The 57,671-nt window shown below is 51.7% G+C and carries 51 protein-coding genes and 1 pseudogene (2 of these 52 running past the window's edge); 24 read left to right on the top strand and 28 right to left on the bottom strand.

The genetic code is table 11. From position 1 onward, the window contains the following. Nucleotides 1–1,044: the 3' portion of a diguanylate cyclase gene (locus GC087_RS23015; protein WP_324030736.1), read on the top strand. 18 nt of this gene lie to the left of the window's left edge; 1,044 of the gene's 1,062 nt are visible here — the last part of the coding sequence; its start codon lies beyond the left edge, outside the window; the stop codon is at nucleotides 1,042–1,044. Nucleotides 1,045–1,107: 63 nt separating this feature from the next. On the opposite strand, the gene map is transcribed toward GC087_RS23015, so the two are convergent. The 3 genes from map to GC087_RS23000 form a co-directional block, all read right to left on the bottom strand. Beyond that, nucleotides 1,108–1,893: a type I methionyl aminopeptidase gene (map, locus tag GC087_RS23010; RefSeq protein WP_006121994.1), complete on the bottom strand. Its 786-nt coding sequence runs from the start codon at nucleotides 1,891–1,893 to the stop codon at nucleotides 1,108–1,110. Next, the gene (locus GC087_RS23005; protein ID WP_039339494.1) at nucleotides 1,893–2,135 is read right to left on the bottom strand and encodes a ParD-like family protein; all 243 of its coding nucleotides are present in this window, start codon (nucleotides 2,133–2,135) and stop codon (nucleotides 1,893–1,895) included. Before GC087_RS23005 ends, map begins: the two co-directional genes overlap by 1 nt. A 200-nt stretch (nucleotides 2,136–2,335) precedes the next feature. Then, nucleotides 2,336–3,238, bottom strand: a complete 903-nt coding sequence (locus GC087_RS23000; RefSeq protein WP_006121992.1) for a LysR family transcriptional regulator — start codon at nucleotides 3,236–3,238, stop codon at nucleotides 2,336–2,338. Nucleotides 3,239–3,336: 98 nt separating this feature from the next. On the opposite strand from GC087_RS23000, the gene GC087_RS22995 reads away from it, so the two are divergent. Together GC087_RS22995 and GC087_RS22990 are read left to right on the top strand one after the other, a co-directional pair. After that, on the top strand, nucleotides 3,337–4,902 hold the full coding sequence (locus GC087_RS22995) for an NADH-quinone oxidoreductase subunit L (RefSeq protein ID WP_324030735.1): 1,566 nt from the start codon (nucleotides 3,337–3,339) through the stop codon (nucleotides 4,900–4,902). A gap of 29 nt (nucleotides 4,903–4,931) precedes the next feature. Next, nucleotides 4,932–7,472 (top strand): YbcC family protein, encoded by a 2,541-nt coding sequence (locus GC087_RS22990; protein WP_324030734.1) that lies wholly within the window; start codon nucleotides 4,932–4,934, stop codon nucleotides 7,470–7,472. Between the two features lie 330 nt (nucleotides 7,473–7,802). Here GC087_RS22990 and GC087_RS22985 read toward each other — a convergent pair whose 3' ends face one another. After that, on the bottom strand, nucleotides 7,803–8,003 hold the full coding sequence (locus tag GC087_RS22985; protein ID WP_141119408.1) for a hypothetical protein: 201 nt from the start codon (nucleotides 8,001–8,003) through the stop codon (nucleotides 7,803–7,805). A gap of 1,071 nt (nucleotides 8,004–9,074) precedes the next feature. Between GC087_RS22985 and GC087_RS22980 the strand changes: the two genes are divergently transcribed. Next, complete coding sequence (locus GC087_RS22980; RefSeq protein ID WP_039339626.1) at nucleotides 9,075–10,154, top strand: tyrosine-type recombinase/integrase; 1,080 nt, start codon at nucleotides 9,075–9,077, stop codon at nucleotides 10,152–10,154. Nucleotides 10,155–10,214: 60 nt separating this feature from the next. Here GC087_RS22980 and GC087_RS22975 read toward each other — a convergent pair whose 3' ends face one another. Beyond that, entirely contained in the window at nucleotides 10,215–10,610 is a 396-nt protein-coding gene (locus GC087_RS22975) for an H-NS family histone-like protein (RefSeq protein ID WP_006121986.1), read from the bottom strand. A gap of 1,775 nt (nucleotides 10,611–12,385) precedes the next feature. On the opposite strand from GC087_RS22975, the gene GC087_RS22970 reads away from it, so the two are divergent. The 3 genes from GC087_RS22970 (at nucleotide 12,386) to GC087_RS22960 (ending at nucleotide 14,165) form a co-directional block, all read left to right on the top strand. Then, a complete protein-coding gene (locus GC087_RS22970) occupies nucleotides 12,386–12,946 on the top strand; it encodes a non-canonical purine NTP pyrophosphatase (protein WP_033742402.1) in 561 nt (186 codons plus the stop codon). After that, nucleotides 12,943–13,737, top strand: a complete 795-nt coding sequence (locus GC087_RS22965; RefSeq protein WP_033742404.1) for an SIR2 family protein — start codon at nucleotides 12,943–12,945, stop codon at nucleotides 13,735–13,737. The genes GC087_RS22970 and GC087_RS22965 overlap by 4 nt, the downstream gene beginning before the upstream one ends. Before the next feature lie 113 nt (nucleotides 13,738–13,850). Beyond that, the gene (locus GC087_RS22960) at nucleotides 13,851–14,165 is read left to right on the top strand and encodes a YebG family protein (protein WP_006121982.1); all 315 of its coding nucleotides are present in this window, start codon (nucleotides 13,851–13,853) and stop codon (nucleotides 14,163–14,165) included. A 350-nt stretch (nucleotides 14,166–14,515) separates the two neighbouring features. Here the strand turns inward: GC087_RS22960 and GC087_RS22955 are convergent, their stop codons facing one another. Further along, nucleotides 14,516–14,854, bottom strand: a complete 339-nt coding sequence (locus GC087_RS22955; protein WP_058702524.1) for a cupin domain-containing protein — start codon at nucleotides 14,852–14,854, stop codon at nucleotides 14,516–14,518. 156 nt (nucleotides 14,855–15,010) lie between these two features. Here GC087_RS22955 and GC087_RS22950 point away from each other — a divergent pair, with 156 nt between their 5' ends. Continuing rightward, nucleotides 15,011–16,942 (top strand): methyl-accepting chemotaxis protein, encoded by a 1,932-nt coding sequence (locus GC087_RS22950; RefSeq protein ID WP_324030733.1) that lies wholly within the window; start codon nucleotides 15,011–15,013, stop codon nucleotides 16,940–16,942. A gap of 57 nt (nucleotides 16,943–16,999) precedes the next feature. Here GC087_RS22950 and GC087_RS22945 read toward each other — a convergent pair whose 3' ends face one another. Together GC087_RS22945 and GC087_RS22940 are read right to left on the bottom strand one after the other, a co-directional pair. Further along, nucleotides 17,000–18,274: a Glu/Leu/Phe/Val family dehydrogenase gene (locus GC087_RS22945; RefSeq protein ID WP_033742410.1), complete on the bottom strand. Its 1,275-nt coding sequence runs from the start codon at nucleotides 18,272–18,274 to the stop codon at nucleotides 17,000–17,002. A 496-nt stretch (nucleotides 18,275–18,770) separates the two neighbouring features. Then, nucleotides 18,771–19,652, bottom strand: a complete 882-nt coding sequence (locus tag GC087_RS22940) for a LysR family transcriptional regulator (RefSeq protein ID WP_033742412.1) — start codon at nucleotides 19,650–19,652, stop codon at nucleotides 18,771–18,773. A 104-nt stretch (nucleotides 19,653–19,756) separates the two neighbouring features. On the opposite strand from GC087_RS22940, the gene budA reads away from it, so the two are divergent. The 4 genes from budA to GC087_RS22920 all read left to right on the top strand — a co-directional run bounded on the left by budA (nucleotide 19,757) and on the right by GC087_RS22920 (nucleotide 23,628). Beyond that, entirely contained in the window at nucleotides 19,757–20,539 is a 783-nt protein-coding gene (budA, locus tag GC087_RS22935) for an acetolactate decarboxylase (RefSeq protein ID WP_058708889.1), read from the top strand. A gap of 15 nt (nucleotides 20,540–20,554) precedes the next feature. After that, nucleotides 20,555–22,234 (top strand): acetolactate synthase AlsS, encoded by a 1,680-nt coding sequence (gene alsS / locus GC087_RS22930; RefSeq protein WP_054687844.1) that lies wholly within the window; start codon nucleotides 20,555–20,557, stop codon nucleotides 22,232–22,234. 25 nt (nucleotides 22,235–22,259) lie between these two features. Then, nucleotides 22,260–23,033, top strand: a complete 774-nt coding sequence (locus tag GC087_RS22925) for a (S)-acetoin forming diacetyl reductase (protein WP_033742618.1) — start codon at nucleotides 22,260–22,262, stop codon at nucleotides 23,031–23,033. Nucleotides 23,034–23,211: 178 nt separating this feature from the next. Then, nucleotides 23,212–23,628: a hypothetical protein gene (locus GC087_RS22920; RefSeq protein WP_006121976.1), complete on the top strand. Its 417-nt coding sequence runs from the start codon at nucleotides 23,212–23,214 to the stop codon at nucleotides 23,626–23,628. A 215-nt stretch (nucleotides 23,629–23,843) separates the two neighbouring features. Here the strand turns inward: GC087_RS22920 and GC087_RS22915 are convergent, their stop codons facing one another. Continuing rightward, nucleotides 23,844–24,317 (bottom strand): nuclear transport factor 2 family protein, encoded by a 474-nt coding sequence (locus GC087_RS22915; protein ID WP_033742417.1) that lies wholly within the window; start codon nucleotides 24,315–24,317, stop codon nucleotides 23,844–23,846. Nucleotides 24,318–24,403: 86 nt separating this feature from the next. After that, entirely contained in the window at nucleotides 24,404–24,838 is a 435-nt protein-coding gene (locus GC087_RS22910) for a 6,7-dimethyl-8-ribityllumazine synthase (RefSeq protein WP_058702527.1), read from the bottom strand. Nucleotides 24,839–25,269: 431 nt separating this feature from the next. On the opposite strand from GC087_RS22910, the gene GC087_RS22905 reads away from it, so the two are divergent. Then, entirely contained in the window at nucleotides 25,270–25,977 is a 708-nt protein-coding gene (locus tag GC087_RS22905) for a phage antirepressor KilAC domain-containing protein (protein WP_006121973.1), read from the top strand. 58 nt (nucleotides 25,978–26,035) lie between these two features. On the opposite strand, the gene GC087_RS22900 is transcribed toward GC087_RS22905, so the two are convergent. After that, nucleotides 26,036–26,833, bottom strand: a complete 798-nt coding sequence (locus GC087_RS22900) for a MetQ/NlpA family ABC transporter substrate-binding protein (RefSeq protein ID WP_058702528.1) — start codon at nucleotides 26,831–26,833, stop codon at nucleotides 26,036–26,038. A 239-nt stretch (nucleotides 26,834–27,072) separates the two neighbouring features. Between GC087_RS22900 and GC087_RS22895 the strand changes: the two genes are divergently transcribed. Beyond that, a complete protein-coding gene (locus tag GC087_RS22895) occupies nucleotides 27,073–27,474 on the top strand; it encodes a cupin domain-containing protein (RefSeq protein WP_006121972.1) in 402 nt (133 codons plus the stop codon). Nucleotides 27,475–27,604: 130 nt separating this feature from the next. Here the strand turns inward: GC087_RS22895 and GC087_RS22890 are convergent, their stop codons facing one another. From GC087_RS22890 to GC087_RS22865, 6 genes are all read right to left on the bottom strand, one after another. Further along, complete coding sequence (locus GC087_RS22890) at nucleotides 27,605–28,285, bottom strand: SDR family NAD(P)-dependent oxidoreductase (protein ID WP_006121971.1); 681 nt, start codon at nucleotides 28,283–28,285, stop codon at nucleotides 27,605–27,607. A gap of 1 nt (nucleotide 28,286) precedes the next feature. Continuing rightward, nucleotides 28,287–28,757 carry a NanQ anomerase/TabA/YiaL family protein gene (locus GC087_RS22885; RefSeq protein WP_058702529.1) on the bottom strand — a complete coding sequence of 157 codons (471 nt, stop codon included), beginning with the start codon at nucleotides 28,755–28,757 and terminating at the stop codon, nucleotides 28,287–28,289. Between the two features lie 4 nt (nucleotides 28,758–28,761). After that, nucleotides 28,762–29,919 (bottom strand): sialidase family protein, encoded by a 1,158-nt coding sequence (locus GC087_RS22880; protein ID WP_058702530.1) that lies wholly within the window; start codon nucleotides 29,917–29,919, stop codon nucleotides 28,762–28,764. A gap of 1 nt (nucleotide 29,920) precedes the next feature. Next, nucleotides 29,921–31,342 (bottom strand): sodium:solute symporter family protein, encoded by a 1,422-nt coding sequence (locus GC087_RS22875; RefSeq protein WP_039339478.1) that lies wholly within the window; start codon nucleotides 31,340–31,342, stop codon nucleotides 29,921–29,923. Between the two features lie 77 nt (nucleotides 31,343–31,419). Further along, a complete protein-coding gene (locus tag GC087_RS22870; RefSeq protein WP_033742431.1) occupies nucleotides 31,420–32,301 on the bottom strand; it encodes a dihydrodipicolinate synthase family protein in 882 nt (293 codons plus the stop codon). A gap of 22 nt (nucleotides 32,302–32,323) precedes the next feature. Then, complete coding sequence (locus GC087_RS22865) at nucleotides 32,324–33,469, bottom strand: iron-containing alcohol dehydrogenase (RefSeq protein ID WP_058702531.1); 1,146 nt, start codon at nucleotides 33,467–33,469, stop codon at nucleotides 32,324–32,326. A gap of 503 nt (nucleotides 33,470–33,972) precedes the next feature. On the opposite strand from GC087_RS22865, the gene GC087_RS22860 reads away from it, so the two are divergent. After that, nucleotides 33,973–34,959, top strand: a complete 987-nt coding sequence (locus tag GC087_RS22860) for a D-threonate 4-phosphate dehydrogenase (protein WP_058702533.1) — start codon at nucleotides 33,973–33,975, stop codon at nucleotides 34,957–34,959. An 851-nt stretch (nucleotides 34,960–35,810) separates the two neighbouring features. Next, on the top strand, nucleotides 35,811–37,283 hold the full coding sequence (locus GC087_RS22855; protein ID WP_262960128.1) for a mannitol dehydrogenase family protein: 1,473 nt from the start codon (nucleotides 35,811–35,813) through the stop codon (nucleotides 37,281–37,283). 38 nt (nucleotides 37,284–37,321) lie between these two features. Here the strand turns inward: GC087_RS22855 and GC087_RS22850 are convergent, their stop codons facing one another. The 4 genes from GC087_RS22850 to GC087_RS22840 all read right to left on the bottom strand — a co-directional run bounded on the left by GC087_RS22850 (nucleotide 37,322) and on the right by GC087_RS22840 (nucleotide 40,317). After that, nucleotides 37,322–38,356: an alpha/beta hydrolase gene (locus GC087_RS22850; RefSeq protein ID WP_058702535.1), complete on the bottom strand. Its 1,035-nt coding sequence runs from the start codon at nucleotides 38,354–38,356 to the stop codon at nucleotides 37,322–37,324. A 288-nt stretch (nucleotides 38,357–38,644) separates the two neighbouring features. Beyond that, nucleotides 38,645–38,731 carry a magnesium transporter protection protein MgtU gene (gene mgtU / locus GC087_RS25885; RefSeq protein WP_353247409.1) on the bottom strand — a complete coding sequence of 29 codons (87 nt, stop codon included), beginning with the start codon at nucleotides 38,729–38,731 and terminating at the stop codon, nucleotides 38,645–38,647. A 9-nt stretch (nucleotides 38,732–38,740) separates the two neighbouring features. After that, on the bottom strand, nucleotides 38,741–38,836 hold the full coding sequence (mgtR, locus tag GC087_RS25880) for a protein MgtR (protein WP_110268492.1): 96 nt from the start codon (nucleotides 38,834–38,836) through the stop codon (nucleotides 38,741–38,743). A 596-nt stretch (nucleotides 38,837–39,432) separates the two neighbouring features. Beyond that, nucleotides 39,433–40,317 carry a helix-turn-helix transcriptional regulator gene (locus tag GC087_RS22840; protein ID WP_039339471.1) on the bottom strand — a complete coding sequence of 295 codons (885 nt, stop codon included), beginning with the start codon at nucleotides 40,315–40,317 and terminating at the stop codon, nucleotides 39,433–39,435. Nucleotides 40,318–40,487: 170 nt separating this feature from the next. On the opposite strand from GC087_RS22840, the gene GC087_RS22835 reads away from it, so the two are divergent. Further along, on the top strand, nucleotides 40,488–41,393 hold the full coding sequence (locus GC087_RS22835) for a DMT family transporter (protein ID WP_324030732.1): 906 nt from the start codon (nucleotides 40,488–40,490) through the stop codon (nucleotides 41,391–41,393). 4 nt (nucleotides 41,394–41,397) lie between these two features. Here the strand turns inward: GC087_RS22835 and GC087_RS22830 are convergent, their stop codons facing one another. Beyond that, nucleotides 41,398–41,742, bottom strand: a complete 345-nt coding sequence (locus GC087_RS22830) for a gamma-glutamylcyclotransferase family protein (protein WP_044243074.1) — start codon at nucleotides 41,740–41,742, stop codon at nucleotides 41,398–41,400. Nucleotides 41,743–42,054: 312 nt separating this feature from the next. On the opposite strand from GC087_RS22830, the gene GC087_RS22825 reads away from it, so the two are divergent. Continuing rightward, nucleotides 42,055–43,713, top strand: coding sequence for a methyl-accepting chemotaxis protein (locus tag GC087_RS22825; protein WP_039339469.1), 1,659 nt, complete (start codon nucleotides 42,055–42,057; stop codon nucleotides 43,711–43,713). A 252-nt stretch (nucleotides 43,714–43,965) separates the two neighbouring features. Here GC087_RS22825 and GC087_RS22820 read toward each other — a convergent pair whose 3' ends face one another. From GC087_RS22820 to GC087_RS22800, 5 genes are all read right to left on the bottom strand, one after another. After that, complete coding sequence (locus GC087_RS22820) at nucleotides 43,966–47,040, bottom strand: efflux RND transporter permease subunit (RefSeq protein WP_324030731.1); 3,075 nt, start codon at nucleotides 47,038–47,040, stop codon at nucleotides 43,966–43,968. Then, nucleotides 47,037–48,170 carry an efflux RND transporter periplasmic adaptor subunit gene (locus GC087_RS22815; RefSeq protein ID WP_058708899.1) on the bottom strand — a complete coding sequence of 378 codons (1,134 nt, stop codon included), beginning with the start codon at nucleotides 48,168–48,170 and terminating at the stop codon, nucleotides 47,037–47,039. The genes GC087_RS22820 and GC087_RS22815 overlap by 4 nt, the downstream gene beginning before the upstream one ends. 117 nt (nucleotides 48,171–48,287) lie before the next feature. After that, nucleotides 48,288–49,475, bottom strand: coding sequence for a sensor histidine kinase (locus tag GC087_RS22810; protein ID WP_324030730.1), 1,188 nt, complete (start codon nucleotides 49,473–49,475; stop codon nucleotides 48,288–48,290). Further along, nucleotides 49,472–50,164, bottom strand: coding sequence for a response regulator (locus tag GC087_RS22805; RefSeq protein ID WP_006121952.1), 693 nt, complete (start codon nucleotides 50,162–50,164; stop codon nucleotides 49,472–49,474). Before GC087_RS22805 ends, GC087_RS22810 begins: the two co-directional genes overlap by 4 nt. A 639-nt stretch (nucleotides 50,165–50,803) precedes the next feature. Further along, entirely contained in the window at nucleotides 50,804–51,088 is a 285-nt protein-coding gene (locus tag GC087_RS22800; RefSeq protein WP_006121951.1) for a hypothetical protein, read from the bottom strand. Nucleotides 51,089–51,263: 175 nt separating this feature from the next. On the opposite strand from GC087_RS22800, the gene GC087_RS22795 reads away from it, so the two are divergent. Next, nucleotides 51,264–51,575 (top strand): hypothetical protein, encoded by a 312-nt coding sequence (locus GC087_RS22795; protein ID WP_006121950.1) that lies wholly within the window; start codon nucleotides 51,264–51,266, stop codon nucleotides 51,573–51,575. A 7-nt stretch (nucleotides 51,576–51,582) separates the two neighbouring features. Here GC087_RS22795 and GC087_RS22790 read toward each other — a convergent pair. Beyond that, nucleotides 51,583–51,969 (bottom strand): annotated as a pseudogene (locus GC087_RS22790) (bleomycin resistance protein). A gap of 528 nt (nucleotides 51,970–52,497) precedes the next feature. Here GC087_RS22790 and arnB point away from each other — a divergent pair. The 5 genes in view from arnB to arnT are tightly spaced (at most 5 nt apart) and all read left to right on the top strand, a layout consistent with a single transcriptional unit that may run on beyond the window. Beyond that, on the top strand, nucleotides 52,498–53,634 hold the full coding sequence (arnB, locus tag GC087_RS22785) for a UDP-4-amino-4-deoxy-L-arabinose aminotransferase (RefSeq protein ID WP_058702544.1): 1,137 nt from the start codon (nucleotides 52,498–52,500) through the stop codon (nucleotides 53,632–53,634). After that, nucleotides 53,635–54,615 carry an undecaprenyl-phosphate 4-deoxy-4-formamido-L-arabinose transferase gene (gene arnC / locus GC087_RS22780; protein ID WP_033742463.1) on the top strand — a complete coding sequence of 327 codons (981 nt, stop codon included), beginning with the start codon at nucleotides 53,635–53,637 and terminating at the stop codon, nucleotides 54,613–54,615. After that, nucleotides 54,615–56,597: a bifunctional UDP-4-amino-4-deoxy-L-arabinose formyltransferase/UDP-glucuronic acid oxidase ArnA gene (arnA, locus tag GC087_RS22775; RefSeq protein ID WP_006121946.1), complete on the top strand. Its 1,983-nt coding sequence runs from the start codon at nucleotides 54,615–54,617 to the stop codon at nucleotides 56,595–56,597. Before arnC ends, arnA begins: the two co-directional genes overlap by 1 nt. Then, a complete protein-coding gene (gene arnD / locus GC087_RS22770) occupies nucleotides 56,594–57,487 on the top strand; it encodes a 4-deoxy-4-formamido-L-arabinose-phosphoundecaprenol deformylase (RefSeq protein ID WP_006121945.1) in 894 nt (297 codons plus the stop codon). Before arnA ends, arnD begins: the two co-directional genes overlap by 4 nt. A 5-nt stretch (nucleotides 57,488–57,492) precedes the next feature. After that, nucleotides 57,493–57,671: the start of a lipid IV(A) 4-amino-4-deoxy-L-arabinosyltransferase gene (gene arnT / locus GC087_RS22765; RefSeq protein ID WP_058708901.1), read on the top strand. The gene runs 1,480 nt beyond the window's last position; the window shows 179 of its 1,659 coding nt (coding positions 1–179); it begins with the start codon at nucleotides 57,493–57,495; the stop codon falls past the right edge of the window.

Raw genomic sequence — 57,671 nt, 5'->3', positions numbered from 1 at the left:
GATGATAATCATCTCAAAATGCGATCGACGCGATTTGTTCGTCGCATGTTCGCAATGCGCCAATTAGGGACGATTTTATGTGCCATGCCAATCGCTTCTGTATTAGTCGAACAGGGTCACGGCATCTCTATTTTTGCGTTACTGATCGGTAATGTCATCGTCTGGCCGTCTCTGGCCTATCGCCTTGCGGCTTCCGCGCGTGATTCAACCGCGAGGGAAAGAATAAATCTGACACTTGATGCGGCGTTTGGCGGTATCTGGGTCGCGTTGCTGGCGCTGAGTCCCATGCCGTGTTTTGTGATCATGGCAGTATTAATTTCCGACCGTTACGCAGCAGGCGGCTGGCCACAGCTCTTGTCCGCATTTCAGTCATTTCTTTTTGCCTTTCTTCTGGTCTGGACGCTTGAAGGTGCGCCGGTATCAATGACGTTCAGCCTCCGTACAGCCTGGTTGACATTACCGCTGGCGACCTTTTATATGCTGGCGTTAAGCGTTGTATCCCATAATCTGACGTATATGCTGCGTCAAAAAAATCGCGAACTTGAACGCATTGCATTAATGGATCCGGGTTTGCAAATTCCTAATCGACGTCTTTTTGAACGTCGACTCGAAAGCGAATTTCTTCGTACCCGCCGTGGAGACAGTAAAGCCTATCTGATTCTGATCGATGTTGACCATTTCAAACATGTTAACGATACCTATGGTCACGAAGCAGGGGATTTTCTTCTGGCGGAAATTTCAGGTTTATTACGTGACAGTGTGGGAATGAAAGACACACCGGCGCGGTTCGGTGGCGATGAGCTGGGCGTCATTGTCCGTGATGCTGATGACGCTGGCATCGTCAAACTCGCTGAGCATATTCAGTGGCGCATTACGCAGTTACGGTTGCCTGCTTCGCCCGATTTTACCTGTTCAGTCAGTATTGGTATTGCCTGTGCAGAAAAAGCCAGTTCGATACACGAATGGTTGCGCCGTGCCGATGAAGCGTTATATGACGTTAAACGCTCAGGACGTAATGGTTTAAAGTTATGGCAAGGTCTTTAAGCACAGGGCGCGATATCTTATACCGCAAAAATAAAGCCGCCTGTTAAGGGCGGCTTTATTGACTCAGATAGCGGGATAATCGCCCGTTCCCTCGGGCCAGGGCGTGAGCAGGTCAAAACCCGTGTCGGTAACGGCAACGGTATGCTCCCACTGTGCGGAGAGTGATCGATCCTTCGTGACTACCGTCCAGCCATCGGAAAGCACGCTGGTGCCCGCTTTTCCGGCATTGATCATCGGCTCGATAGTAAAAATCATACCTGCTTTCAAGGGCATCCCTTCACCGGGCGTACCGTAATGCAAAATTTGTGGGTCGGTATGATAAATCTCGCCGACGCCATGACCGCAATATTCTCTGACAACCGAAAAGCCGGCATTTTCAGCAATGCGCTGAATGGCTGCCCCTATATCGCCTAAGGTCGCGCCAGGACGGACAGTTTTAATACCGGCAACCAGCGACTGGTAAGTGATATCGACCAGGCGTTTGGCGCGCACGGACGGTGTGCCTACAAAATACATGCGGCTTGTGTCGCCATACCAGCCATCTTTGATAATGGCGACATCGATATTCACGATATCACCGTCTTTCAGTTTTTTTGCCGCAGGGATGCCGTGACAGACAACGTGGTTTACAGAGGTGCAGGTGGTTCGCGTATAACCGTGATAACCGATATTAGCCGGCGTCACGTTGAGTTCATTGACAATAAAATCGTGGCAAATATCGTCCAGCTCTTCCGTCGTAATGCCTGGACGAACGTGCGGTGTGATCATGGCCAGCACCTGTGCTGCAGCATGACCTGCCGCGCGAGCTTTTTCGATTTCTTCGGCGGAATGTATTTTCACTGTTCCCATTACACTTCTCCCTGTGGGGCCAGGTCACTCTTATGCAGCACCTGGCGAATATCAGCACCGCCGTTCATTTCTATACGAATGAGCGTTTGCGCCAGTTCATTTTGCGTTAACTGCGGATAGAGCTCGGCCAGCATGCCCAGTTTTAACCAGTGCTCAGCCTGCGAGTTGATCGAACGGCTCATTGCCTGACTGGCAATACGAAGATTCTCATGCATCACGTCGGATATTTTTACGATGCCCATACTCATCCTGTATATAAAATGTATGCGTTTTATATACAGGGTAATGCCTGCAGTGGAAATTGCAATGAAAATTCCTGGGCATCTGAAAATGTGTGAAATTTACGCGACTTTCGTCTGTATCTTTTATACCAATGCATATTTATATTTTAGTTATTTGGCGATTCAATACATTGCCAGGCAACCTGCAATCGGCGTGATACTCAGTTGGGCACCTGTAATTTTTGCGCCCCTGCCAGCAGTTGCTCCAGCACGTCAATACGATGCCGGTGTGGTGTTGTGATGGCAAAGAAGCGCTCCTGCAGTTCATCTGACTGGCCCACGGAGACAAGAATGCCGGCGCGTAGCTCATCCTGAACCACAACCTCGGGCAACACGGTGAGCCAGCCGCTGTCGCGGGCGATCAGACGCAGCATCGCCATGTCGTCCACCTCGGCTCGCAGTCTTGGCGTCACGCCGGCCTTAGAACATAAAGCATCAAATTGCGCACGCAGGGCATGGCGCGGGCCGGGCAGGGCAATCTCCACGCCATCCAGGTCTTCCGGGATGCGCAGGCTTTGTGACGCCCATTTGCTCGCGGGGCCGACGACGGAGATAGACTGGCTGCCCAGGAACACGCAGCGCAACGGACGATCGGGATCGGCAGGTACTGTCTCATTAGCCAGCACCACATCCAGCTTATGCTGCGTCAGCCTGACCAGCAGGCCCTCCAGTAATCCGGACTCCAGTGTCAGTACTATGGCAGGGTCGGTAAGCGCGGGCCGAATCCAGTTTTCCTGATAATTTCGCGACAGCGTTGCCACGCTGCCCACGCGTAACCGTGTAACACCGGCTGACGTGCCTTTTAACCGTCCCAACATCTCCTGGCTCAGACCAAAGATGTTGTCGGCATAGGCCATAACCAGCTGACCTGTGTCTGTCAGCATCAGACGGCGACCTTTACGGATTAACAAACTTTCTCCAAGTCGATCCTCCAGTTGCCGAATTTGCACCGAAACGGCCGATTGCGAGGTGGCCAACTCTTCGGCAGCCCGCGTCAGATGCCCAAGCCTGGCCACGCGCCAGAAATAATAAAGGTGATGAAAATTCAACTGGTTGAGGTTCATTATTCGTTTTTTAATATTGAAATGTGCAAATAAATATATTTTACAGAATAGTTCAGGTCAATGATCATACGGCTAATTAAGCGTATGAGGGAAATACAATGAATATCCTTGATGTTCTGCATCTGGTCTGTTTTTTGGCGCCAGCATTTCTAATGGCCGCATTAGCGGGACTGACGCGGTTTAGTTGGATTACCACGCCGATGCTTTGGCGTGTATTACAGGGAGTCTCGTTGAGTACCATTGCCTTAACCGGACTGTGTCTTGCCGCGGGCATCAGTGGTGCGCAATGGACGGGCGTAATAATGGCAACCTCTTTTGGCCTGGTTTTGGCTTTACTGGTGCAAGTGCTGGGTAAGGTTATCGCTTCATTTTCTGCGCGTTACCTTGAAGGGGAAGCCAACCAGCGAGGCTATATTGGCGCACTGGCCGTTGTGCTGTGCAGCGTGCATCTGCTCGTGATCGCCGATAACTGGCTGCTGCTCATCGCGGCCTGGGCCGCAGTCGGTGTGGCACTTCAGCACTTGCTTTGCTTTTATCCCGATCGGCCTTTTGCGCGGCTTGCGGCACACAAAAAGCACATTGCGGATCGCATGGCTGACGTGATGTTGCTTGGCGCTGCCGCGCTCGCCTGGTGGGATGTAGGTAGTTTCTCGCTGTCAGCTCTGGGGATGCATATCGCTCAGCATGGCATGTCCCTGTCCTTACAGGCGAGTGCCGTTCTGCTCGTAATGGCGGTCATCTTTCGTACGGCCTTGCTACCCGTGCATGGCTGGTTGATACAGGTGATGGAGGCGCCAACACCGGTATCCGCGCTCTTGCATGCTGGCGTCGTCAATCTGGGTGGCTTTGTGCTTATGCGCTTCGCTCCCATGTTAGATCAGGCAAACGCTGCGCGCATCCTGTTGCTGATTTTCGCGCTGGCGACCGCTGTGCTGGCAGGCATTGTCATGTTGACTCGCATCAGTATTAAAGTGCGGTTGGCCTGGTCAACCGTTGCGCAGATGGGCTTCATGCTGCTCGAATGCGCGCTTGGCCTTTATACGCTGGCGGCACTGCATCTGATTGGCCATTCACTCTATAAAGCCCATGCTTTCCTGTCGGCCTCGGAAGGTGTAAGAGACACTCGCCTGCAGGCTTTGCACCGGGCCGCTTTGCCCAGCACCCTTAGCGTGTTTTTTGCCCCCGTGCTGACAATTACCGCCGTGTTTCTGGTGCTGATGCTCTCAGGTCTTGCCGCCTGGCCCTGGTGGTGGAGTGTGGTGCTTGGTATGGCCTGGGCACCGTTACTGTGGTTACCCGAGGCTTCAGAGGGCGGGTCTGGAAAGTCGGCGCAGCTTCTTTTCGGGTGCGTCACGGTGATCTGTCTGACGACAGTTGCGCTGTCAGCACATGCGCTGCCGCTTGGCCTGCAGGATATGCCGGATGACAGTCTGGGTCTGATCGCGCTGGCAGGCATGGCGGCCCTGTATCTCTGTCAGGTGTTATTGCAAAAGCAGCCGCAACACCTGTCGCGCTTGCGTCAATGGAGTTATGCGGGTTTTTACCTTGACGAAGCCTTCACACGTCTGGCGCTGCGCTTATGGCCAGTTAACCTCACATCCCGGGTTTCTATGCACGTTGAACCTGAAGTGCCAACCGCGCCTGTTGCTGACAGGCTGAGCTGAACCATACGAATAAACTGGAGAGCCTACTGATGGATACCTTAGTCAATAACGAAAAAACCGGTTCGGCGAGCCTGACGCAATCGACACAAAACGCCTGTTCCCGGCATGCTGCAATTGAGCAGGCTTGCAGCCAGGCCTGCCAGGCGATTGCACCAACATGGCCGCTGGACCGCGCCATTGCTGTCAACCCTCACTGGTTGCGTATTGGCATGCCGGTACGCAGGGTGGCCGCCCGGATGGCGGTACTCGGCGGTATCCGGGTATTCCCATCGCGAGATCAGCAGTTCCTGGCCTGGCGCGAGGGCCGTATCAGCCTTGCCGATCTCAATCTGGCGCTACATCAGCTGCCCGAAGCACAAGCGACCGGTCTGACGGCTGAACAGTGCCTGGATGCGTTACAGGCAAGAACCTCACCAGTGCAATTGCCGCTGCTAATTGATGTGCTCGACAACGATCCTGATCGGCACCAGAGATTATCCTGGCGGCAGGCTATCACGCACCAGGTTGGTCAAACCTGCGCCGCCTACTTCGATGAAGATCAGGCGAACTGGCAACCTCAGCGGCAGGGCTTATATGCCTTCTGGCGGGATACGCTGGGGCACGATCAGGGTATCGGTTTGTTAATGGGGTTGCCCCATATCACAAATGCTATCAATGCCTTACCCGATAATGCTACCGATGCGGAGCGTTGGCTTATCGCACGTCTGGGCCTGCCTGAAGCTGTATGGGCGGATTATCTGGAATCGGTGCTGCTTACCGTGAATGGGTGGGCTTCCTGGTGTGCCTTTCTGAGCTGGCAGGCGGGACTGGCGGGGGGTAAGGACCCACACCTGCGCGAGTTGCTGACGATTCGCTTAGCCTGGGGCGTAATCCTGTTGGAATGCAAAGATGATGCAGCAACCCGGCACGCGCTTGCTTCGCTTCAGCACGCCTGGAAACAGGCTCACCAGGTGCTGGAGGCGGCGGAACAGGCGATGCTGGTTGAGGAAGTATGGCAACTGGCGCTGGAGATTGGCTATCAGCGTGAGTTGGCACATCGGCTGGCCTCGGCAAACGGTCATGGTACGGAACATCAGGCAATCGAAGCACAGGCTGCTTTCTGCATTGATGTGCGCAGTGAACCGTTGCGCCGTGCGCTTGAGACCGTGAGTGCTGGTATACAGACCATCGGTTTTGCAGGATTCTTTGGCCTTCCCGTTGCCTACACACCGCTGGGCACGCAAGCCCGCCGTCCCCAGTTACCCGGCTTACTTGCGCCTTCCCTGGAGGTCGCTGACCGTATCGTGGAGGCGGGTTCGCAATATAAAGCCGATGCGGCACTGCAAAGCCAGGCCAGTCGTTCGCGTCACGCCCGATTTGCCATGGCCGATCAATGGAATGCGATTAGCCGCTGGCCGGGGGCTGCCTTCTCGTTTGTGGAAGCGGTTGGACTGGGCTACTCGGTCAAGCTGGTAAACTGGTTACGCCCGGGCAATAAAGCACGTGCCAGAGATGATCTTGCTGGCTTACCTGCGCGGTTTCGGGAGACGTGCCGCCCACAACTGGTTGGGCTGGATACTGAGGCTAAAGTTAAGCTCGCTGCCGGGGTTCTTCATGCCATGGGCCTGGAACAGCATCTGGCACCTATAGTGCTCCTCGTTGGACATGGCAGCCAGTCAGCTAACAATGCCCACGCAGCGGCACTGGACTGTGGTGCCTGTTGTGGCCAGACCGGTGAAGTGAATGCACGCAGTCTGGCGCAATTGCTTAACGAACCACAGGTTCGCCAGGGGCTGCAAGCGCAAGGAACAGTGATTCCGGACTCTACGACGTTTGTGGCCGCCCTGCATAACACGACTACCGATGAAATCGAGTGGTTTGATCTCGATTTGTTGCCGCAAAGTGCGCGCGCCCGCTGTGAGCGATTGCAACCGATTTTTAATCAAGCCAGTGATCAGGTCCGCCGCGAGCGGGCACCCGCCCTTAAGCTGGACCCGCGTGCGCCCGAAGATGTGTTGCTCGGACAACTACGCCGTCGCGCTAATGACGGGGCACAAACCCGTCCCGAATGGGGTCTTTCGGGCAACGCAGCCTTTCTTATTGCCCCTCGTCACAGAAGTCGTGGCGTAGTCCTGGGCGGGCGCAGCTTTCTGCATGACTACGATGCGAGTCAGGATAGTGATGGCAGTCTACTGGAAGGCCTGATGACCGCACCCATGCTGGTCACGCACTGGATCAACTGGCAGTACCACGCGTCAACATGCGATCCGCAAAGGTTGGGGAGCGGCAATAAGGTGCTGCACAACGTAGTGGGGGGCCGCATCGGTGTCTTTGAGGGCAATGGCGGCGATCTGCGGATCGGTTTATCACGTCAGTCGCTCCATGACGGCGAGCACTGGATGCACGAGCCGTTGCGCCTGACCGTTGTTATCGACGCGCCGCAAAATGCCATTGACGCAGTGATTGGTAAGCATGAGGTTATCCGGAAACTGCTCGATAACGGCTGGCTCCATCTCTGGCGCTTTGAGGAGGCCGGTCTGGCACGCTATGCACAGGGTAACTGGCTCCCACTGAGTCTGGAGAGTCTATAAGAACGCCTGTGTACTAAGGCCTTCGCTGAAAAAATGAAGCGACTGTCTGCCAGACCAAAAAATTTACAGTGTAACTAACAGGTGATTTTTTTATTCTGTACAAAGGGGCAACTGTCCCTTTGTACAGGCATAAAAATCGTTTCAACCATTTTCAGGATAACGCGAGCAGGCCAGTTAACGGCCTGCATTTTTTTGCCGGTAAGCTGACGTTCAGCATGACGTGGCGATCAATCCTGGGTGGCATACGAAATTGAATGGGTGTTTTAAAGAGTGATGTCTGGCTAACAGACTGAAAAATAGGGCTTTATCGATGTCATTCAGGCAGCAGAATTAACGAATGTCGTCAGGGTAAACAGGCGAGTCGTCCACATGCAGCACGGCCATAGCCGTCACCTTCAGCCTTTGTCTCGCGGTGGCGAAACCGGAAATCGTATTGACAGAGAGCAGCGGTAATTCATCACGCAACGTTTTTAATAATGTCGACATGCCAGTACGGAATTTTAGTACGCCATCGGGCGGTCTGTAGGCCATAATACGCATTCGGACATTTATTGCAGTGAATGCTTATTTTGCCGATATCATAAGAAGATAGTACAACCCTTGTAACACAGCGCGATGCAACGCATGTCAAACTCATCTCCGGGAACAACGTAATGCGATCACTAATTATCATGGGCCTGGTGTGGGTTCTTGCTGCATGTTCTAACTCTGTGGGACACAATTTCGATACGGCGACTATTCAGAAGATTAAACCCGGTCAGACGACACGCGCGGAGCTCATTCGTATGTTTGGACCGCCTGATACAGAATCACCTTATCCCAACGGGCAGCAGGTCATGATGTGGAAATACAGTCAGGCCAGAGCCCTGGATACATCGGCGGGAAAGACGCTTACTGTGCAAACTCAAAACGGACGAGTTTTTAACTATACGTTTAGCAAGAGCTGAAGCGGCTGGTGTTACGCGCAATTGTTTCATTTTCAATGTAAGAGTGCAGTGCCGCTGTATCAAATGCATTCTGACCACATGGTCAACCCGAGAGTGCCTTGTTATCGTTAATCTCTCCTGTATCCCGAGGCAGGTATTGCAGAGATCTTGCTGGCGGTGCGCCTCATAATTTATGGCAGGGGGCGCACTCATGAAGCGGTAGCACGACGATCAGAACCCCGTAATTTATCTGCGCCTCCTGATATTAGTGAAACTGTCTCACTTGCTATTACAGCGCCTGTTCATCTGAACGTGCGTAGAGGTTTCCTGCCCGGATCTCCGTACAGCGAATAGCTGTCGAAGACACAAAACGCATCGTGGAATTTTTGACCGCATACTTTGCAGTTAGCTGACGTATCCCATTCATCGTCTTTATCTTCTGAAATAGCGCTATTGTGGAAATAATCCATCATTTATCGCGTTGTTCTCTGCGGGTTTAATAACCAATCCATTCAAAAAGAATAAGAGTCTTTTCCTTAATGAATTTCTTAAAAAGCGTACAGCGCTACCATTGTGACTCCAGACTTAACAGGTCTGGAGTCACAGGCTGTTGGAAGGTAGAATCTGGCCGACAGTTTTACGATCAGGAGAGGCAGTGGCAGAAATTTTGACAGAAATGACATCGCCGCATGTGGGCCGTCACGTTATGTGTTGGCTCAATCAGATCAGACATGCTTCCTTGTCTGATCTGGATAATTTTGGCGACGAAGGAACAGTGGAGCAGGTTATCCGCGTGTGGGTAAAACTGTCGTTGCTTGTCACCCGACGTCGTCCCGAAATTGCCATATCATCATTACTCAGGCATGTGTTGCCGAATATTGGCACTTTACCGCTAAAAAACCTGACGCGTTTACGATTAAACAGGCTCTATAACGTCCTGATTTCTGAAGGTAAAAAAGAGGAAGCCCGGCGCGTTTTTGCTCTGACTAAACAGTTTTTGTCCTGGGCCGAAATGCAGGGTTACCTGGCGCATTCGCCCGTGGCTTCACTGAGGAAACGTGATATTGCGGGCCGTGCGTCACCTCCACGAAGCCGGCAACTGTCAGACGCGGAGATTTGGGTTTTCTGGCATGGTCTGGATAACTGGTCGTTGTCAGAACAGGTACGCTGGGCCTTACGCCTGTGTCTGGTCAGTGCCCGTCGGCCTGACGAAGTGGTTCAGGCGCGGAAATCAGAATTTAATCTGCAATCCGGATTATGGAAGCAGGGAACACGTAACAAGTCCCAGCGCGAACATACTTTACCCATTTCAGCGTTAATGCGCCGTTGTATTGAGGCCTTAATTGCCGCCAGCGATCCGGCTTCTCCCTGGCTCGTACCTGCGCCGCGTGATGTCATGCAGCCGCTTTCGAAAGGTGCGCTGAATCAGGCACTACGCCGGATGTTGCGTGCGCCTCGGGGATTAGGGCTGGAACCTTTCACGCCGCGTGATTTACGTCGAACGGCACGTTCGAAACTCGCCGCGCTGGACACGCCAAACGATGTGGCAAGAAAAATTATGAATCATGCATTAGAGGGAATCGATCGGGTTTACGATACGCATGATTATGTTGTGCAAATGCGGACTGCGCTGGAGCGGTATTCAGAAACGGTTGAGCGTATTACTGAAAGCGACAGCTACCATCATCTCCCTCATCGGTATGAGAATGAGACGCTACAATTAGCCAGTTCATCAATAATGATGATGAGCAGATAATCTCTTAAAACAATGTTTCCAATAAAATGCGCGGTATCGAAATCAATACCGCGCATTTTGTCAGATCAGGAAATCGTCAAGCGAACCGCCAGCGTCCAGCGCCTTTTTAATTGGCGATGGTGTACGGCCCTGGCCTGTCCACGATTTAGTTTCACCGTTTTCATCGGTATAGCGATATTTAGCAGGGCGAGGTGCGCGCTTAGCTTTTGTTTTTGTCTCTGTGGGCAAATCAACCAGTTCAGAAATATCAATGCCGTCATTCATCAGCATTTCTTTATACTTAGCTAACTTATCTGCTTTCTCGCGCAGCATAGCTTGCTCAGCTTCTTCTTCTTCACGGCGTTCAGCGACAACGACAGAAAGCTTTTCGAGCATTTCATTTAACACATCAAGCTCAATTTCCCGGGCTTGTGCGCGTAGAATACGAAGGTTATTTAATGCTTTGAGCGCATCCATTGGTTAATCCTTAAATTACAGCGAATATTTAAACAGGGTCATTCTACGAAAAATAATCAAGGAAAGAAATATCTCTTCTGTCTGAAATGTACAAATTTGTTACCGCTTAGGATTATTACGGCATTTTAAACGCATTAAACATACATAAAATTTAAATGCCAGACGCATTGTCAGCGCCTTTTTCGTTGAGGTCCAGGTGATAAACGGTAGCATATTACGGTGACGTATTGAAAATAACGCCCATTTATTTACTTAAAAAAGCAATAAAAATCAGTGTGTAATGCATTACCTCCTTACCAGTTACAGGGATATTACGGCATAATAAAGTCGCTTCATTCCAGCGCAGGTAAATGATAACGTCAGGTTAATAATTCCCCATGATAAATTGTCCTAATCTTCATTCTGCTCCAAAATGGTTGTGTCTTAATCGCCGGATAATGCGTTAACCGTCTTGTTCATTCCTGTTCACGGGATTAGTTTTTGTGAAGCCAGACGATTACTGAAGTCTGCAACTTTTCTTACAGGACAAATCCTTCTTTTAACACGGTTAGTCAGCGCAATATAGATCGCTATGATGGATAACATTGTGGGTACGCGCGCCTGTCTGTCTTAAGGTTTAATCACACATTTCGTGCTGTAAAGCAGAGCTATAAGCGGAGCGTTGACAAGTGACGGCAAGAATAAAAACGGGTAGCTAATATCATCCTGATGGCCTCTCTCCGTCACTGTACTTAAAGCCAGTCGGGAGGTTATCGTCGCTATAAGAATTTATCAGATCAACAACATTTATATGGCTGCGGACGTGATGCCGTTTGCTTATGAAAACACAACGTATTGCTGCCATTAGATTCTTGCACTTTTCGCTAAGGCGGATATTGTCATCTTTTCCGCTATGGGATGCTTTTCATTCCACGTCTGAAAAGTGAGTCGCTCTGTCTGACAGAATAACGTGCAGGGGCTTTCTGGAACCATTCAAAACCGCTTTTCACAAAAACATGCGTAGTGCGGCGTCTTTATCATTTTCCTCAGGATGAATTTTGAAATGCCGGAAGGGTGAACAGTCGGTGTGAAGGGCGGCACGGGTCTGCACATGCCGTACATTAGCAATAAAAGATATAAACGTTCATCGCTGCCGTTTGCAAAACAGCTTTGCCACCGATAAATACACAGGTCCTTGTCAGGTCGTCACGTCCGACTTTCTTCCCGATTCTTTTATACAGCCTCGCCAGAGCACTCTCTGCCAGTGAAAGACAGGTTCAGCCCCTGACGAGTGATGCGGCTTTGACGAACGGAACAGAGAGCGCAGGATAAACGGCTTATGCTATGCGTAATATTTTCGATTCATCTGTCAGGCACTGGATGGAAAATAAAACGTTAGTGACTTGATACTGTCAGTACTATGATGACGCCTGCATCAGTCTGGCTGGCGAACAGAGCCCCTGAAAGAACTTCGCGGCCGGTTTCTCTGTGGCTTACGGTATTTCCGCGCTTTGGAAAGGTGCAAAAACGCAGACGATGCGCAAAAGATTGTGTGTCTTTAAATAGCCAATGCAGCGGGTGCTTATTAAACGGAGCGGTGTTTTACATCATGCCTTATTCGGACTTATTCACGTCCTGCGTTGTTCTGTTTTATCCGCTCTACTCTGTAACCCCGCGTTTTGCGCAAATGTTCACGCCAGAAAGGCGCGAATTTGCGCTACACTCACCAGCGATAACCTCTTGTTCTGTCTTAATGATAAATTTGACTGAGGCAGCGTAATCAACGTGGAAGAAGCATGAAAATCAGATTCCTTTCGGCCAATGAGCAAAAACTGGCGGAGGTCCGCGGAATACTGGAACCTGTGGGCGTGGACGTCGTACCCATCGCGCGTCGCATTGAAGAAATTCAAACGGAAAATGAACTGGATTTAGTGCGAGATAAACTGACGAAGGCCTTCTCTATTATCGGACGTCCGCTTTTTGTTGAGCACACCGGGCTGTATCTGGATGGCCTGAATGGTTTGCCTGCGGGGCTGACGCGTATTTTCTGGAATCGCCTCGGTGCCGATCGCTTTGCATCGCTGGTACAGGGCCTCGACAGTCAGGGTGTAACCGCCAAAACCGTACTGGGTTATTGCGACGGACGCAAAATGTACCAGTTTTTCGGCGAATTGCGCGGCACTATTGCACCTGAACCTGCCGGTCCCCATGGATTCCAGTGGGACTGTATCTTTATTCCCGAAGGATACGATCAAACCTTCGCTGAGATGGGCGAGAAGAAAAACGAAATTTCCAACCGTCGCATTGCGCTGGATCGTTTTGCTGCCTTTTTAAAAACTGCACGAGGCGTGGCATGAAACCTGAGCTCAAACGCGCATACGATTCCGGCAAGCTCATTCTGTTTGCCGGAGCCGGTCTTTCCCGTAATCTCGGCCTGCCTGAATGGCATGAGCTTATCGCTCATCTGGCTAATGAACTGGGGTACGATCCGAAAATTTTTAATACTTACGGTACGCACCTCTCTCTGGCTGAGTACTACAAGCAGAAAAAAGGTTCGTTAGGACCGTTACGAAGCTGGATGGATCGCGAATGGCACCGGCCTGATATTGATGTCCGCAGCTCTGAAATTCATACCATGATCACTCAGGGCAACTTTTCACGCATCTATACCACGAATTACGATCGGTGGCTGGAAGCCGCGCATGAGGCCCATGGCGTGCCTTATTCAAAAGTGGCGAATGCAGCCGATCTGGTTTCACTCACCGAAGATAAACGTCATATCATCAAACTTCATGGCGACTTTGATGACGATACTTCTATCGTACTGGATGAAAGCAGCTACTTTGAACGCCTCTATTTTGATTCGCCGTTAGATATCAAGCTGACCCATGATGTCATGGGCAATTCGGTTTTGTTTGTTGGCTACAGCATCAGTGATTTTAATATTCGTCTGCTCTTCTATCGGCTGACAAAAATGTGGGGGCGCACAGGCCTGGCAACCGCCCGACCCAAATCTTACCTTTTTACCAATCGCAATAACCCGGTGGCAAAAGAAGTATTGGGGCAATGGGGAATCGAAATGATCGTGTCGGAAGAGGACGATCCCCGTAAAGCGCTGGCTGAGTTTATGGAAGAATTACTGGCCTGATGCACACCGAATGGCGTAAGCAGGGCAGGTTTAACCGTTGTGTCTTTTCTTCACTGGAAAACGTCGCCGACTGTGTTATACTGTATAAATAAACAGTATATGAGGGCAATAAAATGGCTGTCGAAACCAAATTTGTAGTAGTCAGAAAGGGTGAAGAGAAGATGACATTTGCCAATAAGAAAGAGGCCGATGCCTACGATAAAATGCTGGATATGGCAGAGGCGTTCACCGACTGGTTACTGGCACACCAGGCCGATATGGATGAATCGCAGGCTGAAACCTTAGGGTTGTTGCTGGCAGAGCAAAAAGACGCGGTACAGCATATTCTTCGCACCAGCAAATTACCTGGCACGGCGCAAAATGTGTCAGAAACAGCTGACGCGACTGCGCAAAGTGAGAAAAAAGTCCGCGCCGTTAAAGCGGCCTGATGGTTCATTCCTGGCAGTTCATTACCTGTGAACTGCCCGGCTGTTATCCCGCACAACGCTCTCTCCATAACGCTTCGCGCGCATTGACTGGTTTGCGCCGTGCTTGCCTGCATTACGATCAGCCAGTCAAATGTGTGATGGCAAAAGCGTAGTGATGGAGATATCTGGCAAGCCAGCCAAAACAAAGCGCAGAGCTGTGAAGCCAGCCAGTATGATTCCACATGAATAAGTCCGGTTTTTCATCCCGCCAAAAAAGAGGGCACAAACTGACATATTTTTTCCGCCCGTTTATTGTTTCAGGTCAAAATCATCGCGATAAGTTACCAAAATTTCACTTTCCCGCCCGGTGTTCAGACGACATCGTGACGATCGCCACGCGTTGTGGGATGAGAAATGACTAAAAAAGTGACGCTGTTATCGCTGATATTGCGAGCCTGATGTTTTGCGCCGGGGGGAATTTCAATTCCCTGTTGCGTCTGCAGATGATGCACCACACCTTCCACCTCAAGGCTGAGCTGGCCTTCCAGCACAAAAAAGAACTGCCGCGATCGCACATGATAATGCCGTATTTCATGTGTTGCAGGCGGCATCTGCTCATAAATAATGCTCAGATCGTGTCTTTTAAGCAGATGCCAACCCTCACACTGCTCACCCCAGAAATAATGTTCTGCGTTCTCTTTCGAAATCATGCGCTTTCCCCCTGATGATGAACGTTGTGATTAAGGTCTGACTTGAGTCATGAGAATTAAAGTTCGTTTATTGAGCGCCGATAGATCCTTAAGGAACATAAAAGCGTCTGTCTGGCAGGGAAGTCAATTAAGCCGATCGATTTCAGGGGAATCCGCATGACTTCTCAACCCGCAAAAAAAACACTGACCACCCGCACCCAGATGCTGCTTGCCGGTGGCCTGACTATTACGCTTGGTTTTACCGTCACTATTGGCGTCCTGAGCTGGCAATCGGCAAAAGAGCAAAAAAACTTAGCGGAAAATTATCTTCAACAGATTGCACAAAGTCGCGGCCTGCAGATTCAGCAAGAGCTGAGTTACGCGCGCGATATGGCACACAGCCTTGGCCAAAGCCTGATTGCCTTACCAAAAGCGGGCGTTAATGACCGGAAAATTGCCGACAAAATTATGGAGTATTCTCTCAGGGCCAACCCTGACTATCTCTCTATGTCCGTGATTTTTGAACCTGACGCGTTTGACGGTCGCGATGCGGAGTTTGTTGGTCAGAAAGGACAGCCACCTCAGGGCCGCTATGCCTGGTTTGTTGACCGCGATCAGTCCGGCAACTATGCCATGCATCCGCTGCTCTCTTATTTGACGCCTGGCCAGGGGGATTATTATCTGGTCCCTCAACAGTCGCGTAAAGATACCCTGATAGAGCCCTACAGCTACCCGTACAACGGCGTGCCAACCTTACTGACCTCTGTTGCCTCACCCATTATCGATCAAGGCAAGCTCATGGCGGTGGTCACATCGGATATTTCGCTTGCGTCATTACAGCAAAAAGTGAACCAGATAAAACCCTGGCAGGATACGGGTTATGCGCTGTTGCTTTCGAACAGTGGTAAAGTGGTATCGTCACCTGTCAAAAATGACGCCGGTAAGGAATGGAAAGGCGACAAAGACAATTTTACCCGTCAGATCCTCGAACATGATGATCCGGTGTTGGGTGAAAGAGCCATGTACACCTGGTATCCGGTGGTGATAGGCAACAGCGATAAGCCCTGGTATGTGGGAATTGTCGCCCCTGTCAGCCAGGTCATGGCCGCCGCGAACCGCCAGCTCTATTGGGCTATCGGTTTAATGCTTGTGAGCATCCTGCTGGTAGGTGCCGTACTGGGGTTATTGTTTAATCGCAAAGTAATGCGCCCGCTTGGTGGCGAACCCGCAGAAGCAGCCCGCATTGCGCTGGCCGTTGCGGAAGGCAAACTCAGCAATGACATTAAGGTCGCGCACGGTGACAACGCCAGCCTGTTTTACGCCCTGCACACCATGCAAAGCCAGTTGCAATCCATTGTGGGCCAGATTAAAGATGCCAGCGCGTCTGTCAGAGAGGGGGCCAGTGAGATAGCCAGCGGCAACCTGGATTTAGCCTCGCGCACCGAACAACAAGCGGCAGCACTGGAAGAGACAGCAGCCAGCATGGAACAAATCAGCGCCACGGTTCGCCTGAACGCGGATAACGCCCAGCAGGCTACGCACCTGACCGGAAATGCGACAACCATTGCCAGTCGGGGCGAAAACCTGGTGGGCCAGGTGGTACAGACCATGTCGCAAATTGATGACAGCTCAAAGAAAATTGGCGATATCACGACCATGATCAACAGCATTGCCTTCCAGACCAATATCCTGGCGCTCAACGCAGCCGTTGAGGCGGCCAGGGCGGGCGAGCAAGGGCGCGGATTTGCGGTAGTGGCCTCTGAGGTCAGAAACCTGGCGCAACGCAGTGCCGGTGCGGTCAAAGACATTGCCGCGCTTATTGAGGAGTCCAGTGCCCGGGTACAAAGCGGCGTCACGCTGGTCAATGAGGCAGGCAAAACGATGCATGAAATGACCCAGGCTGTCTCCTCTGTACAAAGTATCATCAACGAAATCGTTGCCGCGTCAGATGAACAGGCGCGAGGAATTAGTCAGGTGACGATTGCGGTAAATGAAATGGACGGAACAACGCAGCAAAACGCGGCTTTGGTGCAACAAATGTCGGCGGCAGCCAGTTCGCTTGAAGATCAGGCGCAACAGCTGGCCCAGACGGTGCAGCAATTCCGTTAAGCGAAAGCCGCTGAATAAAAACAACCCGCGCACATCGCGGGTTGTTTTTTTACTGGCTTAGCCCGGATAGATACCGCGATCTTTACGGGCCATCAGAATACGCTCACAGGCAACGATATAGGCTGCGGTGCGCAGAGAGCAGTCTTTCTCTTTGGCTTTTTCCCAAACGTGAATCATGGCTTCAGTCATGATTTTATCAGACCGTTTATTAATCTCGTCTTCACTCCAGAAGAAACTGGCCATATCCTGCACCCATTCGAAGTAACTGACCGTCACACCGCCGGCGTTACAGATAACGTCTGGGACCACAATCACGCCACGGTTTGCCAGCACATCGTCAGCATCGGGATAGGTAGGACCGTTGGCACCTTCAAGTACCAGTTTACAGCTCAGGGTCTCAGCGCGTTCACGGGTAATCTGACCCTCAAGGGCTGCCGGAATGAGAATATCCATTTCCGTGTGCCAGAAGGCCTCTTTATCAATGACTTGTGCGCCTTTGAAGCCAGCAATCTGTTTGTTTTCGGCCTGCCATTGCGTCAGTGCATCCATATCAATACCGTCGGCATTGAACAGGGTAGCGGTATGATCCTGAATCACCACGACGCGTGCGCCAGCCTGGCTGAACAGACGTGCCGCTTCACTGCCAACGTTACCGAAGCCCTGAACGGCGACGCGCGCACCTTCAATCTCAATACCGGCACGGCGCGCCACTTCGCGACCTGTAACAAATACGCCGCGACCGGTGGCTTTTTCGCGACCCAGCGATCCACCCAGGTGAATAGGTTTACCTGTCACGACGCCCGTCACGGTGGTGCCCAGATTCATGGAGTAGGTATCCATCATCCAGGCCATAACTTTACCGTTGGTACCGACATCGGGTGCCGGAATGTCTTTTTGTGGACCGATGATGATACCAATTTCGCTGGTATAGCGGCGGGTTAAACGCTCAAGCTCACCTTCAGACAATTTGAAGGGATCTACACGAATCCCGCCTTTAGCACCACCATAAGGCAGGTTCACAGCGGCACATTTGATGGTCATCCAGGCGGAGAGTGCCATGACTTCATTCAGGTCAACATCCGGATGATAGCGGATTCCGCCTTTGCCGGGGCCGCGTGACAGATTATGTTGAACACGGTAACCCTCGAAATGACGAATCGTACCGTCATCCATTTGCAAAGGAATATCAACGATTAAGGCACGTTTAGGATGACGTAACGTATCGATCCAGCGAGAGAGATCGCCCAAATAAGGGGCAACGCGATCGATTTGTTGAAGGTAGGTAGACCAGGCGGATGTACTACTGTCAGACGCGTAAGATAACTTATCCATACAAAACCTTTCTTATCGACGTTATTTATTGTGTTGAGCCGTGGAAACAACACGCTTTTCAGCGCATGTATAATTTATCACTGCCAGAAAAAATATGATGTCGGCCCGGCACGCATTATCGCTATGCTATTTCGATTAACGCTGAATAAGAGTGAATAATAGTGCAGATAAACCGGGTAAAATCCCCGCGCTGGTTGCATAAGAAATGCATAAAAGATGCATAAACTAAAAAATCAGCCATTTATCAGTTCTTTGAGAAGGTTCAAAAAGTTAATTAAATGTTAGAAATGGCATTGACTTTTTTGCACCAACGTGGTGCATTAATTCAGCTAATGCGAATGAAAATTTCATTTATGTGAAAACACAAAGGCAACATGAAATAGCCCCGGTGACGCATCAGGGGGATATATTCGCAGCGCTTATTTCCCCTTTTCATACTGCATCTTTTATTTTTCCCGCTTCGTTTCTGCCACCGAAAGGAGTGATCGCTGAGTGTTTAACGCGCAGGAATGAGTGCTAATAAATGGTTCACGGCCTTGGAGGCATTATTACGCCGCCAGGCAAAAGCGACATCCGTAAAGAGCGTATTCTCTGCAATGTCACGAAAGCAAATGTGGGGATTCTGTACGCAAATCATGGATTCAGGGATCAGCGCAATCCCGCAGCCCGCGCCGACCATCCCCAGCGAAGAGCTGATTTGCGGGGCCTGCTGGAAAGAGGAAGATGAAAAACCTGCCCGTAAACAGGCACTGACAATGAGTTCATACAAACTGGGCGAAACTTCACGTGGAAAAATAATCAACGTTTCGTCTGCCAACTCACTTAGCGCAATGGCCGTTTTATGTTTCAGATGATGGTCGGCAGGCAGTGCCAACACCATCCGCTCGGTCGAAATAACCCGCAAATTAAATGACCGACTGCTTTCACAGGGTAAACGAATAAACGCCGCGTCCAGTAGTCCTTCCTGAAGATCCTGTATCAGTAAAGACATGTTTTCTTCGCGGGTCATTAATTCCAGTGCAGGATAGCGGGCTTTAAAGTGCCGAATGATTTCGAACACACGAGGATTAAAAGCCACCGAACTCGCAAAACCTAATGACATTTTTCCGCTCATCCCACGGGCAACGCCTCTGGCTTTCTCTAGGGCATAATCGGCCAGCTGAACAATTTCAATCGCGTCTGTCAGAAAAGTCTTTCCAGCCTCTGTCAGTTCCACACCACGTGTCAGCCGCTTCAACAGCGGGGTACCAATTTCATGCTCCAGGCGCTGAATTTGTTGACTCAGCGGCGGCTGCGAAATGCCCAGTAGTTCAGCCGCTCGGGTGAAGTGTTGAGTCTGTGCGACCGCAACAAAATAACGTAGATGGCGCAGTTCCATATTAAAAACGTCTCAAAGTTAACAGGTTTTGCTATTGGATTCTGTCGGCAAACGGGACCACCATAATGTTAACACGGCTTAACAGTTAACCCATGAGGCATCCAATGAGCAATTTTGTAACTGATTGTTCCTGCGAGGATCAACTTAAAGATACGGTGAACAAACTGCAAAAAAATATGCCAGAAAGTGTTATGTATCAAACCTCTTTGATGAGTGCACTTCTGAGCGGTGTTTACGAAGGTGAAACCCGAATTGCAGATTTACTGCGTAAAGGCGACTTTGGCCTGGGCACGTTCAACCAGCTCGACGGAGAATTGATTGCATTCGACAGCAATGTTTATCAGTTACGGGCGGATGGCAGCGCCCGTCCTGCACATCCTGAGCAGAAAACGCCCTTTGCGGTTATGACCTTCTTTCAGCCTCAGCATAAACACACTTTCGAACGTGCTGTTCCACGGCATGAGCTGCACCAGTTAATTGACAGTGAAATCACCTCGGACAATCAGTTCTGTGCCTTACGTGTCAGCGGCCACTTTTCATCGGTACAAACCCGTACCGTCCCGTGTCAGTGCCGCCCATACCGCTCGATGCCAGAAGTGCTCGGCAATCAGCCCATCTTCGAATTTTCTCATCGCAGCGGTGAGCTTATCGGGTTCCGTACGCCACAGTACATGCAGGGCATTAACGTCGCCGGGTACCACGAACATTTTATCACCGACGACAGAACCGGAGGCGGTCACATTCTCGACTACGTGCTTGAAGAGGGCTCGCTGACCTTTGGCGCCATCAGCAAGCTGGTCATCGACCTGCCGGAAAACAGTGATTTCCTGCACGCCAATTTGACGCCCGAAAACCTGGATGACGCTATCCGTTCTGTCGAAAGCTAATAACGAGGCCTGAATATGAAAACCCTCTCAGATACAACCCTCTGGACCTGCGGCGCCGATCTGGTTGTCGCGCAACTGGAAGCACAGGGCGTCAGCCATGTGTTTGGTATTCCGGGTGCAAAAATCGATAAAGTCTTTGATTCATTGCTGGATTCGTCTGTTCATACCATTCCCGTGCGGCATGAAGCCAATGCTGCGTTTATGGCCGCTGCGGTGGGCAGACTGACCGGAAAAGCAGGGGTGGCGCTGGTCACCTCCGGTCCTGGTTGCTCCAATCTGGTGACCGGTATGGCGACCGCGACCAGCGAAGGCGATCCGGTTGTGGCGCTGGGGGGCGCCGTCAAACGCTCTGACAGCGCCAAGCAGGTCCACCAAAGCCTGGATACCGTCTCTATGTTCCGCCCGGTTACAAAATATGCGGTAGAGGTGACCGATCCCTCCGCCCTGGCTGAATGCGTGTCAAATGCCTTTCGCCATGCGGAGCATGGTCGCGGAGGCGGTGCGTTTGTCAGCCTGCCACAGGATATTGTCGACCAGCCGGTGACGGGCAAAGTCCTGGCCAGCAAAGGCGGTATCACCCTGGGGGCGGCACCCGACGTCATGATTGATGCGGTCAGTCGTGAAATAGCCAAAGCAAAAAATCCGGTGATTCTGCTTGGCCTGATGGCAAGCCAGCCTGAGAACAGCGAGGCCATTCACGATCTGTTAAACCGCAGCCATATCCCTGTTACCAGCACCTATCAGGCAGCAGGCGCGATACGTCAGGAGCACTTTTCCCGTTTTGCTGGCCGCGTGGGTCTTTTCAATAACCAGGCCGGTGACAAACTACTCCAGCAGGCGGATCTGATTATCACGATTGGCTACAGCCCGGTTGAGTACGAACCGGCGATGTGGAATACCGGTAATGCGACGTTAATTCATATTGATGTCGTCCCGGCGGAAACCGACAACCGCTATTTACCTGATGCTGAGTTAGTGGGGAATATCGCGGCAACGGTGGGCAAGCTGGCGACGCGGATAACCTCACCCTTACAACTTAGCCAGCAGGCTGCCAGCATACTGGACGATCGCCAACAACAGCGACAGTTACTGGCGCTTCAGGGGGCCAGTCTGAATCAGTTTGCACTTCATCCCCTGCGTATTGTCCGGGCGATGCAGGACATCATCAACAGTGACGTCAGTCTTACCGTGGACATGGGCAGTTTTCATATCTGGATTGCCCGCTACCTCTACAGCTTCCGTGCGCGTCAAATCATGATTTCTAACGGACAACAAACCATGGGCGTTGCGCTGCCCTGGGCTATCGGTGCCTGGCTTGTCGATCCATCACGTAAAGTGGTGTCGGTATCAGGGGATGGCGGTTTTCTCCAATCCAGTATGGAGCTGGAAACGGCGGTCAGGCTCAACGCCAATATCCTGCACATTATCTGGGTTGACAATGCCTACAACATGGTGGCGATGCAGGAAGAGAAAAAATATCAACGTGTGTCCGGTGTCAATTTTGGGCCCATTGATTTTAAAGCCTATGCCGAGGCGTTTGGCGCCGCGGGGTTTGCGGTGACCAGCGCAGCTGAACTTGAGCCGACACTGCGTAAAGCAATGGATGTGCAGGGGCCGGCGGTTGTAGCTGTACCGGTGGATTATGCGGATAACCCCCTTTTGATGGGACAACTCCATCTGAGTCAGCTTCTTTAATCACGAAGGAACGGAGGACATGATGATGAAAAATCGAGTGGCGCTGGTAACAGGTGCGGGCCAGGGCATTGGTGAGGCGATTGCGTTACGCCTGGCGAAAGATGGCTTTGCCGTTGCGGTAGCGGATTTTAATTTTGATACCGCTTCTCAGGTCGCGGAAAAAATTAAAAAAGCGCAGGGCAGTGCATTAGCCATCAAGGTTGATGTATCAAAGCGTGATCAAGTTTTTCACGCGGTTGAGCAGGCACGTGAAGTGCTGGGCGACTTTAATGTCATTGTCAATAATGCCGGGATTGCGCCGTCCACGCCTGTTCAGGACATTACGGAAGACATCATTGATAAAGTCTACAACGTCAACGTGAAAGGCGTGATTTGGGGGATGCAGGCCGCGGTTGAAGCCTTTGCAGCGGAGGGGCACGGCGGAAAGATCATTAATGCCTGCTCCCAGGCTGGCCACGTCGGAAATCCTGAACTGGCGATATACAGTTCGAGTAAGTTTGCCGTGCGCGGTCTGACCCAAACGGCAGCCCGGGATCTTGCACCGGCGGGCATTACCGTAAACGGTTTTTGTCCGGGCATTGTCAAAACCCCCATGTGGGCAGAAATTGATCGGCAAATTTCCGAAGCCGCAGGTCAGCCTGCAGGTTATGGTACCGAGGCCTTCGCCAAAAGAATCACACTGGGCCGTTTATCCGAGCCCGACGATGTGGCCGCCTGTGTAGCCTTCCTCGCAGGACCGGACTCGGATTATATTACCGGCCAGTCTATCCTGGTTGATGGCGGAATGGTCTTTAGCTGATCGCGATCAGGCCTGGCACGCTTGTGCCAGGCGACCTCTGTTCAGCCAGGCCGTTTCTCGTTACCCTTCGCATTGCTTACTGACAAAATTCAGAGCATGCCGAGCGCCTGCGGGCTTCCATCATGCTCTGAAATCGCTAAAATAACGTGCTCATTTGTCAGGGAGTCACACAGCCACAATGCGTTATCGTTATCTGTTTGCCGCACTCGCGGTCGCCACTGCCTTGTCAGGCTGCGCCAAAAAGCAGCCTGCCGCCAATCCTGCTGACGCCTTTGCCGAAGGACAAACGCAGATTGATGTCTCTCATGTGATTACGCGTGCTGACGACGGTTCCCATATTTACCTGACCGTAGATGGTAAAGATGCTGGCGAATTGCCGAATGGCGAAAGTAAAGTCCTGCATGTCCCGGCGGGTAAACATGAAGTCGGCGGTTACGTCCGTACCTTATTTGGTCTGGGACGCGTAACCATTGATCCCCTTGAGGTGACAACGTCACCTAACGACGTGAAAAAAGTGGCCTACACGGTGACGCGCAATAAAGCGACCTTTGTTGAGCAACCTAAATCAAACGACGCCGCGCAGGAACAAGGTTAAGGCATCAGGCGGGAGGGTCAGTCCGATGTGACTGACCTGAATTGTCGGCGTGAACAGCCTTGCCGGAACTAAAATGCCCAGGTAGTGGAAAAGTCAGGGCTGCTGTTTACGGCCTGAAGGTGAACGGTTCAGACAATATGGTGCTGTTCTTTTCTGTTTCACCCGACGCGAGAAGGTGCGTCAGGTGGATCTCAGACATGTTTCACGGAAATTGCCTACAGGCCAAGATCACTGAGTGAAGGATGGTCGTCCGGTCGGCGGCCCTGAGGCCAGTGAAACAAACGCTGACTCTCGGCAATCGCCACATCGTTTATGCTGGCGTGGCGCCTGACCATGAAGCCATTCTCGTCAAATTCCCAGTTTTCATTGCCATAAGAACGAAACCAGTTTGCCGCGCTGTCATGCCATTCATAGGCAAACCGAACCGCAATGCGGTTTGAGTGAAAACTCCACAGCTCTTTTATCAGCCGATACTCGGCCTCTCGCTGCCATTTCTCGCGCAAAAACGCCACGATTTCGCTACGTCCGCTCAGGAAGATATCGCGATTTCGCCAGACGCTGTCAGGCGAGTAAGCCAGTGAAACGCGTTCGGGGTCGCGGCTGTTCCAGGCATCTTCGGCCAGACGCACTTTCGTTATGGCCTGTTGTACATCGGTAAACGGTGGTAAAGGCTGGCGTGGGGCTTCCATACTGTCTCCTGAAATAGCGGCACTCTGGATAAGCGCGCCGCCTGGCTGTGATAAACAGACTGTTAAACAGACAAAACCACGTGCGTTTACAGTGAAATGGCGTGAATTTGACGTACTGCGCGTGCCGCTTCTTTGCCTTTTTTCACAAAATGCTCGGTGTAGAAGCGAATGAATTCATCGGCAGGCTGAAAATTATGTGGTGTCAGTGAGACGGAAAACACGGGCACGTTGGTCGCCAGTTGTGCCTGCATGAGTCCGTTCACGACGGCCTGAGCGACAAAATCGTGGCGGTAAATGCCACCATCCACGACCAGAGCCGCACAGACAATTGCATCGAACTTACCGGTTTGTGCCAGGCGTTGTGCCAGTAACGGCATTTCGAAGGCGCCAGGCACATCCCAGGTTTTGATTTCACAGGGCGTGCTGCTGTTGTCCATTTCCTGCTGAAATCCAGCCAGGGTTTGAGAAACAATTTCGCTGTGCCAGCTTGCCTTGATAAAGGCGACTCTTAACGGTTGCATAACTTACTCCAGTCAACGTGACATCCGGTTCCTGAGAGATCGGCAGACGCGCTCATCTTCCCGAATGACTATAAATTCTCTGATGCGTACCATTGCCAGTCACACATCATAAAGACATCGATCCCGCTGCCGGACAGCAGTATCCGGCTGAATTCAGTGATGAATAGCGAACAGTATAAACCGATGTAAACCCCGTGCGCTTACCTTTCACTCGCTTTTGCGGTCTTCCGCGTGTGCCCCGGGTTCCCTGGCAAGGTGAAAAGCACAGGGCCATGCTTTGCGTGCCTCCGGTATCGCGATCGCTGTTCGATTGTGTAACGCATTCCATTTATGATGTTGCTTAAAAATAATACTGGATATTTAAACAGGTAATTGTATAATTATTCCACTGCCCGCTGGGTGTTGTCTGGAATGATTAGGGGGTAAAGCCCATGATGATGTCGACAGAAACTTTCAACGCAACGGATCATGCCATCACAATGAGTAGCCGGGAAATTGCTCAAATGACCGGAAATACACATGGTGAAGTTAAACGGTTAATCAAAAGCCTTGAAACGGCACAGCGCCTGTCCCAGCCACTTTTGGTCAATCTCTATGAACACCAGGGCGAAATGCGCCAGGAATATCACCTGAATAAACGCGATTCACTTCTGGCGGTGGCCCGGCTTTCGCCTGGCTTTACCGCGGAAGCGCTTGATCGCTGGCAGGCGCGTGAAGAACGCGTTCATCTCCCTGATTTCACGAATCCCGCCGAGGCGGCTCGCGCCTGGGCGGAGCAGTTTGAACAGCGCCGTGCTGCAGAAAAGCAACTGGCCGAATCTGCGCCAAAAGCCGCCTTTTTCGACGATTTCGTGAATGTGGACACCGCGCTCGGTTTTCGTCAGCTGTGTAAAATGCTGAAAGTGAAAGAAACGGATTTTCGTCAGTTTCTGCTCGACCGCAATATCATGTACCGTGAAAAGGGCGCACTGACACCACAGCATTACCATCTGCAGGCGGGTTACTTTACCCTGCACGCAGGAACGGCAGAAAATCAGCATACTTTCTCACAGGCGCGGTTTACCACGAAAGGGGTCCGGTGGATTGCCAGCTTATGGGCCGGGCATCTGTCCGCACAAACCAAAGGCGCTGCCGCCTGACGGCACGTTATGCCTGGAACAGGCCGCCTGCTGCGCGGCTTGCCCCAGGCTATCTGATTTACCAACCTTTAATGGCATCGCCTTTATAAACGTCTTCTGCTTTTGCTGCGACCTCAGGAGACTGAAATGCAGCTTTCAGCTTTTGAATCTTATCGCTGTCTTTATTGTCCTGACGTGAAACCAGGGCGTTAACGTACGGCGAAGAGGCGCTTTCCATAAACAAACCATCGCGATGAGCAGATAACCCCGCCTGCGCAGAGAAGTTGGTATTAATAATGGAAAGGGTGACGTTTGGGTCATCCAGCGTGCGGGTAAGCTGTGGTGTATCCACTTCGACCAGCTTCAGATGTTTGGGATTATCGGTAATATCCAGCGATGTTGGTAAATAACCCACACCGTCTTTTAGCTTAATCAGCCCCTGAGCCTGTAATAGCAGCAGGCTGCGTCCAAGCGTGGTGGCTTCATTTGATATCGTAATGGTATCGCCATCCTTCAGCTCACTGATATTTTTAATTTTGTGCGAATAGGCAGCGATAGGGAAAACAAACGTTTTGCCCACAACGGCAAATTTATAGCCGCGCTCCTTTGACTGCTCTTCAAGGTAAGGCAGGCTTTGAAAGGCGTTCGCATCCACTTCTTTATTATTCAGTGCTTCATTGGGCAAAATATAATCATTGAAGTTCAGCACTTCAACATCCAGCTGATACTTATCTTTGGCTACTTTCTGTACTTCTTTCCAGATAGCTTCATCAGGACCCGTATTAATAGCCACTTTCACTTTATGATCGTTATCAGGCGAGCAGGCGGACAATAATAATACGGAACTGGCGATTAGCGCCGTCAATAAACCTTTCATATGTAGGGATTCCCATCAGTATTTGATGCCGAAAGCCTAATACAAATTCACGGTATTGCGTACTTACGCGTCGCTATAAGATATAACCATCATGCTCTGATTGGGATAAAAAAACATCAGCGCTGTTATCGCTGTCTCTGCCGCCTTTCAATTGCTGATATTAAGTGTGCTGGCGGATTATCAGCTATTTTTAAACGAGTCACTCAGCCCGGCCCGGGGCGTCATTAACAGGAGAAACGATGTCAGGTGAAAACAGCGATAACGCATCAGCATCAGAAATTAAGGCGGTAACGCTGCTCAAAAGTTGCCAGGCATGGAATGGCCAACATATTGACGCTTATCCGCAGGGACAACCCGAACTGACAGTCATACGCTTAACCCTTCCGGCGCAAACCGCCTTGCCCTGGCATACTCATCCGATGCCCAATGCAGCATTTGTCCTTTCAGGGACGTTAGTGGTGGAGGATAAAGAAACGGGTGAGCAGCAAACTTTTCAGGCTGGTGAAGCGTTGAATGAAACCATCAACAGTGCGCATCGTGGTTTTACGCTGGAAAGTCCTGCTGAGCTGATTATCACGTACGCGGGTGTGAAAGGGCAGGAACTGACCGAACCGCTACCCGGCGAGCCGGAAGAGTTTTAGATCGCTATGCGGGCAAAGCCCGTGACGTAATGTGAATAAAAAAGGGGAAGGGCTCACGTCATTTCACCGGAATAAGCGCGACAGCCGTGGTTAAACCAGCCGGTAAACGCGGGTTTAACCACGCGGCGAATCAGGCTTTAAGTGAAGCGCCTCCACATATCACCAGCTCCTGACCTGTGATGGGAGCAGCGCGTTCACTGAGTAAATAACTCACCAGTGAAGCCACTTCTTCTGGCTGAATCAGGCGTCCCATTGGCGGCAGGATGGGGGCGGATGAGGCCCGTTCAGGTTTGGTCAGCATCGGCGTTTCGGTTGCGCCGGGAGCGACAACATTCACCGTAATCTGCCGAGGAGCCAGTTCCATTCCCCATGAGCGGACCATGCCAACCAGCGCCGCTTTGGTTGCCGCATACTGCGAGCGATTGGCGGCACCGCGCGAGGTACGACTGCCGATAACGACGATCCTGCTGCCTGGCTTAAGCGTTGGCGCAAAGTGATTGATCAGCACTTCGGCTGCGTGAACGTGCAACGACCACAAGCGTTTGCTGGCCGCTCCGTCCAGTTCGCCCAGCGGGGCGGCGACGATCATTCCTGCGGCGTGAATCAGCGCATCCGGCGTTTCAAGCCCGCTGATTGCCGACCTGAGTTGATCGGCATCAGTGAGATCAACGGCGATGCCGTTGAGGTTGGGTAAGGCTGCCTCGCCCTGCGTCCGGCTCAGCCCCGTAACTTTCCAGCCCTTTTGCAATAAATCCTGAGTAATCGCTTTGCCGATGCCAGAACTGTAGCCTGTAACGATAGCGTGACGCATCTCAACCTCCTGACATCGATTTCGGTACCTTAAAGACGGCTTTACGAACGGCTACTGGCGCGCCTGCGGCACACAGGGCCTGATGAGGTTCACCGGGCAAAAAGACCGCAAAGTCTCCCTTACGCAAAGTGATGCTAACCGGTAATGGTTCTGGCTGCGCGATATACAAATCGGGTTTGCGCTCTTCATCTCCGGCCCTGGCAATGGACTGGGCGCCAGCATAAATGACCTCTTCACCCTCCAGCATCACCTGAATGTCAGTCCAAAGATGGTGGTATTCCGTATGACGCAGCGTGGCGTCCTGGGTGGTGGCCTGTTGGATCGTGCAAAACCACGCTGCATTTTCCGGCTGCCATCTACCGATATCCCTTGCGGCCAGTGCTTCAAGAGAACAGTCGGGTAACCGGAGCAGAGCCAGTAAGGATTCGGGTAACCCTGCCAGCGGCAGGGCGTTCAGATTGCCGATAATCATCTGCTTACTCCTTCACCCAGTCGGGTGTGACGCGCGCATATTTAATCGCCTGGCGGAAATAGGTATACGCGATATGTAAGGTACCCTGTGCATCCTGTTTAATGCTCGGGTAGGAAAACTCACGGTTCAGTTTTTCCTGAGAATTGTTTGTCATACAGTAACCGTCACCTTCATCCAGGTTTTTCTGCCACGGCCAGGTTTTGCCGCCATCGGCGGAAATTGCGACAGTCATTGGGGCGCGTGGCGCCCCCCAGAAAGCGCTTCGTCCGGTTGCTTCTGGCTCCTTTCTGCCGTCACCGTCATCGATCTCATCATAGAGTGACGCGCGACGTTCCGTTGCCCCGGCTGCGCTCATGCTATTAAACACCAGCGCCAGTTCGCCACTTTGCAGCGTCGTCACCTGAATTGACGAATTGTTGTTAGGTAACACCGTGGCTTCAGGCGCTGTCCAGCTCTCACCACCATCGGTGGATCGGCTGAGATAGATATTGTCTGCCCAACGGCTGCGGTAAAGGGCAACCAGCGAACCATCCTGCAGGGCAGTGATATTCATATGCACGCACCCCAGGCTTTCCGGCACAACCACATCCCGCCAGCTTTTACCCTGGTCGGATGAAATCTTCACCGCACTGATATCGTCGTTACCCACCCACTTTTCACCCGGCTGTGTGCGGCAGTAAAACACCGGGAGTAACCAGTTGCCGTTTTCCAGCACGGTGATGGGCTGACGGATAAAGGTGCCAGGTTTATCCAGTAACGTGTCAATGGGCCCCCAGGTTTTACCCAGATCGCCAGACTGGCGGTAGCGGACAATCGCCGTATCCTGATTACCGGACAGCTGTGCGGTCCACAATAGCCACAGCACGTTATCGGGCGCGAGGAACAGAACGGGATTCTGCTCAGAACGGGTTGGATCGTCGGACAGTTTTACCGCCTCACTCCAGATATGGCTGCCTGCAGGTAAGCGCGAGCACCAGACAGAGATATCGGCTATGCCTTCCTGTGTGCCGCCAAACCAGACGCAGAGCAGGGAACCATCGTGCAGCGGTAAAATATTGGCGGCGTGGTTCTGTGGGCATGACGAAGGCAGCATTGCGGTAAGTACGCGGTCATCTTTTTCCCATGGCGTCAGGATGCCATCGCGCGTTACGGTTACAATCATTTTATTCTCCTTTTCCTGCGGCAGCTCTGGCGTGTTCAGCCGCTGCGGTTCTGGCTTTGCTGGGGATCATATGGTCAATCGCCATGATCAATGCGGGCGTCAGTAGCGCGATATACATGTTATTAATACCGAACGGATCGCCTGCCAGATACCAGACTGAGGTCACGACACACGCACCAATCAGGCCGGCATTGGCACCGCGAGTACTTCTGTAGAACGGGGCATAGAAGGCAATGACCGCGACAACGGTAATAGACAGGCGAATCGCTCGGGTAAAAAAGGACAGTTTCAGAACTTCAGGGACAAACAGGACAAAGATCAGCGGCAGAAAGCCAATCAGCAGCGACAACCAGCGCGTGGTTTTAAATTCCTGCTCTGTCGTGGGTTTGAAATAAGGCACATAGAAATCCTTCACCACCAGCGACGCGATAGCCAGGGCAACGGTACTGACGCTGACAAATATAGAGGCAACCAGTGAGGTCGTTACCAGACCAGCCAGCCAGGGATTCATATCCTGCAGAAACACCGGCAATGCATACAGGCTGTCGATATTGGGGTGGAGATATTTGGCTGCCACACCGATAACGGCAATCGCCAACGCAATCGGCATACAGAACAGAAAGGCAATCCAGGTCGAGCGCTGCGCCGACTTCACACTTCTGGTCGACGAGATAGCTTGAATGACAAACTGGGTGCAGAAGATCGAGCCAATCGTCCCGATAAGCCAGGCGACAATGGTTGACGCGCCGATATTACCGTCCCAGGTCCAGTAATAAGCGGGCATTTCATTGATCATAGGCTTGAGGCCACCCGTTTGTGACAATGCAAACCAAAGAATAGCCAGGATACCAAAATATTTCAGCGCGCTGTGTAGCATGGTGACCCAGGCGATTCCTTTTAAACCGCCGAAGGCAAAATAGAACGTACTGACTACAGCCGTAATAAAAGCGGCAACCGGCAATGTCACGTGTAATACAGTGGCGATTGCCGCCGCACCACTGACATAATTTCCCACATTGACCAAAAGCAGGGCATAAATCATGATCAGTGAAATAATATTTTTGGTGCTGTTACCGTACTTTTCAGCAATCGCACCCGAGATGGTAATTTTACCCGTATTATAAATGCGTTTTACCAGAATCATGCCAAAAAGGGGAAAGCCAATAGCGGCGCCAATGACTGACCAGGACGCGGCAATCCCACCTTCAAAGGCGGCCTGAGCCGTGCCGATAGTCGATTTTGCACCGATATATTCTGACATCAGCAGAATGCCTACAATAAAGGCTGGCATGGCTCTTGAGCCTTCCATAAAATCGCCCGCGTTTTTACTACGTAAGCGGAATGTCAGCCAGGTGGTAAAAAGAATATATGCCAATACAATGCCGATAATTATCAGGGTGTCCTGAGCGTTGAATGTTTTCATTATAGCCTCAGATAGAGCAAGATAAATTCGGGGAGCGCTTTATGCTCCCGGTATTTAAAATTTATAAATTCTTATTATCATTTCAGGTACAGGTTAATGATTCTGCGAATTTCCTCTTTCTGCGCAGCGTCAAAATGAATGGCATAACGGCTCTCGCCCACGTTATGGCCTAAAATTTGTAGCGCTTTTTTTACTGCTGCAGGTGAAAAGGCGACCTTATAAAGATCGGTGCGTAACCCTGTGACCTGTTCCTGCGCCTGACGTGATCCGTCAATATCGCCGGCATGAAAGCGTGACCAGATCGCATTTATCTGGTGCGGTGCAACGTTAGCCAGACCTGATATACAGGCAGAGCACCCTTCAACAAAGCCTTGATGGATAAGTGAATCGGGGCCGTTAAGCACGTCAAAGTTATCGCATTCTTTTACCGCGTCCAGATAGTCGCGCAGGCTTTCATAACTTCCGGCACTGTCTTTTACACCAATGATATTGGGATGGGCAGCAAGGGTGCGGGCGGTTTCTGGTTCAATCGTATTGCCTGTTCTGGCCGGAATGTTGTACAGAAAAACCGGTACGGAAAGGCCATCCGCAACTGCCGTGTAATGGTTAATCAGTTCGCGTTGATTTAACGGCACAAAATAGGGCGTGATTACTGAAACCGCATCCACGCCCAGCTTTTCAATTTGTTTACCCAGGCGAAGGGTGTCCCGGGTCGAGATCTCACCAATATGGGCAACAACCTTTGCCCGCCCCGACACTTCGTTAACACAGGTTTCTGTAACAGTAAGCTTTTCTTTTTCGTTGAGAACAAAGAATTCACCATTTGTGCCGCCGCAAAAAATACCGTTACCGGCATTGAGTTGTCGGGTAACCTGGCGTTTCAGTTCATCAAGATAAAGATCACCTTCCTGAGTAAAAGGCGTCACAATCGCTGTAAGTACACCTTCTATTTTTTTCATCTTTATCCACTCCTTTCGGCGGTTAAATTTTAGGGAACAGGGTCCGGTAAATATCAGCCACATCCTGATGACTTACAGCGCAGGGTGAATTGTTCATTAAACGCTTCACATTGAGTGCAGACTCGCTCAGCGCATCAATATCACCTGACGGCACGCCTAATGTTTCCAGGTTATCCGGCAGATTGAGCCGTTTAACTAATTTGGCGAGATAGTCGACCAGCGCGTGCGATTTTTCTTCCGGGGTCAATGTGATATCGGCGCCCGGAATCAGGTCCCAGACAGTGGCAAATTTGTCGATGGCAAACGGGCGCACCACTTTCATACAGGGTGCCAGCAGAATGGCATTGGCGACGCCGTGAGGCAGGTGATAAGTGCCTCCCAGAGGATACGAAAGCGCATGAACAAGATGGGTGCCGGCGTGCGCGATTGCCGCGCCGCCATAATAAGAAGCCCATAGCATTTCCAGCTTCGCGTTCAGGTTATGCGGTTCAGTGACGGATGTTTCCAGATTCCGGAACAGCTTATGCAGGCCCATCAGCGCAACGTTGTCACCCACAGGGTTCGAAATGGTGGCGGTATAACATTCCAGTAAATGGCACAGTGCATCAATGCCCGTTGATGAGGCGATATGCGCAGGCATGCTGGTGGTCAGTTCTGGAATTAATGCGACATAATCCGGCAGCATCACAGGGGAAATGATGCCTGATTTGGTGTTTTTTTCAGGGATAGCCAGAATAGCATTGGGCGTTGCTTCCGAACCCGTTCCCGCCGTCGAGGGAATAAGCAGTGAGGGTAAACGGGCTGTAATTTTCCCGCCATCAAGCAGCGCCTTAAGGGAGGGTGACGCAACGTGACATAACACAGAAAGCAGCTTCGCCACATCCAGTACGCTTCCACCGCCAATGCCCACCACTAAATCAAACGTTTTACCTGCTGTACGCGACAGCACTGCTTCAACATCGGTATGCGTGGGTTCTGCCGGAACATCATCGATCAGTTTAACGTGACGGCCATCCTGACTGAGCAATGTCATGATTTGCGTGGTCGCGGGCAAATTTACAATGTTCTTGTCTGTTAAAACCAGCAGGTGTTGTTTGTCCGCGACGACCGGCGTCAGTGCCTTTATCGCGTCGGAACCGCTCAATATTGTGCTGTTAATTAATGCCACGTCTGTCTCCCCATAAATGACTGAAATTCTTCATTCCGCTTAACTTCGCTCACTCACTGGCTAAATTTATAAATAAAATGGCGCTTTATTAAATTGATCTTGCTCACATATAATCTAATGTGATTGAATATAATCATTCAGGTGAGGGGTAAAAACTGATGAGGTGCGTTGTGGCTCTGATCTTCAGGCGCTTTTGACGACATGGGGCGACAAAACAAGAGGGCCATATCTCTGACCGTTGACCGGATGAGTGAAAACGCTCAACGACGGCAATGCGGGTTTGCACGCTGGGCTGATTTTAGCGACAAGGCGTCAGGGATGGCTAAATGGGCTGCTGCAACCGTCTCGGCCCGGACGCAACGCGGCACAGAAGGGCGGCGGAATATGTTCCTGGTGGGCATGCATCCGGTTGTGACTGACGTCAGGCGGGATTAACGAAAGCCGGTGTTTGGGTAATGAATCTCCCCCTTTAAAAATTTTGAGCGTCGTTGAGGAGAAAATAAGTGACGAATGTTGTGGCGATTACGATGGGCGACCCGGCTGGGATCGGTCCTGAAATTATTATTAAGGCCTTAACCGAGGGCGCGTTAGCGGGTTCGCCCGTTGTGGTTATCGGTTGTGTACAAACGTTCCGCCGCATACTGGCAATGAACATAACGCCGCAGGCGGAATTAAACGTCATTAATAACGTGTCCGAAGCCACCTTTATGCCGGGCGTTATTCATATTATCGATGAGAAAGTGGTACATCCTGAGGCACTACAGTGTGGGGTTGTGCAGCCTGAAGCGGGCGATGTGGCTTATCGATGCATCAAACGTGCAACAGAAATGGCGATGCGCGGTGACGTGAAAGCGATTGCGACGGCTCCGCTGAATAAAGAAGCGCTGCATATGGCCGGCCATCATTATCCAGGCCATACGGAATTACTGGCAAAATTAACTGACACCAAAGATTATTCGATGGTGCTCTACACCGATAAACTCAAAGTGATCCACGTCAGCACGCATATTTCTCTGCGGACATTCCTGGATACGCTCAGCCAGGCGCGCGTTGAAACGGTAATCAGAATTGCCGATACGTTTTTGCGCCGGGTCGGTTATAGCCAGCCGCGTATTGCGGTTGCGGGCGTTAACCCACACGCGGGTGAAAATGGGTTGTTCGGAGATGAGGAAATTCGCGTGCTGACACCGGCGATTGACGCGATGAAGGCGCAGGGCATAAACGTCTATGGCCCGTGCCCGCCGGACACCGTATTTATGCAATGCAATGAGGGCATGTATGACATCGTTGTGGCTATGTATCATGATCAAGGCCATATTCCGCTCAAGTTGTTGGGCTTCTACGACGGCGTAAATATTACCGCAGGCTTACCGTTCCTGCGCACCTCAGCCGATCATGGCACGGCCTTTAACATTGCCTGGACCGGTAAAGCGAATCCCGAAAGTATGGCTATCTCGATTGATATGGCGCTGCAAATTACGCAAGCATAGCGTTGTGCGGGAAGGGAGGCTCAGGGTGACATGATTGCGTTGCCCTGCATACGGCTTCTGGGCGGTTGTGCAAACCTTCGCGATAAAACGGGCACCTGAACCGATATAACCTTAATACAGCGACGCGTCGGGAAACGGGTGTCTGTCATCGCATGCGGGTGCAATATCAATACAGCACCGTATCGGACTGGTTTAAATGCTCCGGCTCCACAGAGGCATAACTGACAGCCTTACCACGTACACGTCGAATGACGCCAGATGGGGGAATAAAAAGCGTTCAGCGTTAATGTCCCGTCAGTCAAATACGGCGTTGAGTTTCTGCCTGATTTCCGTTTTGTCCGTAGCGAAATAACTCATCCTCAAACCCGAGTGCTCTTAAACCCATTGGTGCGATTAAGTCTTTTTATACATGACGCCTGATGAGGTCGGCCCTTTTTAAAAGCATTCTTTCGGATTTTTTTAAATTTTGGTTATTCACCCGCATCGCAAAACAGCGTGCTAATATGCATCAGCCTGTTTGAAGGTTAATTCTTCTGTAGTGCCAGTAATATTTATAGTTATAAAGAAGTTATGATTTTTATTTTCTTTGTTAATTAATACAATTTTGCCAAAAGACATAATTGCCATTCATCACATTTTTTAATTATAACTGGTATGGTAGTGGAACAATTCTGCCGCTGACGATAGGCTTCCCGCACCAATTCTGTTTTAAAAACTTTCCTTTTGCCGTGGTGTTCTCAGGCGCTTGATCCAAACGGCGCCGCACAGGAAAACATCAAGGCGATCTCCAGGTGCTGCCGTTATTTAACGTCAGTGTCCACGCAGCTAATAAAAAATAAGGTGAGAAAGAAATGCAAACTACCCTACTGAATGCGAAGGCGACGGTTCCAAAATGGAACAGGAATAAGCTCGTTCCGCGTATTGTCCATCTTGGATTCGGTGCTTTTCATCGGGCTCATCAGGCGGTCTATGCCGATATTCTTGCAGCAGAACATAACAGCGACTGGGGCTACGTCGAAGTTAATCTCATCGGCGGGGAACAACAGATTGCCGATCTGAAACGTCAGGGATTATTGTACAGCGTGGCAGAAATGTCGGCTCATGGCTGGGAAGGGCGCGTGATTGGTGTGGTCAAGCAGGCGCTTCACGCTCAGGTCGATGGAACCGAAGCCGTACTTCACGCCCTGTGTCAGCCCGAAATTGCCATCGTTTCCTTAACGATTACCGAGAAAGGCTATTGTCATTCACCGGCAACGGGCGAGCTGATGCGCGACCATCCTCAGATTGTCGCTGATCTGGCTCAGCCTCACCAGCCGCTTTCTGCGCCAGGGATCATCGTTGAAGCACTGGCGCGTCGCAAGGCTGCTGGTCTGCCTGCGTTTACTGTGCTGTCCTGCGACAATATTCCAGAAAACGGAAAAGTGATCGGTCAGGTCGTGCGTGCTTTTGCCCGACAACGTGACAACGACCTGGCAGACTGGATTGAACAGCAGGTGACGTTCCCTTCAACCATGGTGGACCGTATCGTACCGGCGATGAATCCGCAGAGTCTTGACGCGATCGCGGCGCTTATTCAGGTGGCCGATCCCGTCGCGGTAGCCTGTGAGCCCTTTCGCCAGTGGGTTATTGAGGATAATTTCGTCGCAGGGCGGCCGGCATGGGAAAAAGCCGGTGCAGAGTTAGTCAAAGACGTGCTGCCTTACGAAGAGATGAAACTGCGTATGTTGAACGGCAGCCATTCATTTCTGGCTTACCTGGGCAACCTTGCGGGTTATGAGCATATTTATGACTGTATGCAGGACCCGAACTTTCGCCTTGCGGCACGACGCTTAATGTTGACAGAACAGGCACCGACGCTAACCGTTAAGAACGTTGATTTGATCGATTATGCCGATCGGCTGATTGCACGCTATGAAAATCCCGCGCTACAGCATCGTACCTGGCAAATTGCGATGGATGGCAGCCAGAAGTTACCGCAACGTTGGTTACATTCCGTTTGCTGGCACCTCAAGCGCGGCAGCCGTTTTGATCTGCTTGCATTAGGTATTGCCGCATGGATGCGCTATGTCAGCGGTAAGGATGACCAGGGAAAAGAGATTGAGATCTGCGATCCTTTATTGGCGTCTATACGAACCGCCGTTGACGGCAGCGTAGAAGGGGAGGCGAGGGTAAAAGCGCTGTTAGGACTGGAAGCTATATTCGGCCACACGCTGCCCGATAATCCCTGTTTTGTGCAGCAGGTGGTTAAGTCCTATCTCCATCTACTGGACAAAGGGGCAAAACAGACTGTCGCTGACCTGATGGCTGACGTGTCAGCAGACTGATGACCAGGCAAACCACATAAAGTGGTTTGCCTGGTGCATTACAAATTGTCGTTTAAATTGGCTGTGCTCTTGCTGCCTGTTCGTGTATCAGGGTGCAGCACCTCTGAAAACCAGTTCACAACCAGGCGGATGACGTCAGGTTGATACCAGACCTCATCACCATGTTCTGCACCTTTCACCACGACGTACTCAACCTTATCACCTGCCTTTTTCAGCGCATCAAAGAGTTGCGCACTTTGATGCGGTGAAACGAGTGAATCTTTGTCACCGTGCATAATCAGGAAAGGCGGTTTGGGGTTCGCAAGATGGCCCATGGGACTTGCCTGACGGGCTTTATCGGGATCATCCATGACAGACGCGCCTGCAAAATCGTGGAAGGCCGGTCCATGAATCAAAAGGGCTTCAGTGACGGCCGGTGAGGCATGGACCTGTTGATTCTCTTCAGAGAAGCCTTCACCAATATTGCGTAAATCTGAAATACCGTAAATCGTGGCGGCGGCCTGGACGTCAGATGATGTTTCTGTAAAATCACCCTGTTCGAAAGCGGTCTGACCATTTGTCATGCCCAGCATTTGTGCCAGCCAGCCTCCTGCCGAATCGCCTAAAACACCAATACGATGAGGATCGATACCGTACGTTTCTGCATGCTGTCTCAGATAGCGTACGGCCGCTTTCCCGTCAACAACCGGCGCAGGGAAGGTATCCGGTACAACACGATATTCAGCTGCGGCCACAACAAAGCCCGCCTCTGCCAGCGCCATGCGCATCTGAATAAATTTCTCGTGGTCGGCACTGGTAAACCCCCCGCCCGGAAAGTAAACAATTGCGGGTTTGACTGCATCGGTGCGGGGCACCAGTAATGACATGTGAAGCGGTCTGACCGATCGTAGCGTTGTAATCTGCGAATAAACCACGCCAGTGATCGCATCAATCTGGTTGCGCACAGGGTGGACTTCAATCACCTTTGCGCCTTCACGGTATCCGGTCAGTTCAGTATTTTTCGTTGCCATCGCGTTACTCATCGTCATGATTACGGCCAGTCCCCCAATAAAAAAAGTGTGGCATACATTCATAATTATTCCCTGAGACGTTGAAAGAAAGTATGAATTGTTAAGGGTTTTTAAAAGGTTGCAGGGGCGTTCAGCCTTTGCCAGCAGACGGTAGCGCATAAGGCATAGCGCGGTGTTGAGCAAGATTATGAAAGCGAAGGTTTTATGGGGGTTGGTTACGTGTGTTCCGCGAAAGTGGATGTTTGACCAGAAAATTTAATGGGTTCTCAGGCACCGTCGTGGGCATTACGCTGCGCCCACCGGGTCCGGTATCTGACGGACCAGACGCAGGTAATGTCTGGTCCTGAGTGGTTAACGAATCACGATCGTCAGCAGGATGAGGATGGCCGCTATGGCAACAACCTGAATAAAAATCTGGTTAAGCGTGAACTTGCGCATTGCCTTCCCTCACTGCGTCAGTATTTGCCAAATACCTGCCGACATCACGATAAAGCCGACAAAAAGAAAGATCAGGGTTATCGCGGTTTCGGATGAACGATTCATAGTATTCCTCCCTGGTTAATGATGAGCGCCTGACCCTACTGTGCAGAAAGCAACAAATCGGGGCAGGACAGGTCTGTTTCATGGCTTCAGGCAGAGCAGGGGCTCACCGGTTTCCGGTAAAGGCGTAAAGCCGCCTCACTCAAAAAGGGGTTAGCGCGTCACAGGAACAGCGTGAGGTCTGCCAGTACGCCAGTGGTGTGGTTCCGTTGTGCAAGGCAGGGGTGCCGCATTGCCGTTCCGCGTTTAAAAACGCTTTACGGATGCCTTACAGCAAGGATGCCGTCCATCCGGGAGGCGGGAATAGCGCATTTTTGAACATAAACATGACGGTGGTCCTTATGGTCTGATTCATGATTAACCGGACAAAAGGCCAGTCATCGCGACGGGAAGCCTGCTGTCGCCCCAGGGCGAGCAAAACCATCACGAAAGCGTTTTACTCACCGGAGGGTAAAAAGAAGGTTATCCCGTCACAGGGCGTCCGAATGAATCTGCACGTAGTGTAATCAGGTTAAACAATGCGTCAAAGCACGAACCGCCAATGTGTGAGGATTGGTTTAGGTTAACTCGCGGGGTGCTTCGTCCATGACTGAGACGATTCATAACAATTGAGGGCCGCTGGCCATGCGTAACTGCGACGGTGTCGATCCGGTCACCTGCTTAAACCGGTTACTGAAATGGCTCAGTGAGTTAAAACCATTCTCCAGTGCAATCTCGGTTAACGACAATGATGTCGATACGATCATCTGACGCGCGTTTTCCATCCGGCGCTTCATCACGTACTGGTGAGGTGCAACGCCGAGTGACTGACGAAACATCCGGGCAAAATGATATTCACTCAGACTGGCCTGGCTGGCGAGAACGTTCAGAGTAAGGGGCAGAGCCAGGTGCGCATCAATAAACGCCAGGGTATTGCGCAACACATAGGGAGCAAGTCCGCCCGTGACAGAGGGAAGCCGCCACTGGACACACGAATAGTGTTGAATCAGATGGGTTAACAACAACGTGCTGGCGGTGCTCAGCATCAGCTGATTGGCTGGCTGCTGCCAGTCGCAGCTAAGTAAAAACTGGCGATACAACGCCGTAATCGTGTCATCACTGGCAAAAATCTTTTCATCGAGGGATAACGAGGCCGGGCTGCGATCCCAAATCTTTTCACCGACCTCTCGCAGGTGCTCATCTGTGCAGTAGAGATGCACGAAGGAGAGATCGCTGCGTACATCCCAGGTCGATTCACTGTGCTGCGGCATCAGGCAAAATTTATTCGGTCCGCCGCCGTTGCGCCATCCGTTTGCCGTTTTGTGGTAACTCTCATAACCATCAGCAATATACAGGCTGAGCGTATGATGATTGCTGTTAACGGTAACGCGGTCTTGTTTGTTGTGCCAGGCGGCCAGTCGGATGCCCGAATTAAGCATCACCGATTCCCGCAGCACGGCCTTTTTTTGACGCAGTGTTTCAAAGGTGTCGTAAACGCGAGACATGGCATGCTTCCGCTTGATAAACAGAGGTCCAGTCTAGGATGACAGACGTCAGGTAGCCAGATGTATCACGCTAAAATGCGCAAGATTTTGCAACCCGACCGCAACATGATGAAAGCCGACCCCTCGCGATTACGTCACAGTTGAAGAGAGTCTGAGGCAGAGGGATAACGATGAACGCAATACTTTACGCCATTGTGGTCGTGATTTGGGGAACAACCTGGATCGCTATTTTTTTACAGCAGGGGCCTGTAGATGTCACGGTTTCGGTATTCTGGCGGTTTGCCATCGCCAGCGTCATTATGCTGATACTGTTAACGCTGCTGGGACGCCTGCGCCGCCTGGCATGGCAGGACCATCTGTTTTGTCTGATCCAGGGATGCTGTGTGTTTTGCTTTAATTTTTGGTGTTTTTACACGGCTGCGGCTTACATTAATACAGGCCTGGAGTCGGTGATTTTTTCGATGGCCGTGCTCTATAACGCGGTAAACAGTTATATTTTCTTTGGCCAGCGCCCACTCCCCCGTTTCTGGTTTGCCGCCGCACTGGGATTAACCGGCATGGTCGTCCTGTTCTGGCACGATCTGCATATCAGCGACTGGAACAGTAACGCGCTCATGGGAATGGGGCTGTCAGCACTGGGTACCTTTGGTTTTTCATTAGGCAATATGATCAGCCTGCGCCATCAGCGTCGGCATCTTGAGACGATGACCACCAACGCCTGGGCCATGTTTTATGGTGCTCTCGTTATGGGCCTTATCGCTATTATTCGTGGTGCCAGCTTCTCACCGCAATGGACCTTCACTTATCTCGGCGCCTTACTTTATCTGGCGGTGTTTGGTTCCGTCATCGCTTTCTGGGCTTATTTCACCCTGATCAAACGCACAAGTGCGGGCAAAGCCGCCTACACCACACTTATGTTCCCTCTGGTCGCGTTATCGTTCTCCACACTTTTTGAAGGCTATACCTGGCAAAGTCATAGTGTGGCCGGCTTGCTACTGATTTTAAGCGGTAACCTGGTAATGTTTGCCCGCCCCATGCAGTGGTTCAGGCGTAAAGCGCTGACAAACGCGCATTAGCTGTTTATGCGCGCGGCGGTGTGCATTGCGGTTGCAGTTGATAGACGTAAGCGGTGACAGTGTCACCGTTTTCAAGGGTCACTTCCGTCCTGAGGCGATCGTACCCGTCTTCAAATTCGTCCAGCATGGACCAATATGATAAGAGATTATCAGAACTAAAAACGTAACCCTCAACGCGCGGACCTCGGCTATCCAGCACCAGACCAGGAAAGCCTGCGGCTGCTCCGCACCCCTGAGGATAGAAAATGCCGCTTACAAAGCCTGCCTGCCAGTTGCCTCCGACCCTGTCGAGAATGTGGGCATTACTGTGGCCCGGGCGCAAAGTCCCATAAACGAATAACCTTTCCATCATAATCTCTGTGTAAAAACCGCTACCTTAGCTGCACGAACTGCGGTTGTCATTATGGAGAACGTTCTATTTTAACGCACAGGCGGTGCGTAGCAATATGCGCTTATTATCATGGATTTATATTTTAATGAAACAACCTGTTCACATTTAACCCTATAGTTTCTGTTAGTGACAAAATATCCCGTCATAGTCGCTGTTTTCTTTTTTTCAAGGTTCTGGAAATAAAATTACGTTGTAAAGCCGGTTAGTTATTTGCCGATAAAGGCCTGTGAAAATAATTGTAGTTTTTACCTATCCGGGGGAGTTTTTTCTATGACAATCACGCAGCGTTTAGTGCTGGCATTTTCTTTGCTTGCTTTATCACTTTGTGCGCTTGTTGCTGTTTCTTTATCTGTGATTTCGGGCTTTCAGTCGCGCTTTGAATATGTTCAGGTTAATGCTATTCCCAGCATTAAAGATCTGAATAAGTCAATTAGCGCAACTAACCAACTGGGGCTGGCCCTGTATCGCCATCAGACGGCGACAGACAGCGCTAAGCAGGCTGAAGCAGAACAAAAAATTAATACCATTATTAATAACATCAAGTCATTAAATGATTATTATATGGCGAATGATATTTCCAGTGATGAAGATAAAGAAATGACCGTTGGGGCCAATCGTAACCTCGATGCGGTCCGCAGCGCGTTACCTGCTTTTCTTGCTGCGTCACGTAGCCATAATAATGAACTGTCACTTTCTCTCCTGCAAAGTGACAATGGCATTGGCGCTGCCGCACGTAAAATGGAGTCTGATTTCACTAAACAAATTGAGCTGAACATTCAGATTGGTGATGCACTCAGAGCACAGAATAATCAGATTTATTCTAAGACCGTCTGGATGATGACCTGTGCATCACTGTTGATTATTTTGCTGCTCGGTGCGTTCTCAATAAATATTATTGTTGGCATTAAACGTAGCCTTACCAGCATCAAAGATACCATGGCTGAAGTGAGCAGCAATTTGGATCTGACACGCTTAGCGCCGGTGTTGAGAAAGGATGAGATTGGTCAAACGGCTATGGCGTTTAATGATCTGCTTAAGCGTGTATCGACTACGCTGCTGTCAGTCAATCATGCGGCGCAATCCGTCAGCACAGGATCGACGCAGATTGCGGCTGGCAACGAAGATTTGTCATCTCGCACTGAGCAACAGGCCGCCTCGCTGGAAGAGACATCGGTTAGTATGGCTACGCTCAGCGATACCGTACGGCAAAATGCCGAGGGCGCAGTCCAGGCCAGCAACCTGGCCAATAACGCCAATAAACTGTCCAGGCAGAACGGCGAAGCCGTGAGTCAGATGCTGACCACGATGGATGAAATTCGCGGTAGCTCAGCCAAAATATCTGATATCACAGGGTTGATCGAAGGTATTGCATTTCAGACGAATATTCTGGCCCTTAACGCCGCGGTTGAAGCTGCCCGTGCGGGTGAGCATGGCCGTGGTTTTGCGGTCGTGGCATCAGAAGTTCGCAATCTGGCACAACGTTCGTCATCCGCGGCGCGTGAAATTAAAGAGTTAATCACCACGTCTGTTTCGCAGGTTGAACAGGGGCTGACGCAGGCAACAAGCGTAGGCAGTAACTCCGATAACGTGGGCCATGCTATTCAGCAGGTTGCCGATCTGGTTAATGAAATTGCCGCTGCTACAGCCGAGCAAAGCAAAGGCATTGAGCAGGTGCACCAGGCTATCGGCCAGATGGATGAGGTCACGCAGCAGAACGCCTCCCTGGTTGAGGAAGCTTCATCTGCATCCAAATCTTTACAGGAGCAGGCGGAAACGTTGTCGAGACTGGTGTCAACGTTCAAAGTTAACGAGAGCGTCACGCAGGTGGCAGTATCGTCCCCTGTAGCCGTGAGCTATGCATCGCCTGTGTTAAAAAGACCGCAACTGAATGCCACCGGTGCAGACAAGGTTAACTGGGAAAGTTTCTGATGCGCTGTCACTGGGCCTGATCGCTTCAGGCCCACAACACGAGCGCTGCGATATCGCAGCGCTTTCTTCTTGATATACGTTTTGCGTGGCGAAAAGCCTTCTTTTTGGCGCATAAGACGCGTTTCTCTCCTTCGATGCACGCTAGTGATACTGTGCAGGCCTTGTGCGCCATTCATGCCCTCCATACCCGGACCGTATGCCTCATTCCGTTGCGCACTGCGATCCGTAACCCAGTGACAATATTCGCCGCCCTCATTTGCGCGATCGGGGCGCGCCGCGGTTTTCCCATGCCATTATCAGGCTGAGTGAGGCAGGCAGCAGGGTCAGCGTGACCAATGTGCCGGTGATCAGCCCACCGATGATCGCGAATGCCATTGGCCCCCAGAAAACCTGATGTGAAATAGGTAACATGCCGAAGATTGCCGCGCAGGCAGTGAGCAGGATGGGACGCGCCCGGTGCAGTGCGGCATGGCGGATGGCGTCACCCTGTGCCATGCCAGCCTGCGCATGGCTGTCTACCTCGCTGATCATGATTACGGCGTTACGGATAATCATGCCCGCCAGCGCAATGATGCCCAGCAGTGCGACAAACCCCATCGGCGTGCCACCCGGTAACATTGCCAGGACAATCCCCGGCAGGCCGAAAGGTGCCATCAGCAGCGCAAGCAGCATTCTGGAGAACCGCTTCAACTGCAGCATCAATAACACAAGCATGCAGCACAGGGTGACCGGCAAAACGGCAAACACCGAACTGTTACCTTTATTCGACTCGGCGACGGTTCCACCTTCTTCAATGGCGTAACCTGCGGGCAAGGTTGCCCGCAGAGTATCCAGGCCAGGTCTCAGTTGATCAGACACCGTTTCGGCCCGTTGCTCAGGTGCAATATCGGTTTGCACGGTGATATAGGGCAAACGCTGTCGTCGCCAAATCACCGGATCGTCGAGCTGCCATTTCAGTGTGGCGACCTGCCCAAGCGGAATTTTTTGCCCGGAAGCTGTGTTGAGCATCAGGCTGTCTAAGATGGCTGTGTCCTGTCGTTCCCGATCGTTGCCGCGCAGAACCACATCTATCAGCCGGTTATGATCGCGAACCGTGGTCACGGTACTGCCGGACATGACAGTATTTAGTGTGGAAGCAATGCTTTCTGAGGAGACGCCGACGGCGCGTGCAGCAGTCTGGTTTACCTCAACATTGATTTCCCGCTCGGGCTCGCCAGCCGTCATATTTACCTCACGCGTATTCGGCGAACGCGAAAGTTGAGCAGCCAGTTTTTCCGCGATGTCCCGTACTTTGCTGTAGTCAGGGCCGGTGACGCGGTATTTCAATGGCCAGCCGACGGGTGGACCCAGTTCGAGAGGGGCCACACGGGCAGTCAGATCGCTGAAATCCCGCGCCAGTGTCGCCTCCAGGCGGCGTCGAACGCGATCGCGCGCTTCCAGGTTCTTAGTCACCACAACCAGTTGCGCCACATTTTCATTGTCCAGCAAGACTTCCATGGGCAAATAAAACCGCACGGCACCTGCGCCGACATAGCTGGAGAAGTGATCGACATCGTGATCGGCGCGCAACAGGGTTTCCAGCTGTGCGGTACGCCGTGTCGTTTCACTTTGAGAGGCATTTGCCGCCAGCGAAAGATTCACTAACAGCTCGGGACGATCGGACGCGGGGAAGAATTCGCCCTGCATCAATGTAGTGCCTGCAATCCCCATTCCCAGCAATAACAAGGCGCTTATCACGGTTGTCCAGCGGTAGTGTAAAACCCGATCAAGCAGACGACGATAGCAGCGGGCCATCAGACCGGGAGGTGGTGATGGGGCTGTCACCTGCTCAGTTAACAGCCAGGTGCCGATAACAGGGGAAAACAGAATCGCCACGACCCAGGAGCACAGCAGCGAGATCAGCACGACTGCAAAAAGAGAGTAACAATATTCACCGGCGCTGGAGGCCGCAAAACCGACCGGAATAAAACCGGCGATCATCACCAGCGTTCCCGTCAGCATAGGAAACGCGGTGGTTTTAAACGCAAAGGTTGCGGCCTGCGCTTTGCTGTCTCCCGCCTCAAGGCGGGAAACCATGGTTTCAACCGTGATCATGGCATCATCGACCAGTAAACCCAGCGCAATAATGAGAGCCCCCAGCGAAATGCGTTGCAGGCCAATACCGGCCACTGTCATGCCGACGAATGTCATGGCCAGAACGAGGGGAATCGCAGCGGCGACCACCAGCCCGGCACGGAAACCCAGCGAGAAAAACGAGATTGCCAGAACGATCAGTACCGCTTCCGCCAGCACCCGCACAAAGCCACTGACGGCGGTTTTAACAACGGTGGATTGATCGGCGATCTTCACCATCGTGATACCGTGCGGGAGCTGGGCGGCAATCGTCTCCATGCGCGCATGAATGGCCTGACCAAATTTCAGCATATTACCCGTCGGGGCCATGGAGATGGCCAGGCCAATGCCAGGCTCGCCGTTGACCCGGAAGGTTGATGCCGGCGGTTCAGCAGGCTGAAGCGTTATCGTGGCAATACTGGTCAGCGGGATAAAGCGCTGGCCGATATGTAAGGTAATGGCATTAAGGTTATCAGCCGAGGTCAATGCACCACTGACATGAAGTGCAATATTTTCTTTATCAGTGCGTATTACACCTGCGGGCGCAACGGCATTTTGCGCGGCCAGAGCATCACTTACCTCCCGAAGCGTAAGGCCCATGCCCGCTAACTGCCGTGGCGAAAACGCGATAACAATGTGTTCTTCCTGTTCGCCGGGCAGGGTAATTTTACCCATGTCTGGCACATCCATCAGGCTTCGACGGATCTCATCGACTTTATCCCGCAGTTCTCGCGGACTGAAGCCATCGGCCGTAAAGCCATAAATCGTGCCATAGGTGTCGCCAAATTCGTCATTAACAGCGGGACCCTGAACGCCTTGTGGAAGCGATGAGGCGATATCCTGCATTTTTTTCCGAATCTGGTACCAGATAGTCGGGACCTGATCCGGCGGCGTATCATCACGCAGGTTAACAAAGATGACGGCCTTTCCCGCCCGGGTTTCACTCTCGATAAAATCCAGGAACGGTGTTTCCTGCAGTTTTTTTTCCAGCGTATCCGTCACTAACTGCATCGTGTCTTCCACCGTGGCACCGGGCCATTGTGCGGACACGACCGCCGTTTTGATGGTAAACGCCGGATCTTCATTACGGGGCAGATCGATGTAACTCAGTACACCCGTCGTCATCACCAACAGCATGAAAAACACCACCAGTTGCTGATGTGCTAACGCCCAGGCAGAGAGATTAAAGCGGGCTCTTTCAGCCGATCTTCTCATTTTTCATCCTCCCCGGACTGTACCCGCTCTCCCGGCAAGAGCGTTTTCACGCCTGCGGTGACTACGCGCTCACCCGGTATCACGCCAGCACTGAGATAGATATGTTGGGCATCGAAGCGCGCCAGCGTGACCGGCCTGAGTGAAAGCTGATGGGACTGGGTGTTCACCACAAAAACGGCGGGACGATCACCGGCACGCGTGAGAGCGCTGGCGGGCAGGGTGACAACCTGTTCGGCTTTACCGGGAAAGGCCCCCACGACGGTCGACCCCAACGCCATAGCGACCGGCGGTTGAGGCAGCATGACACGCAGCCGCCAGGTGCGGGTCTGCGGATCGGCCTGCGGACTGATATCGCGAAAATGCCCTTGTGTCTTTATCGCAGGGTTCGATAACAGCGTAATGCTGAAGGGCGTGGAGGAGGCGTACTCCGCCAGCGAGGGTTCAGCAAGGTCAAAGACAGCATCGCGATCGCCATCAGCGGCAAGCGTCATTACGGACTGCGCGGCGCTTACCACCTGACCCGGCTGGACATTGACGGCGGTAATGACACCGGCGCGCGGCGCGGTAAGCTGCGTCCAGTTGAGATTATCCTGGGCATTTTTAAGCGCGGCTTCACTGCTCTGACGCCGTGAAACGGCCGCCTGCCAGTCACCTTTTGCACTGTCTAACTGCGAACGGGAAATGGCCCCACCGGGCATCAGCTGCTGCATACGACGCAGCGTTAGTGCGGCAACATGTTCTGAAGCGCGCGCACTCGCCAGATCGGCAGTGGCACTGCTGAGCTGGTTTTGAGCGGCATTACTGTCTAAGGTCGCCAGAACCTGACCGGCATTCACATGCTGTCCAATGTCCGTGGTGCGGGTAATGACGCGGCCATCCAGCCTGAAAGCCAGCGAAATTTCTTCATGGGCACGAATTTCACCCGTCTGCGTCATCAGTCCACCGCTGGAGAAGGGCGGAACCAGTACTGTCCGCACGGGACGAGGCGCTTCACGCGCAGGCGGCGCTTCCTCCCGGCAGCCTGACAGGATAAGCATGCCTGCCACGACAAACAGTGACGGTAACACATAACCCGGAAAGCTCAGATGACGCAGCGCCTGGCGGGCAAAAGCGGGAATAAAATCTGTCATAACCGTATTCCTGAAATGAGACAGGCTCATTTAAAGCGGGTTATGTCCAGAAACCTTCGATGAATTATCAAGAAATGGTCAAGGCAGACAAAAAAGCCTGTACAGGCCAGCACGCACTCAGATTGAGCGCGCGTCGTCAGATAAAGGCAAAGCGATCGTAATCTGCAGTCCGCCGTCCGCAGGCAAACGTGCAAATATCTCCCCACCGTGCGCCTCCACGATAGCCTTCGCAATAGACATGCCGAGACCGCTTCCGCCGGAATGCCGTGCGCGTGACGATTCTGCCCGGGTGAAACGGTCGAAAATGACAGGCAGAAACTGAGGATCCACGCCCGGCCCATAGTCACGAAACTGCAGTGTGACAGCGGCGGGCGAGGTATGAGCGGTCACATAAAACCGTTTCCCCTCTGCGGCATAGCGCAGTGCATTTTCCGTTAAGATGGTTACCACCTGGCCCAGCCGGGAGACATCGCCAGTGAAAGAGAGTTGGCCGGGTGACTGCACCTCAATCACCATCTGTTCGGCTTCAGCCTGAGGCGCTAGCCACGCCGTACGTTCGCGTAACACTTCGGTAAGGTTAAACCGGCTCAGGCTGAGCGTAAGCTGGCCAGCTTCCGCTAACGATAATAAGTGCAGTTCATCCGTCAGGCGGCTCAGCTGCGTCAGCTGCTTCATGATCATGGAGAACTGCTGAGGTTCCGGCGCAAATACGCCGTCGACAATGCCTTGTAAGCGGCCAATGGCTGCGGTGAGTGGCGATCGTAGTTCATGAGCAATGGCAACCTGCGAAGCTTTAAGTTCGCGTTCGTAACGGGCTAACTGCTGGGTCATCAGATTAAAGTCTTCCGTAAACCGCACTAATTCCTGTGGCGCGCCGTCGACCTGACCGACCGATGTGCCGAATTTCCCCTGTGCCACATCGCGTGCCGCATTCGCCAGCTGACTAAACTGTTTCGCCAGCGGTCGGGCGAAGCGCAGCCCCATTACAATAAAGAACGGAATCACCACGGCGACCAGCACGGCGACCGTCAGCCAGTCAGCCGAGGCGATTGACGGGTCGGAAAAGCCGACGCCCCACCACTGATCGACAATCTGATGAAAGCGAGCCGGTGCCTGCTCCGGGTGTAACCGTATGCGGGAAAACTCCGCCCAGACGTCCGCAGGCATGCGAGAGTAAACCCAGAGCATTTGCAGCGCGAAACGCAGCCACATGCAAAACGCGATAAGGATGACGCTTCCCAGACCGATTATCAAAATACGGATGCAGATCCAGCGCCACATTGAGTCGTGCGTTTTTAGTTTCATGGTTGTCTGAACCTGTAACCCACGCTGCGAACCGCAGGTAAGATATCTGACATGCCTGCGGCTTCCAGTTTGCGTCGCAGGTTATAAACATGGGTATCAACCACGCGCTCAAGCGCATCACTTTCAGGCAGGCAGTGTTCAAGCAAGAATAAGCGACTAAACGGGCGGGTTGGGGCGCGCATCAACGTCACCAGAATCGAAAACTCCGTTGGGGTCAGATCGAGCCGCTGAATGCCCTGTTCATTTTTTACTACCGCTGTCAGCGATTCAGTGTCGACTTCCAGGCCCGCCCAACACAATGTGCTGTCGGGGACGGTACTTTGTTGGGTGCGACGTAAAACGGCCTGAACACGTGCGACGACCTCGCCAGGATGGTAGGGTTTCACCACATAATCATCTGCACCATAGCGTAATGCGCCGATCCTGTCGGGGGCATCTCCCATCGCTGTCACCATAATCACTGGTGTATTTCCCCTGCGTCGAAGGGCCGCCAGAACTTCCGTGCCGTTCATGACGGGCAGCATCACATCAAGCAGAATGAGATCGGGCTGCCACCGTTGCGCGTGGTCAAGTCCTGTCATTCCATCGCCAGCAATCATCACCGTGTAGCCTTCACGTTTAAGATAGGCTTCAAGTACGCCGGCTGCATCGGCATCATCTTCGATAATCAGTACACGTTTAGACTTCATTGGGGCCACTTTGACTTTTTCTCCCTCATTTCCCGTATGTGCCCGCACCGCTCTATTGGCATGTCAGCCGTGTCGTCTGCATTTAATGTGATTAAGCAAAACGATAATAACCTGAAAAAATCGGCAAGACATGGTCAGTTTAATGTCGGCTGGAGGAAGAGAAGGGAATGCGCAGGATGCCAGAGAGAAAAACAATACGCCTAATAAAAAAACGTAATGAAAAAGGGCTCGATCAGAAATAATGAACGGACATCAGACGCTTTTTCATGTTGTTATCAAACGGCTGACCAGGCGGAGTCAGACGTTTACGTTTAAGGCATTACGGGGGTTGCTCAGTGTGGGGAATGTCTGCGATGCCGATGCGTTAGCGCTGGGCAGAAAAAATGACACTGTCACTTTTATGGTGAGCGTTTTGCTCAGGCAAGACTGGCATGGTGCCGGGCAGGAAGTGGTTACGGGCAGGCCAGGTGACGTTCATACAAGGCTGTCCGACTGATACGATGAAAAACCGCCCGGTTTAATAACGCCGCCGCGTAATGTCTGGCGCAAACCTGATCGGTCGCGTGATTTATCGCTTCTGTGCAAGGCCGCCCCACAGCAGCCTTCATCTGCTACGGGGCGGCCAGCATGAATCCGTATTTACCCTTTATGGCACGCGACGCGATCATAACCGGTAAGTGCGGATTTCGCCGTCGCTTTACGCTTTCTGCTGTTAACTTTGGGCAGCCAGATTTTAAATTGCTCCGCCAGTTGCTTCGCCTGTTGTTCATCCGTGGTACGACAGATAAACAGTTTACTCTTGGTTTGATTGGTCACATCGGTGGCATAAATTTCGTAACTTCCGCCACGGTGATCGTATTCAATATCCGTGAAATGCATGTGTGGCCACAGGCCCGTTCTGACCTCAAACTTGCTCAATTCCATAATTTTTACCGTTTTTGTTTTTTGCTGTGATGAATGTCGTTCCCCTGGTCGGGCCACTAAATGTAGAACAAATTCGGATTTGTGCCAGCCGACAACATTATTTTTCACTGCCAGTCTTAATTTTTTATAAAAACAGCGTGTTACCATGACATTACGTCATTAAAAGGAGAAAACGATGATTGTCAGAACCTGGCATGGTTGTGTCCCTCAGCAGCACGCAGAGGCATTTTTTACGCATCTACAGAAGACGGGCGTGCAGCATGCAGAATCGGTACCCGGTAACACAGGCGCTTTTATTCATCAGGTTGCACAGGGAGAGTGGCAGCATTTCTTTCTGGCCACATACTGGCGGGATCTGGCGGCAGTGAAAGCGTTTGCTGGCGAGGATTACCCGGTGGCAGTTACCTATGCGGATGACGAACAGTTTGGGTTGATCTCCGATCCCTATGTCTTTCACCATCAGGTCAGCGAGGTGGTCGCGCTGTAATGTTTTTTCAGTCTAAGACCTGACAAAAACGCAGCAGGTAGCCATCTGGATCCTGAACCAGTAACTCCTGCTGGCGTTCATATTTCTCACCCGTAGAGTAGGCGTTTTCGCTAAGTGGTCGGAACAAGGGCGTGCCCGTTTTCACCAGGCGCGTGTGAAGCTGCTGAATATTGGAGACTTCTGTCTGGAAGTTAATACCGCGTCCCAAAGGATACTGCATCTCTGCGGTGTGCCAGCCCGCGTCATGCTGCTGTTAAATCATTAATTGCGCTTCACCATAACAGAGATAAGCGAAGTCTGAATGAATGCGTCTTATTCTCAAAGTAAACCCCAGTTCATCGACATAAAACGCAAAGGATCTGGCAAAATCAGTGACAGTCAGTTCCGGCACCATCGAATTCCAGAAGCCAGAATCAGCAGGTTCAACTGACGATGTAGTGACGCCTAATTCCTTGTTCATAAGAAAAAAATCTAAAAGTTAGAAAAGTGATCACCGTCACATTATGAGTGCAACGCGTGTATCAAAACTCCGACTTTCCCTTAGAAAATGCTATCTGTCAACAATGTAGATACCGCCTGGCAGCATTTGCAGAATGTGCGGTAATCTCTTCATGAAACTGTCAAACATATCTGTTTATTTAATGTGATTAATCTGGTAAACCTAATAAAGATCGTGTCAATTTGTGAATTGAATGAAGCGTTTAATGTTTGGTTAAGGTTACGAGCGTATCATTTGGCATCGTTATGAAGTGAATATTTTTCTAATATTTGACTTCACGATCAGAGGTCAGTGTACTTTGCCTCTTTTCGCGGATTTTAACGGAAAAAAATGAGCATAAGATTACATTTTGGCTGTTTTCATATTTCAAACTTATCCTCTTTCTTCTGGAAAAAAGGCAAAACAGTTTAAGGACATTACTTAATGGCGTTTCTTCCGTTTTCTCGTCCTTCTTTAGGCGAGACTGAATTGTCTGCAGTGCGTGAGGTCTTTGCGTCTGGCTGGATTACGACCGGGCCGAAGTGTGCTGAACTTGAGCGCGCATTTTGCCAGTTAACCGGCAATCAACACGCTATTGCCGTCACGTCTGCTACTGCCGGTATGCACGTCATGTTAATGGCGTTGGGCATTAAAGCCGGTGATGAAGTCATCACACCTTCCCTGACCTGGGTTTCTACATTAAATATCATCACGTTACTTGGTGCGATGCCGGTGATGATCGATGTGGATATCGATAATCTGATGGTGACCCCTGAAGCTATCGAAGCGGCGATTACGCCGAAAACCAGGGCGATTATCCCTGTCCATTATGCGGGTGCGCCTGCGGATATGGACGCGATCTATGCTATCGGCCAACGCCATGGCATTCCGGTCATTGAAGATGCCGCGCATGCGGCCGGTACCTACTACAAAGGTAAACACGTGGGTGGCCAGGGAAATGCTATTTTTTCCTTCCATGCCATCAAAAACATGACCTGCGCAGAAGGTGGCCTGGTCGTCACCGACGACGCGGCTCTGGCCGATCGCATTCGCAGCCTGAAGTTTCATGGTCTGGGCGTCGACGCGTTTGATCGTCAAACACACGGTCGTCAGCCGCAGGCAGAAGTGATTATGCCGGGCTTTAAATACAATCTGCCGGATATCAGCGCGGCCATTGCGCTGGTTCAGCTGGAGAAGCTCCCCGAAATCAATCAGCGTCGCGCGGCGATAGCGCAACGTTACCTCGATGCCCTTAAAGATACGCCGTTTAAGCCTCTTGTTCCGCCCGCCTGGCAGCATCAGCACGCCTGGCATCTCTTCATTATTCGCGTTGATGAGCAGGCGTGCGGTATGACCCGTGATGCACTGATGCAGGCGCTGAAAGAGCAGGACATCGGCACGGGGCTGCATTTCCGTGCAGCGCATACGCACAAATATTACCGTGAGCATTATCCGCATTTATCGCTGCCTGCCACTGAGTGGAACAGCGAGCGTATTTGTTCCATTCCGTTGTTTCCCGACATGACTGACGATGACGTTGAACGCGTTATCAGCGCACTACGTGGACTGGCTGGGGTTTAAATGTTCGACGATAAAAAGATTGAAAAAGTATCGGTAGTCATCCCGGTTTACAATGAGCAGGAAAGCTTACCGGCATTGATTCAGCGTACCGATGATGCCTGTAAGAGCCTGAACCTGGACTATGAAATTCTGCTGGTCGACGACGGCAGCCAGGATGCGTCCGCGACGATGATCGCCGATGCAGCCTCACTGCCCGGCAGTCATATTGTCGCCGTTTTGCTCAACCGTAACTATGGTCAGCACTCCGCGATTATGGCGGGATTCAGCAATGTCAGCGGCGATCTCATCATCACGCTGGATGCCGATTTGCAAAACCCACCCGAAGAAATTCCCCGTCTGGTGGCCGCCGCTCAGGAAGGCTATGACGTTGTCGGCACGGTACGCCAGAATCGTCAGGACAGCTGGTTCCGTCGTCAGGCATCACGCACCATCAACCAGATGATTCAACGCGTGACCGGTAAATCGATGGGGGATTACGGTTGTATGCTGCGGGCTTATCGCCGTCACATTATCGATGCCATGCTTAACTGCCATGAGCGCAGCACGTTTATCCCGATCCTGGCTAACACCTTTGCGCGTCGTACGATTGAACTCCCGGTTACTCACGCAGAACGTGAACACGGCAGTTCGAAGTACAGCTTTATGCGCCTGATTAACCTGATGTACGACCTTGTCACCTGTCTCACAACCACACCACTACGCATGCTAAGTGTACTGGGCAGCCTGATTGCGATTGCAGGTTTTGCGTTCTCCGTGATTCTGATTCTGCTGCGGCTGTTTCTGGGCGCAGCCTGGGCTGGCGATGGTGTTTTTATGTTGTTTGCCGTCCTGTTTATCTTTATCGGCGCGCAATTTATCGGCATGGGACTGCTGGGTGAATACATTGGTCGTATCTACAACGATGTACGTGCCCGTCCACGCTATTTTATTCAACGTGTTATCAATCCTCAGAAAGACCGTTCTGTACAGGAAACCGAGTAATGAAAACTATCGTCTTCGCTTATCACGACATGGGTTGTGCGGGCATTAATGCGCTGTTGAAAGCAGGCTTCACTATCAGCGCCATCTACACCCATGCCGACACGGCGTCAGAAAATCACTTTTTTGGCTCAGTGGCGCGAATTGCGGCTGAAAATTCAATCCCGGTTTATGCTCCGGATGAGGTTAACCATCCGCTGTGGATCGATCGCATTAAATCAGCAGAACCTGATGTTATTTTCTCCTTCTACTATCGCAACCTGTTGTGTGACGACATTCTGAACTGCGCGAAGCAGGGCGCTTTTAACCTGCACGGTTCACTGCTGCCAAAATACCGCGGTCGTGCGCCATTAAACTGGGCGCTGGTGAATGGCGAAACGGAAACCGGTGTGACCTTACACCGCATGGTGAAAAAAGCCGATGCGGGTGAAATCATCGCGCAACAGCGCATCGCCATTGCTGAAGAAGACAACGCGTTAACCCTGCACCGCAAACTGGTTGACTGTGCCAGTGAGCTGCTGGAAAGCACCTTGCCCGCGATGAAACAGGGCAATATCGTCGGCAAGCCGCAAAACGAAGCGGAAGCCACGGTTGTGGGTCGCAGAACACCAGAAGATGGTCGCATCAACTGGAGCCTGCCTGCTAAGCAAATCAATAATCTGGTCCGTGCCGTTACCGATCCATGGCCGGGCGCGTTTGCGTTTGCCGGCACCACAAAGTTTGTGGTCTGGAAAGCCAAAGTTTTAACGACCGCGCACAACGCTCGTCCGGGAACCGTGCTGTCAGCCGATCCGTTTGTCGTGGCTTGTGGTGAAGGCGCGCTGGAAATCCAGACGGGGCAAACCCCGAACAGCGTTTACATGAACGGTGTTCAGCTGGCGCAACATCTGGGCATGGTAAATGGCGCACTGCTGTATTCTCAGGCTGTGGCCGCCGTGAAGCGTCGCACCCGCGTGTTGATCCTGGGTGTTAACGGCTTTATTGGTAACCATCTGACCGAGCGCCTGCTGCAGGACGACAACTTCGAAGTGTTTGGCCTGGATATTGGTTCCGACGCGATCAGCCGCTTTGTTGGTCACCCGCGCTTCCAGTTTGTTGAAGGCGATATCAGCATCCACTCAGAGTGGATCGAATACCACATTAAAAAATGTGACGTCATTCTGCCGTTGGTCGCTATCGCCACGCCGATTGAGTATACCCGCAACCCGCTGCGTGTCTTTGAGCTGGATTTTGAAGAAAACCTCAAAATTGTTCGCGACTGTGTGAAGTACGGCAAACGTATCATTTTCCCGTCAACGTCCGAAGTGTATGGGATGTGTACCGACAGCAACTTTGATGAAGACCACTCGAACCTGGTCGTCGGTCCGATTAACAAACAGCGCTGGATTTACTCGGTTTCCAAGCAGCTGTTAGACCGGGTCATCTGGGCTTACGGTGAAAAAGAAGGTCTGCGCTTCACCCTGTTCCGTCCGTTTAACTGGATGGGTCCGCGCCTGGACAACCTCAATGCCGCGCGCATCGGAAGTTCGCGTGCCATTACCCAGTTGATTTTAAACCTGGTGGAAGGTTCGCCTATCAAGCTGTTTGATGGTGGTCGTCAGAAGCGCTGTTTTACAGATATCAGTGATGGTGTTGAAGCCCTGTTCAGAATTATTGAAAACAAAAACAATAACTGCGACGGGCAGATCATTAACATCGGTAATCCAGACAACGAAGCGAGTATCAAAGAGCTGGCAGAACGTCTGCTGGAGAGCTTTGAGCGTCACCCGCTGCGTGCCAGCTTCCCGCCGTTTGCCGGTTTCCGTGAAGTGGAAAGCAGCAGCTATTATGGCAAGGGCTATCAGGATGTTGAGCACCGTAAGCCTTCAATCCGTAATGCAAAACGCCTGCTGGGCTGGACACCTGAAGTGCAAATGAATACGACCATCGATAACACTCTCGACTTCTTCCTGCGCACCGTTGAGCTTCAGGACGATAAGGCATGAGGAAAGTCGGTCTACGTGTCGATGTCGATACCTGGCGCGGGACAAAACTTGGCGTGCCCGCGCTGATTGAGGTCTTCAAAAAACACGATGTCCAGTCATCCTTTTTCTTCAGTGTCGGGCCTGACAACATGGGACGCCATTTATGGCGTCTGATGAAGCCGCGCTTTCTGTGGAAAATGCTGCGCTCACGCGCAGCATCGCTTTATGGCTGGGATATCCTGTTGGCCGGGACCGCCTGGCCAGGAAAACAGATTGGGGCAGGGATGCGCGATATTATCCGCATGACGGCCGATTACCATGAAGTTGGCCTGCACGCCTGGGATCACTTTGCCTGGCAAACGTGGGCAGGCGTCTGGAATGAAGAACAGCTTATTCAGCAGATTGCGAAAGGACGGGATGCGCTGGAGGCCATTATCGGCAAACCTGTCACCTGTTCCGCCGTGGCGGGCTGGCGCGCGGATGGTCGTGTTATTCAGGCCAAGCAAACATTTGGTTTTGCGTACAACAGCGATTGCCGCGGTACCGCGCCTTTTCGCCCACTGTTGAGAAATGGCGAGCCGGGTACGGTACAGATCCCCGTGACGTTACCCACCTGGGACGAAGTGGTCGGTCCCACGCTGAGTGCTGAACGGTTCAACGATTACATCCTGGAACAGATCCACGCCGATCAGGGCACCCCGGTGTATACCATCCATGCTGAAGTCGAAGGTATCAGTCAACTCAATGCGTTCGATACGTTGTTACAGCGTGCCCGCGAGCAGGGAATACAATTTTGCCCGCTGAGCGACCTCTTGCCTGACGACCTCGATACATTGCCTGTCGGCAAGGTTGTTCGTGGGCACATTGCTGGCCGGGAAGGCTGGTTGGGTTGTGAGAATTTAACAAGGTAAGCACCATGACTGCCACCAAAAAGACGGTACTACTGGTTTCACTTTTCGTTCTTTATTATTTACTTCCTCTGGAGTTCCGCAATCTCTGGCAGCCTGATGAAACGCGTTATGCCGAAATCAGCCGTGAAATGCTGCAAAACGGCAACTGGATTACGCCGCACTTCTTCGGTCTGCGTTATTTCGA

It is taken from the genome of Pantoea sp. JZ2, assembly GCF_035191405.1.
Classification (GTDB): Bacteria; Pseudomonadota; Gammaproteobacteria; order Enterobacterales; family Enterobacteriaceae; genus Pantoea; species Pantoea stewartii.
The sequence above is the reverse complement of the archived record's forward strand: the minus strand, read 5'-3'. Positions and strand labels throughout refer to the sequence as shown.

Bases quoted from the DNA above. Each gene is read 5' to 3' on its own strand.
- GC087_RS22830 (WP_044243074.1), bottom strand. From the start codon at position 41,742: ATGGAAAGGTTATTCGTTTATGGGACTTTGCGCCCGGGCCACAGTAAT.
- map (WP_006121994.1), bottom strand. From the start codon at position 1,893: ATGGGAACAGTGAAAATACATTCCGCCGAAGAAATCGAAAAAGCTCGC.
- GC087_RS22905 (WP_006121973.1), top strand. From the start codon at position 25,270: ATGATGATGTCGACAGAAACTTTCAACGCAACGGATCATGCCATCACA.
- GC087_RS22920 (WP_006121976.1), top strand. From the start codon at position 23,212: ATGCGTTATCGTTATCTGTTTGCCGCACTCGCGGTCGCCACTGCCTTG.
- GC087_RS23000 (WP_006121992.1), bottom strand. From the start codon at position 3,238: ATGAACCTCAACCAGTTGAATTTTCATCACCTTTATTATTTCTGGCGC.
- alsS (WP_054687844.1), top strand. From the start codon at position 20,555: ATGAAAACCCTCTCAGATACAACCCTCTGGACCTGCGGCGCCGATCTG.
- GC087_RS22890 (WP_006121971.1), bottom strand. From the start codon at position 28,285: ATGCGTCACGCTATCGTTACAGGCTACAGTTCTGGCATCGGCAAAGCG.
- arnA (WP_006121946.1), top strand. From the start codon at position 54,615: ATGAAAACTATCGTCTTCGCTTATCACGACATGGGTTGTGCGGGCATT.
- mgtU (WP_353247409.1), bottom strand. From the start codon at position 38,731: ATGCGCAAGTTCACGCTTAACCAGATTTTTATTCAGGTTGTTGCCATA.
- GC087_RS22840 (WP_039339471.1), bottom strand. From the start codon at position 40,317: ATGTCTCGCGTTTACGACACCTTTGAAACACTGCGTCAAAAAAAGGCC.
- GC087_RS22970 (WP_033742402.1), top strand. From the start codon at position 12,386: ATGAAAATCAGATTCCTTTCGGCCAATGAGCAAAAACTGGCGGAGGTC.
- GC087_RS22885 (WP_058702529.1), bottom strand. From the start codon at position 28,757: ATGATTATCGGCAATCTGAACGCCCTGCCGCTGGCAGGGTTACCCGAA.
- GC087_RS22995 (WP_324030735.1), top strand. From the start codon at position 3,337: ATGAATATCCTTGATGTTCTGCATCTGGTCTGTTTTTTGGCGCCAGCA.
- GC087_RS22835 (WP_324030732.1), top strand. From the start codon at position 40,488: ATGAACGCAATACTTTACGCCATTGTGGTCGTGATTTGGGGAACAACC.
- GC087_RS22800 (WP_006121951.1), bottom strand. From the start codon at position 51,088: ATGGAATTGAGCAAGTTTGAGGTCAGAACGGGCCTGTGGCCACACATG.
- GC087_RS22795 (WP_006121950.1), top strand. From the start codon at position 51,264: ATGATTGTCAGAACCTGGCATGGTTGTGTCCCTCAGCAGCACGCAGAG.
- GC087_RS22980 (WP_039339626.1), top strand. From the start codon at position 9,075: ATGACATCGCCGCATGTGGGCCGTCACGTTATGTGTTGGCTCAATCAG.
- GC087_RS22805 (WP_006121952.1), bottom strand. From the start codon at position 50,164: ATGAAGTCTAAACGTGTACTGATTATCGAAGATGATGCCGATGCAGCC.
- GC087_RS22910 (WP_058702527.1), bottom strand. From the start codon at position 24,838: ATGCAACCGTTAAGAGTCGCCTTTATCAAGGCAAGCTGGCACAGCGAA.
- GC087_RS22965 (WP_033742404.1), top strand. From the start codon at position 12,943: ATGAAACCTGAGCTCAAACGCGCATACGATTCCGGCAAGCTCATTCTG.
- GC087_RS22945 (WP_033742410.1), bottom strand. From the start codon at position 18,274: ATGGATAAGTTATCTTACGCGTCTGACAGTAGTACATCCGCCTGGTCT.
- GC087_RS22820 (WP_324030731.1), bottom strand. From the start codon at position 47,040: ATGAGAAGATCGGCTGAAAGAGCCCGCTTTAATCTCTCTGCCTGGGCG.
- GC087_RS22950 (WP_324030733.1), top strand. From the start codon at position 15,011: ATGACTTCTCAACCCGCAAAAAAAACACTGACCACCCGCACCCAGATG.
- GC087_RS22880 (WP_058702530.1), bottom strand. From the start codon at position 29,919: ATGATTGTAACCGTAACGCGCGATGGCATCCTGACGCCATGGGAAAAA.
- GC087_RS22855 (WP_262960128.1), top strand. From the start codon at position 35,811: ATGCAAACTACCCTACTGAATGCGAAGGCGACGGTTCCAAAATGGAAC.
- GC087_RS22825 (WP_039339469.1), top strand. From the start codon at position 42,055: ATGACAATCACGCAGCGTTTAGTGCTGGCATTTTCTTTGCTTGCTTTA.
- budA (WP_058708889.1), top strand. From the start codon at position 19,757: ATGAGCAATTTTGTAACTGATTGTTCCTGCGAGGATCAACTTAAAGAT.
- GC087_RS22915 (WP_033742417.1), bottom strand. From the start codon at position 24,317: ATGGAAGCCCCACGCCAGCCTTTACCACCGTTTACCGATGTACAACAG.
- GC087_RS22985 (WP_141119408.1), bottom strand. From the start codon at position 8,003: ATGGCCTACAGACCGCCCGATGGCGTACTAAAATTCCGTACTGGCATG.
- GC087_RS22810 (WP_324030730.1), bottom strand. From the start codon at position 49,475: ATGAAACTAAAAACGCACGACTCAATGTGGCGCTGGATCTGCATCCGT.
- GC087_RS22895 (WP_006121972.1), top strand. From the start codon at position 27,073: ATGTCAGGTGAAAACAGCGATAACGCATCAGCATCAGAAATTAAGGCG.
- GC087_RS22815 (WP_058708899.1), bottom strand. From the start codon at position 48,170: ATGACAGATTTTATTCCCGCTTTTGCCCGCCAGGCGCTGCGTCATCTG.
- GC087_RS22940 (WP_033742412.1), bottom strand. From the start codon at position 19,652: ATGGAACTGCGCCATCTACGTTATTTTGTTGCGGTCGCACAGACTCAA.
- GC087_RS22900 (WP_058702528.1), bottom strand. From the start codon at position 26,833: ATGAAAGGTTTATTGACGGCGCTAATCGCCAGTTCCGTATTATTATTG.
- GC087_RS22870 (WP_033742431.1), bottom strand. From the start codon at position 32,301: ATGAAAAAAATAGAAGGTGTACTTACAGCGATTGTGACGCCTTTTACT.
- GC087_RS22955 (WP_058702524.1), bottom strand. From the start codon at position 14,854: ATGATTTCGAAAGAGAACGCAGAACATTATTTCTGGGGTGAGCAGTGT.
- GC087_RS22875 (WP_039339478.1), bottom strand. From the start codon at position 31,342: ATGAAAACATTCAACGCTCAGGACACCCTGATAATTATCGGCATTGTA.
- arnB (WP_058702544.1), top strand. From the start codon at position 52,498: ATGGCGTTTCTTCCGTTTTCTCGTCCTTCTTTAGGCGAGACTGAATTG.
- mgtR (WP_110268492.1), bottom strand. From the start codon at position 38,836: ATGAATCGTTCATCCGAAACCGCGATAACCCTGATCTTTCTTTTTGTC.
- arnD (WP_006121945.1), top strand. From the start codon at position 56,594: ATGAGGAAAGTCGGTCTACGTGTCGATGTCGATACCTGGCGCGGGACA.
- GC087_RS22975 (WP_006121986.1), bottom strand. From the start codon at position 10,610: ATGGATGCGCTCAAAGCATTAAATAACCTTCGTATTCTACGCGCACAA.
- GC087_RS23005 (WP_039339494.1), bottom strand. From the start codon at position 2,135: ATGGGCATCGTAAAAATATCCGACGTGATGCATGAGAATCTTCGTATT.
- arnC (WP_033742463.1), top strand. From the start codon at position 53,635: ATGTTCGACGATAAAAAGATTGAAAAAGTATCGGTAGTCATCCCGGTT.
- GC087_RS22990 (WP_324030734.1), top strand. From the start codon at position 4,932: ATGGATACCTTAGTCAATAACGAAAAAACCGGTTCGGCGAGCCTGACG.
- GC087_RS22925 (WP_033742618.1), top strand. From the start codon at position 22,260: ATGAAAAATCGAGTGGCGCTGGTAACAGGTGCGGGCCAGGGCATTGGT.
- GC087_RS22850 (WP_058702535.1), bottom strand. From the start codon at position 38,356: ATGAATGTATGCCACACTTTTTTTATTGGGGGACTGGCCGTAATCATG.
- GC087_RS22960 (WP_006121982.1), top strand. From the start codon at position 13,851: ATGGCTGTCGAAACCAAATTTGTAGTAGTCAGAAAGGGTGAAGAGAAG.